Raw genomic sequence first — 57,671 nt, forward strand, 5'->3', positions numbered from 1 at the left:
GACACAGTTCGGCCCGTCCGCTGAAGTGCGGATACACGAAGGCCATGCCTTCCTCCGGTTCCTTTCCCGCGCGCAGCCGGTGCCGGCCTGGTACCACGCGGGATCGGTTTTCGAGCGGAAGGATCCATGTCAAAGCCGGGGGCAACGGACGGACCCATTGCACGCACAGGGCCTTGGCACCTGATGCGATAGAGCTGCAGAACGACGGGCAGGCGGTGCGAGACCGCAGCCGAGAGAGCGGGAACTAGGAAACTTGTCTGGTGAAAGAGGTGCGTCTCCGGACATGCAATGGAGCGACCACACCAAGTCGGCGAGAACCCGGAAGACGACGCGTCGAGGGCGAGGGCCGAAAAATCATCGAATCACGTTCTTGCCCTGGACCGGCAAGATCCTACCAAAGTCCCAAACGCAAACATGTTAATTTTTCGCGAATTGGATTGATTGATATATCGATATCTTGAGAATTGAGTCAAAAATCATATATTCGGTTCATCGTTTTATCAATAAAAATTACAAAAATGAAAAAGGTGTGATTTCGTTTTGTTGGGGTTGTGTGAGTGGCGCGCTGAAAGCGTTGTGGTTCAAGGGGTGTGATGTTGGGTTTCTATGAGTGGGCTGGGCGTGGGGCCGGCGTGTGATGGTGTTGTTGGGAACGCGAAACCGTGCGTTACGTCACCGCGGACCGGCGGATTCGCGGGCCTGCTTTGAATTCGGACGACCCTTCGCGGGGTTGGCGGGATGTCTGCGCAAGGTCCATCGGATGCGACGTGAATTTTGGGAAGATCTTCTCGGCGTTCCCGCCAAATCCGGTGGGCGCTGGGCGGGGTTGGCGTCGGATCCGGTGAGCGCTGGGCGGCATTCACGTGAATTTCGGCAAGCTCTCCGCGGAGCCGCCCCTCCAGGGCTGGGGTTCGGGAACCCCGAACGACCAGGGTTACGGTGCCTGCGGCACCTCACCCTTCGCTGTATTGTGTCGTCCCTTCAGGACGCCCGCTGGTGGCGGGCCGATGGCCCGCGTTTTTATCAATGGTGGTCCAAAGGGACGTCCGGTCGCACCTTCAGCGCGACCCGGGGCGGGCCCTCCCAACGATGCGTCATGTTGGGATGATTGTTACTCGTGGTCACCCAAAGGCTTGGATGTTCACCGTTCGCCGCCAATCCTGGAGGGACGCCAATCTTCGTGTCGGACGCGTATTTGGATTGGGTGATCATCGCATTGGGACCATGTTTGGATGGTGGCCGTTCGCGGCCAATCCTGAAGGGATGGCCAACCGTATGTTTGGACCATCATTGATTTAGAACGCGCACCTCCGGTGCGCCACCAGCGGGCACCCCGGAGGGGTGACACAATACAGCGAAGGGTTAAGGAGTCGGAACGACGACGCAACCCTGGTTGCCTGGGGTTCCCGCATCGAGCTCTGAAGGAGCGGGGCTATGAAGACCTTCTCGGCGTTCCCGCCAAATCCGGTGGGCCCAACGCGGGGTTTACGTCGGATCCGGTGGGCGCTGGGTGGGGTTGACGTCAAATCCGGTGAGCCCTGTGCGGCATTCACGTTAATTTCGGCAAGCTCTCCGCGGAGCCGCCCCTCCAGGGCTGGGGTTCGGGAACCCCGAACGACCAGGGTTACGGTGCCTGCGGCACCTCACCCTTCGCTGTATTGTGTCGTCCCTTCAGGACGCCCGCTGGAGGCGGGCCGATGGCCCGCGTTTTTATCAATGGTGGTCCAAAGGGACGTCCGGTCGCACCTTCAGCGCGACCCGGGGCGGGCCCTCCCAACGATGCGTCATGTTGGGATGATTGTTACTCGTGGTCACCCAAAGGCTTGGATGTTCACCGTTCGCCGCCAATCCTGGAGGGACGCCAATCTTCGTGTCGGACGCGTATTTGGATTGGGTGATCATCGCATTGGGACCATGTTTGGATGGTGGCCGTTCGCGGCCAATCCTGAAGGGATGGCCAACCGTATGTTTGGACCATCATTGATTTAGAACGCGCACCTCCGGTGCGCCACCAGCGGGCACCCCGGAGGGGTGACACAATACAGCGAAGGGTTAAGGAGTCGGAACGACGACGCAACCCTGGTTGCCTGGGGTTCCCGCATCGAGCTCTGAAGGAGCGGGGCTATGAAGACCTTCTCGGCGTTCGCGCCAAATCCGGTGGGCCCAACGCGGGGTTTTCGTCGGATCCGGTGGGCCCAACGCGGGGTTGACGTCAAATCCGGTGGGCGCTGTGCGGCATTCACGTGAATTTCGGCAAGCTCTCCGCGGAGCCGCCCCTTCAGGGCTGGGGTTCGGGAACCCCGAACGACCAGGGTTACGGTGCCTGCGGCACCTCACCCTTCGCTGTATTGTGTCGTCCCTTCAGGACGCCCGCTGGTGGCGGGCCGATGGCCCGCGTTTTTATCAATGGTGGTCCAAAGGGACGTCCGGTCGCACCTCCAGCGCGACCCGGGGCAGGTGACCATCCCATGCCGCATCGTATGCGAGAGAGAGTACCCATCGAACATCCGTTCTTATGGAACACGCGATGTCCGGTCGCACCTTCAGCGCGACCCGGGGCGGGTGACGATCCCATGTGACACCGGATTCGGGTGAGGGTCCCGACCCAGCATCCGTTCATGCGCAGCGCAGGAGGTCCGGTCGCATCTCCGGCGCGACCCGGATCTCGGAAGCCCTACTCCGTTTCCGGCGTCTTGTCCGGCTGCAGAACCGTCGGTTTGCCCAATTCGTCCTCGCGCGGGATGAAATGGGCGATGCGCGACAGCCCCTTCCCGTCGACGAGCTGGGGACCCATGGTGCTGTAGCGGCGCCGCAGGATCTGGTCGCCCAGGAGCCGCTCGAGCTGATTGGCGATCTGTTGGTCGCTTCGGCTGTTCGGCCAGCCCAGGGTGGGGCTCACGCCCAACTGCTCGAGGATGTAACACGGCTGCAGTTGCGCCGCGGTGGGGGCCGCGGTCACGAAAAAGATGCCGCGCTGGGCGAGGTCCAGGTAGGGACCGTCGGGATCGACGACGACCGCCGTGAAGGCCTCCCAGGTCGGATGGGCGTCCGGCTCGAACAGCAACGCGTTGATGTCGAGCCTCGGATGGCCGACCGTGAATGCGGCCAAACGGCGCCGCAGATCGGCATCGCGCCGGTAACACAACGTGATCGCGGGTGGGGCCGTCATTCGGTTCAGCGCCGAAAGTAACTTGAAGATCACCGACTCGTCGTTGCCGACCCAGATCAGCAGGTGCGGCACCGGCGGCGGTGCCGGGCAGGTGGGTGCCGCCACTTCCGGAGCGATGTGGAACTTGGGCCCCAGCAGCAACTTGGCGCTGGGTGAACAACTGTAGCCCAGGCTGGGCGCACTGACATCCGGGTTGATGATCATGTGGGCGTAGACGAGAAAACGGCTGCCGTGGTCGACGACCGCACTGAACGGGAACTGGCGGTAGATCCCGAAGAGATAGGCCGAATCGCAACCCGGCCGATTGACGATACATATGTTGTGTTTGTGCAGGCGGCGCAAATGGGCCAACCGCTTCAACTCGTGCTCGGGATCGTTGGGGACGCGGTAAATGGTGGCTTCCTTGCCCAACAACCGGCGAGCCATGTCGTGCCGGCTGCGATTGACCGCAAAGGCGATGCGATAGCCTCGCGTAGCGAAAAAGTTGGCGAGCACGACCGATTGACGCAACGGCGTCCAATCGCCGGGCTTGGGCGAAGGTGAAGCGTCGGGATCGGGGATCGAGCAGCGAAACAGCATATGTCGGGGTGTCCGGCGTCTGGCCGGTGGGTTGTTCGGCGGGTGGCCGAGATCTCGGTGTGCGATCGTTATCTATATTCTATGAGGATCCACCCCGGTTTGGCCACTCGGCATTTTGGCTAACTCGCGGCTCGCGAGGGAGGTGCGTGGATCGAGTACCCGATCGATCGGCCCCTGGCGGTCTTGCCACACCCTTTCTCCCCTCCAAGACCGGTCTTTCGGTCAACCAATCGGGTGGTGCGCCGATTGAGAACAGTAAGCGGCGTTTCGAAAAAAAGCATTCGGTATCGCGGGCCGCGTTCGGCCAGGGCCCGGTACACCAGGGGAGGAGGATGTCCATGTTGCAAGCCATTCGAAAATTCACGGGAAGCCCCTTCGTGCAGATGACGGTGGGCCTGATCTTCCTGATGACCGGTCTTTCGGAAACCTTCGCCATGCTCAAGCAGGACTTGGCCGACATGACCCCCAAGGCCCATCACGGTGTCGTGATCTTCAGTTTGTTCCAGTGCCTCAAGATCCTGCCCGAGTTCGTGGAAGGGGTGGAATACATGAACAAGGACGGGGACGAGGACGACCACTCCGCCAAGGGCGAATCCTGATGCCATCGGAATCCCGTGTCGCCCCCGCAAATCGCGGTGGCGCTGTCGATCCCAGAGTGTTAAAAGAGGCATGATCCTTCGGCAACATCGGTCGCCCCGACGGCGACCACCACTTCCACCATCGGAGGCTACGTGAGCGAGCAAGAAAAAACGCCGGATACGGCCCAACCCGCCGGCATCATGGATCAGAAAGTGGGGATCATCGGCGCCAATGGGGCACTTGGTTCCGATTTGGCGCGGATCCTGAGACACCCCGTACCCGCCTTCCACAAGGATTTCGATATTTGTGATTACGATGCCGCGCGCGCCTGGCTGGAAAAAAGCGGGGTCGCGGCCGTGATCAACACTGCCGCCTTCCACCGCGTGCCCGACTGCGAAACCGAATACGCGGCGGCCTTCGAGGTCAATGTCATCGGTGTCCGCAATCTGGCGCGGGCCTGTGCCGAGCTGGACATTCACCTGTGCCACATCAGCACCGATTACGTGTTCGACGGAACCAAGAAGGCACCGTACGTGGAAACGGATTCGCCGGCCCCCTTGAGCATCTACGCCATTTCCAAACTGGCCGGTGAATATGCGCTCGAGGCCTATGGGAAACGGACCTCGATCGTGCGCAGTTGCGGTCTCTACGGACGTGTGCCCACCCGCGCCAAGGGCGGCAATTTCGTGAACGCCATGATCAAGTTGGGAACGGAACGCGACCGCGTCACCGTCGTCAATGACGAAATCGTGTGTCCCACCTATACCTTCGATCTGGCCGTGGCCATCGATCGCCTGCTGGCCGCGGGCGGCGAAGGAATCTTCCACATCAACCAGAACGGCCACACCACCTGGTTCGATTTCGCCAAGGTGATCTTCGAAGCGCGTGGATTGCCCGCCAAGTTGGAGCCGATCTCGGCCGCGTCGTTCCAAAGCAAGGTACAGCGCCCGTCCTATTCGGTGCTGAGCAACGAGAAGTTCGAAAAGCTGACGGGTCACCGCATGCCCGATTGGGAGAATGCGCTGCGCCGTCACCTGGCCGAGATCTGAGCCGGTTCGCGCTCCTCCATCGTGCGGGGCTCTTCGGTGGGGGCCTGGGGTTCCTCTTCGCGTATGATTTCATCCGGAATCCGGATCGTGAACGTGGATCCCGCCCCCAGCTTGCTTTCCACCGAAATGGTTCCACCCATCAGGCGGCAGAAGAAATTGGTGACGTAGAGGCCGAGGCCGGTACCGCCGTAGCGATTGTGGTCGACCATTTGCGAAAAGGCCTGGAATAATTGGTTTACCTGCTGCTCGGACATGCCGATGCCGGTGTCCTGAATCGAGAAGTGAACCCAGCCGCCGTCCTCTTCCTTGGTGCGCAACACCCGGAAACGGATGCGGCCCTCGTTGGTGAATTTGTCGGCGTTGGTCAGCAGGTTGAGCAGCATGCTCTGGAGCTTGGCCTGATCGCCACGGATACGGCCCAGTTCGCGCGGTTCGGTTTCCAGGGAAAGGCGGTTCTTGGACTTTTCCAGCAACGGGTTCATCTGGCCGACGAGGTTGTCCAGAATGCTCTGGAGGTCGAACCATTCGGCGTATAGATCGGAATTGCCCGATTCGATGCGGGTCAATTCGAGGATGTTGTTGACCAGGGACAGTTGATAGTAGGCGGCAGCCTTGATTTTGCGCAGGTCGATCCGCAATTGGTCCATGTCCCACTCGTCCGGTTCCAGGTCCTCCACGTCTTCCTCGATCAGCTCGCTATACCCGATGATGTGGTTGAGCGGCGTCCGCAGTTCATGACTCATGTGGGCCAGGAAGGCGCTTTTCGAGCGGTTGGCTTCCACGGCCATGCGTTCGGACTGCGTCAGGAGCTGGACCTTGGCTCGCTGGCGTTCCTTCATGCGTTGGAACTGGAAGGCGGCGGCCAGGGCGATGAACACCAGCAAGCCGTAGAGCGTGTAGGCCAACCAGCTCTGGTGTGGCAAAGGGCGTACCCGCAGGGAGAAGGTCAAGGGTTTGGTGACCCAGGTGCCGTCGTGGCTGGCCCCTTTCAATTCGAACCGGTAGAAGCCCGGGCTCAGGTTGGTGTAGTTGGCCATGGCCTGGTTGTCGCCCTCGATCCAGGTCTCGTCGACACCCTCCATGCGGTAGAGGAAGCTGTTTTTTTCCGGACGGGTGAAATCCAGCGCCGCGAACATGATCGAAATGACGTTGTTGTTGCGGTCCATCAGGAGTTCGAGCGGTTTTTCGTCCAGGCCCGCCAAGTTGAGGCGACGACCGAGGGCCTGAATTTCCGAGATCACCAGCGGCGGCTGATAGGCGAAGGCGCGAATCTGATCGGGGAAGAAGGCGCTGACGCCGTCCATGCCGCCGAAGAACATTTCGCCCCAGGCCGTCTGGTGGTGCGCCCCAGGCGCGAACAGCTCCCCCTGCAGGCCATCCAAAATGTCGTACAGGTGAAAATCGCCGCTGTCGGGGGAGAACCGGCACAGCCCGCGAGCGGTGCTCATCCACAGGGTGCCGTGATGGTCCTCGAGGATGCCGAACACGCTGTTGTTGACGAGGCTCGTCTCCTGCGGAAAACCGATGTACTGACCGGAACGGCGGTCCAGGCAATTCAAGCCGCCGCCATAGGTGCCGATCCACACCTGTTCCCGCTTGGGGAGCAGGCAGAGCACGGCATTGTTTCTCAGCGAACGGGCCTCTCCAGCTTCCTTGTGAAAGGACTGCAGGCGACCTTGGCGGGCGTGATATTGGAACAGCTTTCCTGCCGCGGTGCCGATCCAGGCGTCGCCGCTGGGGTCGAAGGCGATGGTGCGCACGATTTGCTTTTGAAAACCTCGATCGGAATTTTCCCGGTTGAGCAGGTGGCGAAACCGGGTGGGCTCGTCGAGCGAGGCGATGGACACCCCGTTGGGTGTGCCGACCCACAACGCGTCGTCGCGGGCGACCAGGCTGAGAATCCGGTCGTGGGCCAGGCTCGCGGGATCTTCCGGATCGCGGAAAAACGCGGTGAAACGGTCGTCCGGCTCCTTGCGGTTCAGGCCCTTTTCCGTTCCGATCCAAACGGTGCCGTGCCCATCGACGGCAATCGCGTTGACGTCGTTGTGACTCAGGGACTGGGGGTTTTCCGAATCCGCCTCGTAGCGGCGAAAATAGCCTCGATCTCGATCGTAGTGGGTCAACCCGCCGGTTTCCGTGCCGAACCAGACATCCCCGTGACCGCCGCTGCTCACGGCCTTGACGATGCCGCGGGCCAGTGAATCGGGGTCGTCGCGCAGATGGCGGATGGTTCGGAATTTCGGGGGCTTCAGGTTGAGCTTGTTGAGCCCCGCATTGCGTGTCCCGACCCACAGATTGCCGGACCGGTCCTCGTACACCTTGCGCACCTCGTTGCCGCTGAGGGTGAACACCATGCGCGAATGGTGGCGGAACTGGAGGAAGTCATCCTCGGCGGCCACGTATCGGTAGAGACCGCCGCCCGCGCTGCCGACCCAAATCGTGCCGTTGCGGTCCTCCAAAATCGTGTTGATGCGGCCCGGGGTCGAGCGATCGCGGTCCTCCGGCGGCAATCGATAGTGCCGTACCTTGCCGGTATCCGGTTCGTAGCGGAACAAACCCCGATCGGTGCCGAACCACCAGTTGCGACCCTGGTCGAGAAACATGCTGCGCACCTGGGCGCCGGTCACATCGATGGACCCGCGTTTGGGCAGCTCGAAATGATCGAATCCCGTCGTGTCCGGGTTGTAGATGTCGATGCCCGTCTCGGTGCCGACCCACAGGCGATCGTCCGTGTCGAAGCACAGCGACCAGACGCGTGAGTGACGCAGCGATTGGGGGTCGTCCGGATCGTGCTCGAAGCGGTGAATGCGCCCGGTGGTCTTGTCCAAGCGGGCCAGGCCGTTGTCCAACGTGGCGATCCACAGGTATCTGCGTCCCTCGGGCAGCAGTGTCTGCAGGTAATTGCTGGGCAGGCTGTTGGCCTTCTGTGGATCGTGGAAGTAGTGCGCGAAGGTTTGGGTATCGGGATCGAATTGGTTGAGGCCGCCACCCCAGGTGGCGATCCACAGGGTCCCGCTTCCATCTCCGTAGATGGCCGAGGTGTGATTCACCGAGAGCGTCCCCGGTTTGCCGGGATCGGTGCGAAAATGCTGGAAGCGGTAGCCGTCGTAGCGACTCAAGCCGTTTTGGGTGCAGAACCACAGAAAGCCGCGTCGATCCTGAAAAATGTCGTAGATCGTGTTGTCGGCGAGCCCGTCCTTGGTGCTCAGGTGGAAAAACTGAGGTTGTGGTTCCTGAGCATGTAGAGAGAGCAGGGCGAACAACGTCGCCACCAATGGGAACCGGAAAAATTTCGGTAGATTCCGACATGCCAGCATGAATGTCTCGAAGAGCAAGGGTTCCGCGCTGCGAAAAATCGGTGGTGCGAAGGATTCGAATAGCAGGGAGAGATGAAAGCGGCTTGGGTTGCGCGTTTTGAGTATACCGCTTTTTGGATGGAAATACTTGCTGTGATTGCCGTTTTGCTTTTCTGCGACGGCTCTTTCGAGACGGTTTGGCTGTAGTGGACGAAAAAGTGACTGTGGCTGGTTATGTGTAAACGTGCGTAGCCATGGTGGTTTCCCGTTGGGATATACACCGGTTGGCCACGGGCGAGGTGAGAAAAGGCTATCCGCTCGTGTGTGTCGGAAAAGCGGATGTGAATCTTTATTTTTGGGGAAACCCTGGCTCGGCAGCCCCATGCTCGGACCACGCTCGTGGTCCCATGCGCCGGCGCAACCACTTCAGTCGTCAGGTCCCGGCCTTGCCGAAACCTGACACCTGAAGCCCGAAAGCGTGCGCATCCGGCCGGATGCGCGCCGCCTTTAGCTGTCCGAACCCGGAATGCCCAGGGTCGTCACGAATACCGGGAATTGGTAATTGCGACGGCTCGCCCAGATCAGGATCACGTCCTGGCTCAAGTAGTCGCTTTGGATGGGGGCGATGGCACCGCGCCCGCCCGGCAGGCGGAAGGGGTCTTCTTCATCGAAGAACTTCGGCTCGAAGGTCAGAAAGTCGAAGCTGCCGGAAACCATCATGTGGTCCTGAATTTCCCAGGCACCGGCGGTGACCGCCGAACGCATGCGGCGCAGCGCGTTCTTGATCAAAAAGGTTTGGGAGCTCTCGCTGAAGACGAAGACGTCCGTCAGTTCGTCCTGTTTGCCCTTGAACGTCTTTTCGAACAGCGGAAGTTCGATGACGCCGGGATGCTCGACGGGCGTTTTCTCGATGCTGCCCAAGCCCACCAAGTTGTAATTGATGTCGTTGAACAGCTTGGTCGCCAGACGGAGCGGCGAATTGAAATCGCCCGTGGCCGCCGGCCAGATCGTGGCGTACACCTGCCAATCCTTGTCCTTGGTCGATATTTGGATGATTGGCCGGCTGTGCGTGCTCAACTGAAAGGCTTCGAAGTCTTTCAAGAGCAGCACCTGACTGGCGCCGTTGGGGGTGGACTTGACTTGTGGTTGTCCTGCCGTGGTCCACTCGATCTTCAGATCCATCGCACATTTGAGTGCGTGCTGGGAGGTATCGGCGGTGGCACCCACTTCCTTGGCGAATGCAGTGATCTCTTCCGCCCGCATCAGGGAGGGATTGATGTTTTCTTTCAACCACGTCGTGGCTTCTGGGAGCTGAGGTTGCGCCAATGCGTCGCACATGCTGAGCAATTCGGCCTGCGTCAGGGTTTTACCGGCCCATTTGCCGCTACCCTTTACCGCGGTATGCATGCCGTCGAGAGCTTTGTAGACCATAGGGAGCGAACCGGAGCCGTCATAGAGTGAGAAGAATAAAAGTAAGGTTAGCGTACTCACGCTTGTGACCTCCGTAAATATCCGACTGGATATTCGTGTTTGACCAATACGAGAGAATTGATCGCGTTACAGAACGAACAACTTGGCGGTAGCGGTTGCAGACAATGATGCACACGAAGACTTCGACCCGAACCGCTGTGCGGGCTCCAGACGTGGCTTGGTGGATGAAGCATACATATTTAGGTACCTGGCGTTCCTGCCGGATCTAAATGGCATTGTCCAGGGGTCGGCCGAATAGGGGGCCGGCCCCTTTCTCCCTGTCAGGGGAAGGCTAGACAACCATCCGCAATAAATTAAAGAAACAAGCATTGCCTGGCTGCATTATACGGGGTCTGTGCAAAAATCAAATGGTGAGTTTTTTCACTTTTGATGGATGCCGCGTAAGTTATTCAAGTTTGTGTGTATAGACAATGCGATGAAAATTTGATTATGTGCCTCGTCCGAAGCACTTTGCGGCCGATGTTCTTCGATGTCTGCGTTGGCGCTCCGAGTTTTTCGTCTGATGTGATTTTTTACAAACGACTCGTTTGATCTTTTCCGGGTGTCGGCTCGTGTCCTGGAGAACTTTCGTTGCAAGGGTTTTGTTGCACTTCGTGGGAGTGGCGAGGCGTTCCACCTGGAGATTCTGCGTCCATGTCCAGGGCGACCGGTGATCGTCATCTGGCGGTGCCCACAAAGCCTCACCACCCCACAAAAAAAGAGCAACAAAAGTGTTGCTCTTTTTGATGTGTAACTAAGTTGTTTTTTTTATGCTAGTTATGTGTAGACAACCGTGTGGTTGCCAAACTTTACACCGATCCGAGAACGCTCCTGATCTTTTAATTGAAGAATTCGCCCCGGTGGAAGATCGTCTGTTGGCGATCCGGCCCGACGCTCACCAGCCCGATCGGACATTCCAGCTTATCTTCGATGTACTTCAGATAGGCCTTGGCCTCGGCCGGAATGTTGTCCAGGTTGCGATAGGAGGAGAGCGGTTCTTTCCAGCCCGGGAAGGTGCGGTAGACCGGGGTGGCGCGTTGCAACACTTCCAGGGAGGCCGGGAACCGGTCGGTGATCTTGCCATCGATCTGGTAGGCCTCGCACACCTTGATCTCGTCGAGCTGATCCAGCACGTCCAGCTTCATCATGGCCAGGGTGGTGAAATTGTTGAGCAGATGCACGTAGCGCAGGGAAACCAGGTCCAGCCAACCGCAGCGGCGCGGGCGTCCCGTGGTGGTGCCGAACTCGTGGCCGGCCTCGCGAATGGCTTCGCCGGTTTCGTCGTGGAGTTCGCTGACGAAAGGACCGCGACCCACGCGCGTGGTGTAGGCCTTGAAGATGCCGATGGTTTGGTCGATGGTGCCGGGCGGCACGCCGGCACCGGCGGTGATACCCAAGGCACAGGAGTTGGAGGAGGTGACATAGGGATAGGTACCGAAGTCGATATCCAGCAATGTGGCCTGGGCACCTTCGAAGAGAATCCGTTTGCGGTTCTGGCGGGCGTCGGCGAGAAGATATACCGAATCGGTGACGAAGGGCATCAGCTCGGTCACGGCCTCCAGCGATTTTTGCTGGGTGGTGGCCAGGTCCCACTTCTCGAACTCACCCAATTCCGGAAAGTGTTTTTGAATGTCCCGATACTCGTCGGCGATGCGGGCCTTGAACATCTCCGGGTTTTGCGCGTCGCAGAAGCGCAGGCCCCGACGACCGAATTTCCATTCGTAGGCCGGGCCGATGCCGCGACCGGTCGTGCCGATCTGGCGCTCGCTGTTCGCGGATTCACGGTGGCGATCGAGGATGCCGTGATAGGGCAGGATGAGATGGGCCCGATCGCTGATCACGAGGTTCTCGGGTGTCAGCTCGATACCTTTGGCCCGCATGCCCTGGATTTCCTTGAGCAGGGCGAAGGGATCGACGACGACACCGTTGCCGATGACGTTCTGTGCGCCCTCGTGAAATACACCGCTGGGCAAGACGTGTAGTGCGTAGCGTTTGCCGTCGAACACCACGGAATGTCCGGCGTTGTGCCCGCCTTGATAGCGGACCACAAAGTCGAAATTCGCGGCGAGAATATCCACAACCTTGCCCTTGCCTTCGTCGCCCCACTGGGCGCCTACTACGGCCACGTTTGTCATATTGCCCCCGATGCTATGTGAATGTGAAAAAGTCACACCATCATTTTTTGCATGTCGATCGAAATCACTATCCTGGCGCGGCAACCCATATCTCTTTTTGAGACAGCATGATGCACCTTCGAGGTGCGAAATGGCGGGCGGCGCCGAAAGAGCCTGAGCCAGGGGTTTGAACCCAACCCCCGATCATATCAGACCTGAATTGAATGTCCATGTCTATTGTGGCCCTTTCCCTTGTGGCCCAACGCGGTTTCGGCGTTGGGTCTAGGGACTTTCGGGGCCGATGGCGGGTTGGCCGAGACCGTGGGAAACGGGTCCGGTGCCTGCCCGTTCGACAGGTACCGGACCCGCCCAAATCCTATGTCTCTTCCGAGTCGATGGCCTGACGGAGGCTACCCATGAATTGACCGACCGAAGCCAGGGCCGTGGGCAGATCCGGCGCCTCGCCGATGCGTCGTACCAGGGCGCTGCCGACAACCACACCGTCGGCGAAGCGGCTGATGTGGGCGGCGTCTTCCGGAGTGGAGATGCCGAAGCCCACCACGAAGGGCTTTTGGCCCAGATGGCCGCGCACCCGTTCCAGGTAGTCGTCGAGTCCGCGAGCGACGCCCTGACGCGCCCCGGTCACGCCGGTGACCGAAACGCCGTAGGCGAACGACGTCGTGACCGGGGCGATGCGGGCCAGGCGCTCCGCGGTCGTCGTCGGTGCGATCAACGGGATGTAGTGAACGCCTTCGGCACCCATTTCCTTGGCGAAGGATTCGGCCTGTTCCAACGACAGGTCGGGCACCAACACGCCGTGGAACCCGGCTTCACGCAACGCGCGGGCCGCTGCCGGGATACCGCCCAAGGCATTGATGGGGTTGAAGTAGCTGAAAAAGATCAGCTCGGCCTTGATTTCGTGGCGGAAGCGCTTGATCTCTTCGAGAATCCAGTGCACCGTCACGCCGTTGTCCAGCGCGATCTGGCTGGAGGCCTGAATGGTGGGACCGTCGGCGATGGGATCGGAAAAAGGCACGCCGATCTCGATGTAATCCGCACCGGATCGGTCCAGTTCGCGGACCAGGGGCTCGAACCAGGACAGCTCCCGATAGCCGGCGGTAAGATAGGGAACCAACAATTTCTTTGTCACTGGTGCGCTCCTGCTTTGATGTGTTGTTCGTAGGTGTTCATGTCTTTGTCACCGCGACCGCTGAGGTTGAGCACGATGGTTTGGTCGGGATTCATGGTGGGCGCCAACTTGTTCACGTAGGCGACCGCGTGGGCCGACTCCAGGGCCGGGATGATGCCCTCCAACCGAGAAATCAGCTTCACGCCTTCCAGGGCTTCCGCATCGGTGATCGAGACGAATTCGGCGCGACCGATCGAGTGCAGATAGGCGTGTTCGGGACCGACACCCGGATAGTCCAGGCCGGCCGAGATCGAGTGGGCCAGGGCCACCTGTCCGCCGCGTTCCTGCAACAGCATCGACATGGCGCCGTGGAGGACGCCTGGCGCGCCCTTGGAGATCGAGGCCGCGTGTTCGGCATCGAGACCGTTGCCGGCCGCTTCCACCCCGATCAGGCGGGCGTCGGTCTCGATGAAGGGATAGAACATGCCCATCGCGTTCGAGCCACCGCCCACGCAGGCCACCACGGCATCGGCCCCGGCGGCGATTTCGGCCAATTGGGCGCGACACTCTTCGCCGATGACCTTCTGGAAATCGCGAACCATGGCCGGATAGGGATGCGGCCCCACCACGCTGCCGATGATGTAGAAGCTGTCCGCCACGTTCGTGACCCAATCGCGAATGGCCTCGTTGGTGGCGTCCTTGAGGGTCCGCGAGCCGCTGGATACGGGCCGGACCTCGGCGCCCAGGAGGCGCATGCGGTAGACGTTGAGCGCTTGGCGGGCCACGTCCTCTTCACCCATGTAGACCACGCAGGGCATGTCGAACAGGGCACACACCGTCGCGGTCGCGACGCCGTGTTGGCCGGCGCCGGTTTCGGCGATGATGCGGGTTTTGCCCATTTTGCGGGCGACCAGGATCTGGCCGATGGTGTTGTTGATCTTGTGGGCACCGGTATGGTTGAGGTCTTCGCGTTTGAGTAGGATGCGCGCGCCGCCGGCGTGGGCCGACCATCGTTTGGCCTCGTAGATGGGCGTCGGCCGCCCCACGTAGTGCTTCAGGTAGTAGCGGTACTCACGCCAGAACGCATCGTCCAGGTTGCGGTACACGTCTTCGAGTTCGTGTAACGCGGGCATCAGGGTTTCGGGAACGTATTGGCCTCCGAAGGGGCCGAAGTGACCCTGAGCATCCGGTTGCTGGTAGGCTTCGCTCTTCATGCTGTTCATGAGTTCTCCTGATTTTGGTTCTTGGGCGCCGAGTCTCGCTCGGGTTGAATGGGTTGATGTCGTCGAGATCGTGAGGAGTGATCTTCTCTACCGGTGGCGGACGGGAGGGTACCGCTGTCGTGGGGGGCTTGGCCCGTCGCTCGCGATGTGGCCGGTCGCCCGCAGGCGCGATCGATTTCGGCGAAAAAGCGCCGCAGGGCGTCGGGATCCTTTCGACCCGGGGCCGATTCCACCCCGCTGGAGACATCGATGCCCCAGGGATGCCACGTCTCCACCAAGCGGCCGACGTTGTCCGGGCGAAGACCGCCGGCCACCAGGCAAGCACCTTCCACTCGAGCCAACAGGCCCCAATCGAAGGTTTTGCCCGTACCGCCGCTCTGGCCTTTGACGCTGGTGTCCAAGAGGAAAAAGGGATCGCGCGGGGCGATCGTCGCGTCCAGGCTGGTGGCATCCGCCGGAACGTGGACCACTTTGTAGCCGCCCCATTGGGCTACCTTCTCCGGAGATTCGTCACCGTGGAACTGAAACCAATGAAAATTCAGATGGTTGCGCAGAGTTTTCAGGGTCGCGTCCGGTTCGTTTCGCACCACCACGACCGTTTCCGGGCCGGGTGGGACCGTGGCCAACAGCTCGGCCAGGCGGTGCAGATCCAGGTGCCGCGGACTGCCTGGCACGTGAATGAAGCCCAACAGATCGGCGCCCAGTTCGGCCGCTGCGCGAACGTCCTGCTCGCGGGTCAATCCGCAGATCTTGATGCGCGGGCGATAGGTGCGCGATCGTTCGTCGCGTGTGGGGGGAGGGGAAGTGATTGGCATAGGCTGAACGGGGGAGATTTGGAATGGTTGATGGTGCGCCGTGTCAGGGGGTGCGGCACGGAACACCGATGATGCTTCGGTCGGTTAGGAAGGGGGCGCGGTCTCGCTTGTGGACGAGCGGTTGGCGGTCCTGAGTTCCTCGAGTCGGGCCGAGGGATCGGGACTCTTCATCAGGTACTCGCCCACCAGGTAGGCGCGGTAGCCGACTTCGTGGAGTCGGGCCACGTCCTCGGGGGCGTGAATGCCGCTTTCGGCGACCCAGGGCGTCGCCTTGGGAAGGTGCGGGACGATGTCGATCAACTGGTCCAAGTTGGTGGCGAACCGTTTGAGGTCGCGACAGTTCACGCCCAAGAAATCGATGGGCGTGTCGCCGACCCGTTCGTATTCATCCAGGTTGTGGATCTCGCACAGGGTTTCCAGACCGAGTTCGCGGGCTTCGGCCTGGAGTTCCGCCAACTGGGACGGTTCGAGGATGCGGGCGATCAGCAGCACCAGATCGGCGCCCCACGCCTTGGCCTCGTGCAGTTGGTAACGATCGATCACGAAATCCTTGCGCAGCAGCGGGATGGAGACCGCATCGGCGACCTTGCGCAGATCGTCCGGACTGCCGGCGAAGAAATCCGGTTCGGTCAAAATGCTCATGGCCGCGGCGCCTCCCGCGGCGTAGGCCTTGGCGACCGCGACCGGATCGGCCTCCATGTTGATATTGGGTCGGGAAGGGCTCTTGCGCTTGAATTCGGCGATGACCAGCGGATCGGTGGAGGCTGCAAGTGCCGCGGTCAAGGCGTGATGGGGACGTTGCCGCGCCCGAGCCGCCGCCTCGAGGTCGGCGAGTGGCAGTTCCCGCTTACGGGTCTCGAGAATGTCGCGCGTGCGAGAGACGATTTGCGAGAGAATGTCCATTGGTGCCCCTTCTACCGCCGCGGCGGCCTGCTCGGCGTTGCGGATTCCGGAAGACGAATTCCGTGAGCCACAAACTTAGCACAGGGGACCTTCGAAAAGAACGCGCGAGCGGACGGCGCTCGCTTTTTCCTCGAAGGAATCACGTTCTATGCGGCGGGAGAGTGCTACCAAAGCTGCGAACCCATGAAAACCCAGGCGAAACATGGTTTGGCGATGGCGGTGAGGTTCGATCGGAGGTGCACGATCGAGGAGCAACTGTTCGGACGAAAGTCGCTGAAAACATAACGCTTGAATCGTGCGAAGGATGGCGGCCCTGGTTGTCGTTCCCGGCTGGACGGTATGCTGGGCACCGGGTTGGGGAAGCGACTTAATCGCCCCCCGAATTCTTGGGCTGTTCGGTGGTCCAGGAGACCAGGGTTTGCACTTTCTCCCAGGCGCGGCCGCTTTCGATGGCATCCCGTGCGTCGGCGAAAGCGTCTTCGAGTTCCGTGTACTTCCCGGTGGCGTACATGGCGAAGCCCGCGTTCAGAATCACCAGATCGGAGGCCGGGTTGGATTCCCGGTCTTGCAGGATCGAGCGGAAAATGTCCAGGTTGCGTTCCAGGGTGCCGCCTTCCAGGTCGTGGGGCTCCGCCAGGTCGAAGCCGTGGCGGCGGGGGTCGAACAGACGCGAGCTGAATTCGCCGTCATGGACTTCCGTGATCTTGGTGCGGCCCGTGAGGCTGATTTCGTCGGAACCGTCTTCGCCCCAAACGACGAAGGCCCGTTTGCCCAGGCCGGCCAGGACCTCGCCAAACAATTCCGTCAAATCCTCGGCGAAGACGCCGATGAGCTGGCTGCCCACGCCTGCGGGGTTGGCCAGGGGTCCCAGCATGTTGAAAATGGTGCGGATGCCCATCGATTTGCGAATCGGGACCGCATGCCGTACGGCGGGGTGGAACACCGGCGCGAACATGAACCCGATTCCCACCTCGTCGATGCAGGTGCGCACCTGATCCGGGGTCAGATCCAATTGCACACCGAGCGCCTCCAACAGGTCGGCGCTGCCGCAGGTGGAGGAAACGGCGCGGTTGCCGTGCTTGGCGACCGTATGGCCGGCGCCCGCGATGACGAAGGCCGAGGTGGTGGACACGTTGAAGGAAACGCCGCCGTCACCGCCGGTCCCACAATTGTCCAGCGCGAAGAGGTCCTGAATCGAGATCTGGGTGGCGAACCGCATCATGACATCGAGTGCCGCCCGCAGTTGGGGTCCGTCGATGCCGTTGCGAATCTGGAGGGAAAGAAAGGTCGCCGCCGTGATGGGGTCGATATTGCCGGTCATGAGCTGTTCCATGACGCGGGTGACCTCACCGGGCGTGGCCATGCGGCCATGGGCCATTTCCTTGAGGGTATCCTTCAACACTTCGTGCTCCTCTGTCGTGCGCCTGGGTATGTGTCGTGGTAGATCGGGCTTAGCTTAGCGCATTCCACCGCGTGTCGGGAAGTGGGAGCTGTTGCGGCTGTTGTCGAACGCGCGACCGGAGGTCGCGATGGGCGTGGGAATTCTCACGTCAAAGGTTGCGGGATGGGGCCGTGCCCCGAAAGGGACGTCGCATGGGATGGACATTGTCTGTGACCGAACGGATGCCTGGCCGAGGCCAACCGGATGCTTGGATGCTCACGTTCGCGGCCCCCCGAATGCTTGGATGCTCACGTTCGGGGTTCACTGGCAGCTTGGATGTTCACCGTTCGGGGTTCACCGGCAGATTGGATGCATACCGTCCGCGGCCAATCCTGAAAGGATGGCCAACTGTATGTTTGGATCACCATTTTTTAAAACGCGTGCCGAAGGCACGCCACCAGCGGGCGTCCTGAAGGGACGACACAGTACAGCGAAGGGTTAAGGAGCCGGAGGCGACGCAACCCTGGTTGTCTGGAGTGCCCGAACCCCAGCCCTGAAGGGGCGGGACTACGGGGACCTCCGCGGAGTACCTGTCACCTTCCGAAATGCCCCTCGCGGAGTACCCGCCACCTCCGGAAGCCCTTCGCGGAGCCGCCCTTCCAGGGCTGGGGTCCGGGAACCTCGAACAACCAGGGTTACGGTGCCTGCGGCACCTCACCCTTCGCTGAAATGTGTCACCCCTCCGGGGTGCCTGCTGGTGGCGGGCCGTTGGCCCGCGTTTTTATCAATGGTGGTCCAAACATGGGGTTGGCCATCCCTTCAGGATTGGCCCGGGACGGGGCCCATCCAAACATGGGTCCAAACGAATGACCGCGATCCACAGTTGCCTGGAGTGCCCGAACTCCAGCCCTGAAGGGGCGGGACTACGGGGACCCTCGCGGAGTACCCGTCACCTCCGGAAGTGCCTCGCGGAGTACCCGTCACCTCCGGAAGTGCCTCGCGGAGTACCCGTCACCTTCGGAAGTGCCTCGCAGAGTACCCGTCACCTTCGGAAGGACCCTCGCGGAGTACCCGTCACCTTCGGAAGGACCCTCGCGGAGTACCCGTCACCTTCGGAAGGATCCACGCGAAGTACCCGCCACCTTCGGAAGTGCCCCACGCGGAGTACCCGCCACCTTCCGAAGAGCCCTTCGCGGAGCCGCCCTTCCAGGGCTGGGGTCCGGGAACCTCGAACAACCAGGGTTACGGTGCCTGCGGCACCTCACCCTTCGCTGTCATGTGTCACCCCTCCGGGGTGCCTGCTGGTGGCGGGCCGTTGGCCCGCGTTTTTATCAATGGTGGTCCCGAGAGACGTCCGGTCGCACCTCCAGCGCGACCCGGGGCAGGCCCATCCCAGCCTTGCGGTATGTCGGGATGCGCATCGTCGGAGGCTAACCGGATGCTCGGATGCTCACGTTCGCGGCCCCCCGGATGCTTGGATGTTCACGTTCGGGGTTCACCGGCAGCTTGGATGTTCACCGTTCGCGGCCATCCCTCCGGCATTGGCCACGAAGGCAGCGCTATTCCGTCAACGGATCGCCCGTGGTCGCCGACTCGGCCGGCTTGGCGCCGGTGGGTTCCTTCGTCGGTGCCGCTTCCGGCGCGGCGTCGGCGACCGGTAGCGTCAAGGCCCGCTGGGCGCCCAACGCCGATGTCGACGTGGCGATGCGGGCCAGGATGAGCACCTGCACGATGCCCCAACCGATGCCCGTGTCCAGCAACCGCTGGCTGGCCATCACGAGGGCCGCGCTCAACAGGGCGAAGATCGACCAGAGGGCCGGCGCCTTCAACGGGTGGGTGGCGATGAAGACGAACGCGTGCGTCAGCGCCAACAGAGGCTTGACCAACCACCACAAGGGACGAACGGGACCGGGAATGTCCTGCTCGAAGGTCCAGGTTCGAAACAGAAAGATGCGGGCGTAATCGTAGATCAGGCTGGCGAGGCAAATACCCAACAGAGCCAAGCCCAAGCCGAACCCGTATTGCCAGGGACCGTCCGCGTAAGGCCAATCGATCCAAGGGAATGCCGATGCGATAAAGGGGTAGCCGTAAAACAGGACACTGCCGATGATCGCCGCGAGCAACCCCAGCGGGATCGCGCGAAAGACACCCGCCGCCAGGACGTCGCCGAACGGGGCCTGGCGCCCCCGTTCCAAAGCGCTCAGGAAACCGGCGGTCGTGACCAGGTTCCCCAGGGCGAAGAGGCCCAGCAAGGTCATCCACGCCAGGTCGAGGATCGACAGCTCGCGACTGTAGGCGAACAGGAAGTCGACGAAATAGGCGAAGGAGAGCCCGCCTTCCTCGCGAACCTGAACCACGCCGTGCTCCAGATCGCGTCGCAGCAACTGGTAGATGGGCAACAGGCACAGTGCGCTGATGGCCACGTTGATCAACCACTTGAACAGGACCCAGGGGGCGTGGACGAATGAGGCTCGAAAGCCTTGGAGAAACGCCTTCGGCATCGGCATCGATCGGCTCATGGTCAAAAGGCTCCGGAAAGGATTTGCAGGAGGTGTTGGAGACGGGTGCTGAGCGTCAGGCTCACCGCGCGTGGGGTGACCTGGTCGGGCTTGGCCCGCCAAGTGTTGTTGGCCCGATGAAAATCCAGAATCAGCTTGTTTTCGGGATCGACCGATACCGATTCGACCGCATGGGGATGTTGGAGTCGGAAGCGATGCCAGGAGCCCGTTCCGTCCCAATCGCGGCGCACCACTTCACCGTCCGTGAACCGCACTTCGATCGTCACCGGATAGGCCTGGGTGCCCAGGTTGCGGACTTCGATCAGGTGCGCCTCGAACGAATCGAACTCGGGTTCGGTTTCTTCGCGAATTTCGTCGTCACTCTCGGTCGAAATCTCGATCTCGCTGGGTTCCAGCGAGCGGACCGGCATCACGGCATAATCGATGAAGCCGTGGCTAAAAATCAGCGCATCGAAAAACCAGTTCATGTCGCGTCCGGAAACCTCGTTGACGATGGCGCGAAACGCGTCGATGCCCGGATGTTTGAAAGACCAGCGTTCGAAATAAGTCCGCAGGACCTCGTCCATGACCGGTTCACCCAGCTCCCGTTCCAACTGGAACAGGGTGAGGGCCGCGCCTTCGTAAACGTTCCCGTAATAGGAATCGCCGGAGTTGAAGCCCCAGGCGGGCAGGTGAATCGGGTCCACCCGTTTGCCGGGCAGAAAGCTGTAGCGCGCCTGTTCCACCGGCGGGAAGGCCGCGAATCCCATCAATCGGGTCAGCGGCACCGGCGCCTGCTTGATGACCCGGTAATAGTGTTGGCGGCCGTAGGCGACGTCCAGCGCACGCAGACAGGTGTAGGTGACGAAGCCTTCGTCCAGCCAGGGGTCCTCGAACTCGTTGGTGGCGATCATGCTTTGAAAGTACTGGTGCGCGAATTCGTGCAGGATCAAATCTTCCAGGTCGCGGTAACCTTCGGGCTGCCACCAGTGGGTGGACAGGCTGACCAGCGTCGGATATTCCATCATCTCGAGCCCCGTCGCCTCGCGGGGTGGGTCGACCATCGTCATGGACTCGTAGGGATAGGGCCCCAGTTTCCAGCCGAACCACTTGATGCCTTCGCGCAGGGCCTGAAAATGGCGATCGGTTTGGTCGCGGTGCTCGGGACGGATCAGCAGAATCATGCGGGTCGGCGGCAGTTGGGCCTGTTCGTGCGACAGACCGAACCGTTCCTCGGCCTCCCGGTAATCGGCCTCGTCCAGTGAAAACACCCGTTCGACGACTTCGAAGCCAGGCCAGGCGGTCCAGGCGAAATCGTGAACGCGATCCTGGATGTAGGTGAGTGTCTTCTGGGTGCCGTCTTCGCTGAGCTGTTCGGCGGCTTTGATACCCGTGGCGCCCACGACGTACTCGGAGGGCAACGTCATGGTGATCCGGTACCGCCCGAAATCGGCGTAGAACTCGGAAAGCGCGTGGTGGGGATGGCAGTTCCAGCCGGATTCCTGGCGGCCGCGATGGCCGGCCGGCTCCCAAACGCCGATTTTGGGAAACCATTGGGCGATGAAGAAAAAGTCGTCGATATAGCCCGATCGGCCCGTGTTCTCGGGCAGCTTCACGGTGAAATCGAAGAAAACCGAGACCTGTTCACCCGGAAACAGCGGTTGATCCAAGGGCAGGGTCGCCACGGTTTCGTCGCCGGTCCCCTCCTGGTTCTGGTGCGGATAGGTGATGCGCGACAGGGCCTGCCGACCGTTGACGGCCACGTCGTCCAACGCGATCGAACCGTAGCTCGGGAGGCCGACGCCGAAGATTTGGCGGGTTTCGCGTGCGTAAATCGAATGCTGGTCCTTGAAGGCATTCATATATAAATGGAACTGGAGTTCCTCGATGATGTCCGGCGAGTGATTGGTGTAGATCAGCGTTTGGTGGCCATGCAGCGATTTGGCGTCGGGATCCAGTTGCACCTGGATGTCGTACTGAACGACCGGATCGGCGCTCGATTCGGACAGGTCCCCACTTTCGGCGACCGGCGGTACCATCGGCGCAGGTGTGGTGCTTTCCGGTTGCGTCGTGTCCGAAGCCTGATCGGCGGGCGGGGTGCTGGTAAACCATTCGGAGCAGCCGGTCGGGATCAGCGCCAGCAGGAGCAACAGCGGGACGACACTTTTCGGGAACATGCGGCGGCCGGGTTCCGGTCGGGTCGTTCCGGGTCGACCGGTCTCGGTTGGTTCTCTGTGCCGTAGCAGCACTAGGCTACCTCCAAATACGCGCAATCCAAACAGGCGATGATCGGTAAACCGGTGGCGCAGCAAGTGTTTTCAACAGAAAAGCGCGCCATCGTAGCAAGCCTGGTCGAGGTCTCGGGAGCCGGGAAGTTGCAAATCCCACTAAGTGTACCGCAAGGGTTGAATCGTGGTAGAGAAAAGTCGGAAAGGGTGATCGGGGGTCAATCGGCCGGCGAGGTCAAGAATTGCGGCCCCATGCCGAGATATCCAGCAGGGGCGGGTGCCCGGGATGGCGGTGGCGCAACCACGTGGCGCGACTGCCCTTCGAAGGCGGTTGAAAGCGAACGCACGATCGGATAGGCTTGGCGGTTTGGAGCCAGGTCGTCGTGTCGCGCTCCGCGATCCTTCGAAAACCTGTCGAGCACAGGGGAAATGGGGCGAAACCGTCGAACGTCATCACCTCAGCCCATACGTAGCGAGCCGAACATGCAGCCACCTTCCGAGCCCAGAACCCCATTGTCAGAAATTGCGAACGCACCGTTGCCCGGCTTTGCGCTGCATCCCCACATTCGCAAGGAATGTCAGCCGTTTCACCACCTCGACGGGAACGATTCGATCGTGGTGTTCATCCATGGGTTTACCGGCAGCCCGGCCGACATGCGGCAATACGTGCAGGCCTACCGCGAGGCCGGTTACGATGTGGCCGTACCGCTGGTTCCGGGCCACGGCAGTCACGTCAGCCTGCTGGAAAAGCTGACGTTCCGGGAATTGACCATTCCCTTCAAACCACTGCTGCAACACTTTCGCGCACGCTATCGGCGACTGCATCTGCTGGGACTGAGTTACGGCGGTGTGATCGCGGCAACCCTCGCCGTGGAGCTGCCCGTCATCGACAGCCTGACGCTGTTCGCACCCGCTTTCTACTTGAATGTCGCCGACGAGAAACGCGTCGCCTGGGTCAAGCGATTGAGCCTCTTCCGGTATGTGGGCAAACTGAAAAAGACCAAAATCCGCAACAGGCCGGATCCCGGTTCCTACAATCACGAATACACGTCCGTTCCGCTGTTGCCCATGGTCGATTTGCACCGCCAGTCGGCCTATTTGCGCCCCCGGCTCAAGGAAATCAAGGTGCCAGTCTATTATGCCCACGGCGATGCCGATGTCACCATTCCCATCGCCAGCAATTGGGAGCTCATGCGCCGGGTGCTGCCGCGCGCGGCGACCCACCACGTGACCGAGGGCTCCCACGTCCTGACCACCGATCCACAGGCGCCCGACATCGCACGGAACCACATCGCCTGGCTGCGCGATCTGCCCGGTGAGGCCCCGCCGGCGACGGACGATGGGTCCGGCCGGAGCTCCCTTGATTAAGGTCGACAACCTTTCGTTGACCTACGGTCGCGGAGACCGGCGAGTCGTGGTCCTGCGCGACTTGAGTTTCCATTTGAACGTGGGTGAATTCGTGACGATCGTGGGCCGGTCCGGTTCGGGGAAATCGACCTTCCTGGACTTGATCATGGGCCTGATCCAGCCCACTTCCGGCACGATCGAGCGTCGCAAGAAAAACCTCTCGATCGGGTACGTCTTCCAACGCCCGGCCCTGCTTCCCTGGCGCAATGTGCTGCGAAACATCTACCTACCGTTGCAGATCAGCGGTATTTCGCGCGAGGATCGGCGCCGCATGGCGATGGAGGCCCTGGAAAAGGTCGGCATGGGTTACGCCGCACACTACCTGCCCTTTCAACTCAGCGGCGGCATGGCGCAGCGCGTGGCCATCGCCCGCGCCCTGGTCCAGGATCCGGACCTGCTGCTCATGGACGAACCTTTTTCCGCGCTGGACCCCATGCTCCGCGAGAACATGAACGTCAACCTGCTGCGGCTGTGGCAACGCACCGGAAAAACCATCCTGTTCGTCACCCACTCGATCGACGAGGCCCTGATCCTGTCGGATCGCATCGTGCTGTTGGAAGAGGGCAAGTTCCTGAAGGAATTCGAGGTCGACATTCCCCGCCCGCGCGGCTACGAGACGTTCCGAACCGAGCGCTTCACCGAACTGAATCGCATCGTGCGTGCCCACCTGCCCATTCAGCCGAATATGCCGCGGATCCCGTCGGAAGACGAAGACGGGGTGAGCGATGAATGAGCCGACTCAACCTCTCGGCAGCCCCGATGTGAACGGGACGGAGGACGCATCACGCGGTCGAAACGACTGGCTTGTCAAGCAGGCAACGTTTGTGTTGCGCAACATTTTTTTGAAGGGTCTGGGGTTCGCCGGTTTCATGCTTTCCATCTGGCTGGCCTGGCACCTGATCATCTCGATCTTCGCCCCGCCCGCCTGGCTGTTTCCCTCGCCCTCCATGGTGTACCAGCGCTTCACCGAGCTGTGGGAGGTCGAGGCGCTTCAGCCCCACCTGCGCATCACCGCCACCGAAATCGTCATCGGCTATTTACTGGGCATCGCCGGAGCGCTGCTGAGCGGGTACCCGATTTCTCAGATCCGCCTGCTGGAAAAGGTGTTGACGCCGTACCTCATCGCGGCCAACTCGGTGCCGCTGGTCGCGTTTGCGCCGCTCCTGATCCTGTGGCTCGGCAACGGAATCGAAGCCAAGATCGTGGTGGCGGCCCTGATCGTCTTTTTTCCGGCCACCATCAGCACCATCACCGGATTCCACGCCCAGTCGCCGATCTACAAGCGTCTGATGCGCAGCCTGCGCGCCAGCAAGTTGCAGCGGTTCCTGTACCTGGAGCTGCCCAGCGCGGTGCCCGGCATCCTGGCCGGCATGAAGATCGGCGCGCCGTTGGCGGTGGTCGGCGCGGTGGTGGGCGAATTCCTCGGCACGGGCTTGGGCCTCGGCCACCTGATCCTGGAGGCCAACGGTTTGATGGACACGCCGCAGCTTTTCGTGGCCATCATTCTGTTGGGCATGATCGGGATCGTGTTCTACATGCTGATCATGGCGTTGGAGCAAATCCTGCTCGGCCCCTGGCACAACAAGAAGCGCCGCTAGGCCCCGACCCCATTTCGCTCGGCGTGCCCGGTAATTGCCAGGCCCGTCCCGGGTGCTGGGCCGGCATGTCGAAGCCACGTTGGAAACAATGCAGTTTGACACCGAGGAGCGGAGCCTGTCGCGATGCGGAAAGGCCCCACCCGAAGTGATTCCTAGCTGGCAGTTCCCGCATCGTTTTGAGTGAGGTTGGGCCTGTAGGTGGAACTGCCAGCTCCACCAATCGAAGCAACTGTTTCAAATTCAGCCAGGTATGCCGAAGAGCAAAGCGACTGAATCCGTGAATGACCCATGTCGAAGCGGGCATTGCAGAAGTCCCCGAATAACGAGAGAAACGCGGAGCCATTCGTTGGACAGGAACGCTGGGTTTGCTATTCCGACCTTTCTAGGCGAAATGCTCAATAACGGGTAAATAGGTTAAAGCAAGGTTCCTGTGCGTATTGCGGAGCCCGCAAGGGAAATCCCTTCGAATAGGGAGCGGCGTTTTCCTCGGTGGGCGATCGTATGAAAGCAGTGGGCTCCGCTCCTTTTGATGGCTTGAATTTGAAACCTGGTCGGCTTCGATTGGTGGAGCAGGCTGCTCCACCTACAGGCTCGGCGCCTGTCTGAAAAGGCGGGAACTGGGTGCGGGCGCGCTTCGGTGTAGATAGGCTGTGCTTCGCTCCAGGGCGTTGGTCGCTTGCGAAGCCTGAATCGCTTCGACGTGGCGGCCGATTCGTGTAAGCTGGAGCCGCCCTCTCCCATTCGTCCCCGCAGGAGCGTGCCCATGCTTTCGGTCTTGTTATGCTGCTTGGTGGTCCAGGCCCCGCCCCAGAAAGTGACCTATGCGGCCGGCTACATCGCCAACGTCCAATTCGCCCCCTTCTACGTGGCGCAACAGCGCGGCTACTACGCCGAAGAAGGTCTCGAACTGGAAATGGACTACACCATCGGCCCCGATATCTTCAAACTGTTGGCGCTGGGCAAGGTCCAGTTCGCCTCGGCCGATCCGGACGCCTTCCTGCACGCGGCCTCGCGCGGCATGCCCCTGCTTCACGTGGCGACCTTGTACCAGCGCTATCCGCTCGCCCTGGTGGCGCGCGAGGACCTGTTTCGGGATGGCCGGCTCGAGGGCAAGCGCATCGGCATCAGCGGGACCTACGGATCCTCGTACCTGGCCCTGAAGGCGATGCTGCGCGAATTGGGGTTGCCCCTCGCCAAAGTGCAGGTGGTCAGTATCGGGTTCACCCAGGTATCCGCCTTGAAACAGAACCGCGTCGATGCGGTCGTGGGCTACATCAACAACGAACCCCTGCGGCTCAAGGCGTTGGACGTCGATGTGAAGACCTATTCCCTGAGCGCCAACAACCAAATCCCCGGCGTCGGTATCATGACCCACCGCGACTTGAAAGCGAAAAATCCGGAACTGGTCGAGAAGTTTCTGCGCGCGACCTTCCGCGCCGTGGCCGACCTGCTGGCCGATCCACGCGCCTGCTACAACCTGGTCGTCAACGAGGTTCTGCCGGAACTGAAGCAGGCCGAACGCTACGAAAGCGAATTCGCCGTGTTGCAGGCGACCCTGCCGTTCTGGCGGTCGGCCCACGTGGCCGCCAACGGTTTCGGCCAGTGCGACGAAAAGCAGTGGCAAAACCTCGCCCGGCACATGGCCGAGGGCCACGCCAAATCGGCCTTTTCATCGTGGCGCAAGTGGGTCGATCTGGGATTTCGCCACCGGGCGCCCGTCACCCCGCCAGCCGGAAAATAGCTTTTGCGGCGGGCGCCGGGCCCAACCACCCGCCAGGGTGCCAAATGAGCTATACTGTAGGGACCTTTCTCCGCCGAGGCGGTCCCTATGCACCGGTTCATGAACAAATCGTCGATGTGGCTGCTGACCTGTGCGCTCATGATGGTGGCGGTCGCACGCACCTTTCTCCATGGCCAGGGTGAGCTTTTCAAGCACAGCAAGGACTTGCCGGAAATTCTTCATTTGGTGGATCGCGCCTACGTCGACGAGGTGCAACTGGAAACCCTGCTGCCGGGTTTGTATCAGGGCGCACTCAACGGTTTGGACGAAAACGCATCCTACGTGCCGCCCGGCATGACGCCCGTCAATCGCGACGACGAGGTCTACCTGCGAACGGGCATGGTGGTGCGCAAGCGGCTGGGTCATGCCTACGTGATGCAGGTGGCGCCGGAGTCGCCGGCCGCCAATACCCAGATTCTTCCGGAAACCTATCTGCGCGAAATCAACGGCTCGGTCACCCGCGAAATGAGTTTGGTGGCGGTGCGTCAGGCGATACTCGAAAACGAGACCCTCGTTCGATTGAAGGTCATCGATCCGGGCAAGACCGAAGATCGCGAAGTGGAACTCCATCCCGCAACGTTCGGTCAGACCAAGATGCAGCACCAAGCCTATGGCGACGGCCTCCACCTGGTCCGGATCCCGCAGTTCTACGACGGTTTGGAGCTGGATCTGCGCAAGGCCTTGAACCAGACGCGTGAGGCGGCCTCCAAGGCCGATCGCAACCCGCGATTCGTGCTGGACCTGCGCAACAACGCTCGCGGTAATCGCCGGCATTTCAAGATGTTGGTGGCCCTGTTCCTGCCCGCGGGTGATTTGGGTGCCTGGGTGGCAAAGGGCCGCGAGCCGATTCCGGTACGCAACGAGACGGCCGGAGCCTTTGCCGACCTCGACTTGTTCGTGCTGCACAACCGCGGCACTTCGGGCGCCGCCGAGTGGTTCACCGCCATCGCCCGCGATCGGAAGGCCGCGGTCACCTTGGGCATCGAGACCCTGGGCATGCCCCCGGTTTACGGATGGGTTCAACTGAAAAACGGCGCCCATTTGGAGATTCCCATCGCCGACCTGGAATTGTCCTCCAAGGAAACCCTGACCAAGAACGGGGTCAAACCCGATGTGGCGGTCAAGAAGGACGTCAAGGGCGAAGGTGATGACGCCGAGCCAAAGGTCGAATCGGCCGAGGACTATCTGGCCCGTGCGCTGGAGGCGGTGCGCTCCTATCGGGCCGAATCGGCGCCGGCACCCGCGCAGGAAGCACTGCCGAAAGCCGGCTGATCGCCGCGAAGATTGCGCGGTTTTCGGGTTGGGAAGAGACGCGACTTGGCGTCAACTCGGCTTTGAGAGTAGAATGTGGGCCAACGCGGAACGCGGTTCCCGTCGGTATGCCTCCCGGGTTTCCCGCCACGAGGCCGAACCTCGTGAGAAATGCGGGCCATCGCGATTCGCCAACCCCTTCTTGGCGGGTGCGCCGTGTCGGAAATTCGCCAAGCGGACGTGGCCCCGTGAGCAATGCGGATCGAGCGAGATTGCAACCTATGTCCAAACACGCTGAAAACACCGCCCCTGGCAAACCGCCTCCCGAAGTGCGCCTCGACAAATGGCTGTTTGCGGTCCGGCTGTTCAAGACCCGCAGCCTCGCGGGTAAGGCGATTGCCGGCGGCAAGATCAAGATGGACGGCCACAACGTCAAGGCTCACCGCACCTTGAACATCGGCGACGAGATCGAGTTCAAGCGCGACGGGCGCACCGTGCGCGTCACGGTCAAGGGCCTGATCGAAAACCGGGTCGGTGCCAAGGAAGCCGTCAAGCACTACACGATCGTCGAGGATCCCGACCTGACTCCGGAAATGCGCGAGATGACGCAAATCTACCGCGAGTTGCAGAAGGAGTCGCCGCGCCAGCGTGGCCGGCCGACCAAGCGCGATCGACGCCAGATTCAGCGACTCAAGGAAGGAGATCATTGAGGATGGCGGACGACACGGAGCTCGGGCCGGATCGCCGACCGATGCGGGCGGTGATTCGACGGATGACGCGGGCGTCGTGCACCGCACCGGCGGTCTGTGCTTGTTTCAAGTGACGACAGGGACTGAGATCGGGCCTCGAGCCCTCATTCACAACTAAGGAGCAGGGATCATGAATGTATTGGTGGTTGGCGGCGCCGGCTATATCGGCAGCCATGTGGTTCTGGATCTATTGACCAAGGGTCATTCCGTGACCGTTTTCGATAATTTGAGCAGCGGCCAGCGCGTGAACCTGTTCCCCGAGGCCCATTTCGTCGAGGGTGACATCATGTTCGGCAACGAGCTGGACGACACCCTGGGGACCGGCAACTTCGACGCGGTCATCCACCTGGCGGCGCTCAAGGCGGCCGGCGATTCCATGGTCGAGCCGGAACGCTACGCGGAGCACAATACCAGCGGCACCCTTCGCCTGATCCATGCCGTTTGCCGCCACGGCGTCGGCGCCTTCGTATTCAGCTCGTCCGCGGCCGTCTACGGCAATCCGGTCCAACTGCCGATCGACGAGGCCCATCCCCTGGAGCCCACCAATTTCTACGGATTCACCAAATTGGAAACCGAGCGCTTCCTGAAGTGGTACAGCCAGCTTCGCAACTTGCGGTTCGTGTCCCTGCGCTACTTCAACGCCGCCGGGTACGATGTGGAAGGCCGGGTGCGCGGCCTCGAGGTAAATCCCAAGAACCTGATTCCGATCGCGATGGAGGTCGCCACGGGCGCACGCGGTGAGATGACGGTGTTCGGCGACGACTACGATACACCCGACGGCACCTGCATCCGCGACTACATCCACGTCAACGACTTGGCGGTCGCCCACACCAAGGCACTGGAATACATGGCCGCCGGAAAGGGCGACCTGATCTGTAACCTCGGCACGGGCAAAGGGTTCTCGGTCCTGGAAGTGTTGCGGGCGACCGAGGACGCGATCGGCGAGAAATTGAACTACCGAATCGGGCCGCGTCGCGCGGGCGACCCCGCCAACCTGGTGGCCGCCTCGGATCTGGCGCGCGAAAAGCTGGATTGGGAGCCGCACCACTCCGATTTGAACACCTTGATCGAAACCGCCTGGTCCGCCTACCGACCGGGGTGAGGCTGCGTTTCAGAGCGGCGCACGGCGTGGGACCCGGCGTATGGTGGCCTTTTTCAGCCTCTTCCGAGCCGGGGAGGAGCTGAATTCGGCGATGATCTCCCGCATTTCCGCTTCGGTCAGCCAGGCGTCGTTGACGTCGCTGGAATAGGAAAAATCCTCGGGGAGCCTGGTGCCCTTGTAGCGGCGCTTCACCTTGCGTGAAAACCACTCGGGCAGGATGATGAAGAAGTCGTCCACCCGAATGGTGTGCCGGATCTCCTCGGGCATCAACAGCGTTTCGTGGATTTTCTCGCCGGGCCGGATCCCGATGTGCTTCAACCTGGCCTCGGGCGCGATGATGCGGGCCAGGTCGACGATGCGCATGCTCGGCAGACGCGGCACGAAAATCTCGCCACCGGCCATGTAGTCGAGCGCGCGCGTCACGAATTGGACGGCGGCCTCGAGGGTCAGCCAGAAGCGGGTCATGCGTTCGTCGGTAATGGTGAGCTCGTTTTGGGCCCGTTGGCGCAGGAACAGGGGAATCACGCTGCCGCGACTGCCCACCACGTTGCCGTAACGGCAACAGGCGAGGCGGGTGCCGCGCCGGCCGGCGTAACTGTTGCCGTGGATGAAAACCTTCTCGGCACACAGTTTGGTGGCGCCGTAGAGATTGACCGGGCTGACCGCCTTGTCGGTGGAGAGGGCCAGGACCTTGGGCACGCCGCAGTCGATGGCCGCGTCGACGACGTTGACGCTGCCGATGATGTTGGTCTGGATCGCCTCGAAGGGGTTGTACTCGCAGGCCTGTACCTGTTTGAGGGCGGCGGCGTGAATGATCAGGTCCACCCCCTCGCAGGCGCGCCGAATGCGATCTCGATCGCGCACGTCTCCGAGGAAGAAGCGCAGGCGATCGTCCTTCAGGGCCTGGCTCATGTGAAATTGCTTGAGCTCGTCCCGCGAGAAGACCCGAATCGTTCCGGGATTGCCGTGTTTCAGCAGGTGTCGGACCATGGCCGTCCCGAAACTGCCCGTACCGCCGGTAATCAGAACGACCTTGCCGTCGAGGCTTTGCGCGCCCGCTGAGGTAGAAGTGGCCAATGCTTCCTCCAAACATGTGACGAAAGGCGGGAATCCGCCGCTAAGGGTACATATCGAACCATTCGGTGAATGGGTTAGGCCGAAGTGAGTTCCGAGCGAAGGGGACACTATACCACGAGCGCGAAACACGGACTTCGGTCGTCTCGTCGTCGTCCGGGAGGCGCGTGGGCGATCGCAATCGCCAAAGGTGGGTCGGCCGCGATCTAAACCTTTGCCGCGGGGGCACGATGAGGTTCAATAAGAGCGCTCCCGGCGCCGGTTCCGAGGCCGACGCGGGGGGTGCAACTCAAGCGGAATGAATGGCTCAGATCGGTGATTCGGCGCCGGTGCGAGCCTACATTGAAGGTTTAAATGGATGGCGCAAATTAGGTATACTGGGCATCCAGCCTCCCCTGTTCGAGCGCGATCTCCATATCAGACAAGCACACGGACTTTTCACTCTCTACGTGAGGAGGATTGGATCCCACCCCGCAATAGTCCTCCCACTTGAAACCACAAGACCATCAACGGAGAAACACGGAGAAATAATGGCCGAAGAAAAGCTCCACGAACTCCAGAATTTGATCGGGGAATTCAACGACATCAGTTTGTCCGATTTCCGGGATGCCTTGCAGACCCTCACCAAGGATACCGACCCCGTCGTCGACCGCTATCTGGTCAAGCAGCTCAAGAATTGGAGTGGGAACCGCACCATGCGGGCGGTGTTCGCCGCGGCGCTGGCCGAACGTGAAGACGAAAGTTATTTGGAAGATTTTTCGCAGGTCATTGAAAAGGAAACGGATGTCGGTCTGTGTAAAGAGTGCATCAACGGATTGACGCGAATTGGCACCCAGGAAGCGATCCAAAAGCTCCACTTTTTGGCCAAATCCAAGCCCAACGCCACCATCGCTTCCCTGCTCCAGCGCGAAGTCGACAAGATCAAACACGAAGAGAAAGAGCCGGTTCACTACTATCTGGAGAATTTGGCCAAAGGGAACGAGAACCACCGCGGATGTCGCCATGCGGCCAAGGTCCTCGTCAAGATGGGCGATGCCAAGGTCGTCGACACCATCATGGAAGCCTTCGACAATTACGACGATCTGGCGCGCAGCGAGGGATCCAAGGTCATTTCCCAGTTGGGGAAGACCGAGCATCTCGAACGGGTTCTGGAGATTTTGGAACGCTACAGCGTCGAGCACAGCGACAACGGCAAGTTCATCGAAACCGCCGAGAGCCTGGATCAACAGCCCAAGGATCAGCGTCTCGACCTGCTTTGGGAGTACGCCGAAAAACTGCTGGAGGAGGAACAGGAGCCGGGCTACCAGCAGTTCAAGTCCCAGATGGAGGACCGCTCATACGATGCCGCGCGCGAAACCGTCAAGGAAATGACGGTGATCGCGAACCCGGTCGGGTTCCGTTATTTCCTGGAAAGCCTGGTGATGATCCTGGAAAACAAGGTGGCCCACGCCAACAAGTATCACGAGGATACCTTGCGCGAGGCCCGCATTCGCCAAACGCGGCTGCGTCAATTGTTGGCCGAATTGGCCTACGGCATCGGCAAGATCGGTGGCCTGCCCGGTGTGGATCCGGGCTTGCGGGAGCGAGCCTGCTCCTGGCTGACGCGGTTGGTGAAATCCCATGACGGCGATATCGTGAAGATGGCGCTTTACGGCTGTGCCTGGTTCGCGGAACCGGCGGACGAGGAACTCCTGGAGGCCACGCTCTCCACCCACACGGTCGAAGGGATGACGCGCTTGCTGACCGCCCTGGAGCGCAAGCCGGAAGCCGACTTTTCCGACTTTTTCCTCAAAGTGGCGCGACGTCACGAAATCCTGGACGTGCAGGAAATGGCGATGCGGTCCCTGGGCTCGTCCAAGGCCGTCAACCCCAAGCTCCGCACCATGTTGGAGGAGGGCCCACCGGACGAAAAGCGTACCGCGCTGCGCATTATCGGCGAAATCAAGGCCGAGGAATTCAAATCGGACCTGATCGACCTGCTCGAAGGCCAGAGCGACATCATCCGCACCGAGGCCATTGCGTCCCTGGGCAAATTCGGCGATCCGGGCATCCTGCCGAACATCGAAGCCGTGATGGTCGATGCCAAATCGCCGGTGCTGATCGAGATTTCGCTGAAGGCGATCGCCGAGGTCGGTGGCGAAGAAGCGCTGGCGATGCTCAAGAAGAGCGCCGAAAACAGTCGCAACAAAAAGACCTCGCTGACCGCGGTCAAGTTACTGGTCGAAAGCTACAGATCCTGGGCCAAATCGTTGCCCGATAGTTGTAACCAGCTTGTCACCAAGCAGTTGGGTGAGTGGTTCAAAGAGCGGGACGCCTCCATGCGCGAGGATGCCTATCGCATCGGCGCCAACATCGTTTCCAAGAACCTGGAGCTCTACGACACCCTGAAGAAGATGTTCAAGGAGACGGCATCGGCGCTCCGCAAGCAGGCCAACTGGAACAAGGACGAAATGGCGCTGGTGGAGAACTCGGTCAAGATGCTCAACCGCTCCTATTTCTTCCTCAAGGAAATGCTCGAGTTCCAGAAGGAAGTCGGCAATCGGTGCCGGGGCTACGACAATCCCAGCTCCACCGCCCGCATCGGGGTCTTCGAGAAATTGACCAGTTTGTTGGAAAACAACGCCAAGTTCATCATCAGCGAAGAAAACGAGCTGGACATCGAGAAGGCGGTCCTGACCGGGTTGGAACTGGCCGAGGGCAACTGGCGCGAACAGAACATCCTGTTCAACCTGGCGGGGTACACCACGAGCGAGAAGCTCAAGGAAGAGCTGGTGCACCAGGTCAAGGACGTGGTCAAGCAATCGCGCGCCGCCCTGTTGGACGCACTGTCGCGCATGGGCATGAGCCTCCAGGACATCAACGACCTGACGCGCATTCGCAAGGTCTTGGTTTTGGAAGGTTCCGGATTCATGCGCAAGCGCGTCGTCAAGTTTCTCGACGGCCAAGGCTACGAGACCAAACACACCGACGATCTCGATATCGCCTACGCCATGATCAAGAGCGAGATCCCGGACCTGATCATTTCGGAGATTACCCTGTCGGAACCCTGCGACGGCGCCGCCTTCGCCGAAAAGCTGATCGGCGAGTACGGTTCCAAGATCGCCTGGATCTTTTCCACCAATCACCGCGAGGCGTCGATCATGGAACGCGTCGCAAAATTGAGACCCAAGAAAATATTCCACAAGCCGTTTCCGTTCGATCAATTGGAGGAAGCAATTCACGCCTGACAGATCCCGGGCTTCAACTCATTGGCCCGTGCTACCCGGAAGGAGTTCTGATTCATGGATGTCGCAACCGTCGCCGGTCTGGCGATTTCGGTGGTTCTCGTGGCCGCGGCCATTATTGTCGGTGGTAATCCGGTCATTTTCATTGATATCCAATCGCTCCTGATCGTCATCGGCGGCGGCTGTATCGGCGCGCCCATGATGGCCTTCCCCCTGGCCACCACCAAGGGGTTGGTGGGCATCGCGATGAAGGCCTTCTTCGTGAAGACCTACGATCCGGTGGACACGATCAAGTTCATCGTGGAGCTGGCCCAAAAGGCACGTAAAGAGAGCCTGTTGGCCTTGGAAAACGTGGAAATCGAAAACGAATTCCTGAAGAAGGGAATCACCCTGGCCGTGGACGGCACCGAGCCGCCCACCATCAAGGCCATCCTCACCGGCGAGATGACCTATATCAAGAAGCGCCACGAAAACGCCATTTCGGTGCTCAAGTACATCATGGATTCGGCCCCCGCCTTCGGCATGATCGGGACTCTCGTGGGGCTGGTCAACATGTTGGCGACGCTCAGCGATCCCTCCGCGATCGGACCGGCGATGGCCGTCGCCATCCTCACCACGCTCTACGGCGCCCTGGCCGCCAACGTGATCTGCGCCCCCATCGCGCGCAAGTTGGAGTGGTACGATGGTGAGGAAAGCATGCAGATGGAAATCATCATCGAAGGGATCAACTCCATTTTGGAAGGCGACCACCCGGCGATCGCCGAACAGAAACTGATGGGCTTCCTGCCCGCGGCTCAGCGCACGCAATCCGGAGGTGAATGATGAGCGACGAAGCGCCGGCACCTCCTCCCGAACCGTGTAAATGCGAGGCGGGCGCACCCAGGTGGGTCGTCACCTTCGGCGACATGATGTCGCTGCTGCTCTGTTTCTTCGTGTTGCTGCTCAGCTTTTCGACCACCGACGTCATCAAGTACCGCGAGTTGACCGGCAGTCTCAAAGACGCCTTCGGCATGGTGCGCAGCGAACCCGAAACCCAGATCCCGGCCGCCGACAATATCGTGGCCACCCAGTTGGAGATTCCGCTGTCGTTGACCATGCTGGTGACGGTGCGGGCCAAGGCGGTCCGCATGGAGAACAGCAACTCCGAGCTGGAAATGGAGGCCGGAGCCGATTGGGTGCGCATCAAGGTGGATGGCGACGCACTGTTCGAATCGGGTCAATACACCATCAAGCCCGGTGCGGGCTCGATCTTGGACGGAGTCGGCGACATCATCAACGAGTTCCAGGGCACGGTCATGATCGAGGGTCACACCGACTCGGACGCACCCACCTCGGTCCGCTTCCAAAACAAGGAAGGTTATCTGGGCAACTACGATTTGGGTTCGCTGCGGGCGATCAGCGTGCTGGACTACCTGGTGCGCCGCAAGAACGTGGATCGCTCGATGTTGGTGCCGGTGTCGTTTGGGGACAGCAAACCCCGCGAAACCAACGATCTACCGGAAGGGCGCGCACGCAATCGGCGCGTCGAGTTCGAGTTTCGCGCCTCGGCCCAGGCCTTCAATCCCGAATTGGGCGAAACCATTCGTCCCGGCGATCAGTAACCCGGTCATTCGCCGCTCGCGCGTCTGTGCTACAATCGCCGTCTGTTCTCCTGGGGGGGAGACATTTACCCCGCACAATTCATCCATGTCCGCCGAATGGGAGAGATACCGCGAAGCGCTCATGACGCCATCGACACTTCGGTCACGTCGAAAGCCAGGTTCCCTCGGCACAGCGGGTCACATGCAGCGCGCCGTCGGCCATGCCGATCGTTCAAGCGCGTGCTCCCTTGCGGGCAATGGGGAGGTACGATTCATGGCCGTTAGTAGGGTCACTCATGTCGACGAGCGTTTCCGCACCACGATCGCGGCGCTCGGCGACCGTTTCCAAAGAGTTTCACGCAAGCCGACCGATACCGTTTTCGCCAACAATCCGATGACCGTTGCCGAAGCCGTATCGCTGTTTCAATGTCAATTGCAGAGTCGCTGGATCGATTATGTGGCTCGCGAGCTAAAAAACGAAGGACACGGTTTTTACACCATCGGGTCGGCGGGCCACGAGGGCAACGCCATGGTGGGCCAACTCACCCGCCACACCGATCCCGCCTTCCTGCACTACCGCAGTGGGGGCTTTTTCTTCGCGCGGGCGGCACAGGTGCCTGGCCAGACGCCGCTGTTCGATACCTGCCTTTCGCTGACCGCCTCCGTCGAAGATCCGATTTCCGGTGGCCGCCACAAGGTGTGGGGCAGTACCGCGCTCAACATACCGCCGCAAACCAGCACCATCGCCTCGCACCTGCCGAAGGCGATGGGCATGGCCTTCTTCCTCGAACGACGCGACCTGCTGGCGGGCAACAAGGCCGCGCTGCAGGGCAGCCGCGACATTCCCGAAGACAGCATCGTGGTGTGCTCCTTCGGCGACGCTTCGGTCAACCATTCGACCGCGGTCGGTGCGATCAACGCCGCGGCCTGGGCTTCGTTCCAGCACCTTCCGGTTCCGCTGCTGATGGTCTGCGAAGACAACGGCATCGGGATCTCGGTGCGGACGCCCGAGAACTGGGTGGAATCCAACTATCGCAACCGAGCTGGAATCACCTATTTCCAAGCAGACGGGTTGGATATGCGGCGCGGTTATCCCGTGGTGCGTCAGGCGATCGAAGAGTGCCGGCGGCGTCGCCGCCCGGTGTTCCTGCACCTGAAGACGGTGCGATTGCTGGGGCACGCGGGCTCCGACGTGGAAACCAATTACCGCACCCGAGAACAGATCGAGGCCTTGGAAGCACTCGATCCCGTGCTGTCGACCGCGGTGGCTCTGGTGGAAGCCGGGGTGCTGTCGCCCGACGAAGTGCTGGCCATGTACGAGGACACCGCGGCCTGTACCCGCGCGGCCGGCGCCGAAGCGGCCAAGCGGCCGCGCCACACGGCGGCCGCGAGCGTGATGACCCCGCTCGTGCGCGATTTCGACCACCGCGAATTCGCGCTCACGCCCATCGATGGCGAGGTTCGCCAACAGTATTGGGACGGTCGACCGCCGGAAACCCAGCGGCCGCGCCACATGGCGCAACTGATCAACTGGGGCCTGCACGACCTGTGTCTGCGGGAACGCGACGTCTTGGTATTCGGTGAGGATGTGGCCAAGAAGGGCGGGGTCTACACCGTCACCAAGGGCCTTTACGAGAAGTTCGGTGTCGGTCGGGTGTTCAATACCCTGTTGGACGAGCAGACGATTCTCGGCCTTGCCATCGGCGGGGCCCACACCGGGCTGCTCCCGATTCCCGAGATCCAGTACCTCGCCTATCTGCACAACGCCATCGATCAGATCCGCGGCGAGGCCAGTTCGCTCAAATTCTTCAGCGACGGCCAATATCTCAATCCGATGGTGGTCCGCATCGCCGGCTTCGCCTATCAGCGCGGATTCGGCGGCCATTTCCACAACGACAACGCCTTCGCCGCCCTGCGCGAAATCCCCGGGATCATCATGGTCACCGCCTCCAACGGACCCGATGCGGTTCGGCTGATGCGGACCTCGGTGCAGTTGGCCAAGCAGCAAGGTGCGGTGGTGGTCTTCATCGAGCCGATTGCGCTCTATATGACCAAAGATCTGGTGGAAAAGGGCGACTGGTCCTTCCCCTATCCCGATCCGGATGCGGCGATGCCGTTCGGCGAAGTGGGCTTTCACGGCGATCCCGATTCGGACATCCTGGTCATCAGCTACGCCAACGGCTACTACCTGAGCCGCCAGGCCGCCTGGGACCTGGAACAGGAAGGCGAGTCCGTGCGCGTCATGGATCTGCGTTTCCTGTTGCCGCTCAACCGCGAGGCGATCATCGACGCCGCGCGCGGCAAACGTTCCGTGGTCATCGTCGACGAGTGTCGCCAGACCGGTTCGATCTCCGAGGAGGTCACCACCGTTCTGGCCGAGGCCTACGGCGGCAACATGCCCCATATCACGCGGGTTTGCGGCGAGGACACCTTCATCCCGCTGGGCACCGCCTGGGAATACTGTCTGCCGTCGCGCGAATCGGTTCGAGAGGCCATTCGCCAGCGCATCGGAAAGTAGCGACCGCCGGGCGGTCCGCCACGCCGAATTTTCCCCGGCCGGATCGCCCGCCACAGATCCCCCGAAGCCATTCGGGTTTGCATGTATCGAGGAGTCACCATGGCTAGATTGGTAGTCATTGCACCGGGCCGCGGTTCGTACAACCGCGGTGAATTGTCATATCTATCGCGTTTCAAAGAGCATCCGAACTACGCCCAGCGTCAGTCCCTGCTCGCGCGGGCCGATCGTCTGCGGACGGAAGCCGGCCGCGTTTCGATCTCCGATCTGGACGGAGCCGAGCACTATTCTTCGGCGCGCCACCTGCCGGGCGAGAACGCCTCCGCCCTGATTTTCACCTGCTCGGCCGCCGATTACGCCCTGCTCGCCGAGCGCCACCGCGTGGTCGGTGTCCTGGGTAATTCGATGGGCTGGTACAGCACCCTCTACACCGGGGGCGCCCTCGATTTCGACGACGCCTTTCGCGTGGTCGACACCATGGGTTCCTATCAAAAGGGCAACATCCAGGGAGGGCAGCTCATCTATCCGGTCGTCGACGAGCATTGGCAACCCTCGCCGGAACGCGAAGCCGCCGTCGCGCGCGCGTTGACGGAAGTGAACGCCCTGGGGGCCGATCACTGGGTCGGGCTCTCCATCCGCCTGGGTGGGAACCTGGTTCTGGCGGGTACCGATGCGGGGGTGAAGGCCATGCTCGGGACCCTGCCCAAGGTCAAGATCGGCGCCAACGAGTATCCGTTCCAGTTGGCGCGGCACAGTGCCTTCCACACGCCGATCATGGAGGCTGCCTCCCAGCGCGGCAAACAGGAACTGGCCGATATTCGCTGGGGCCAACCGAAGGTGCCGATGATCGACGGGAGCGGTCACTTGTGGCGCCCTTTTCAGACGGTCGAAACCTCGTTGGCCGATTACACCTTTGGGCACCAGGTGGTGGCGCCCTACGATTTCTCCACCTCCATCCGGGTGGCGCTTCGGGAGCTGAACCCCGATCACCTGGTCCTGCTGGGGCCCGGCGAGAGCTTGGGTGGTGCCATCGCCCAGGTCATGATCGCCGAACGTTGGCGCGGCATTCAGTCCCGGGCCGATTTCGTGGCGGCCCAGAAGAGCGATGCGCCGCCGTTGATTTCGATGAATCGTCCGGAGCAGGCCGAGCTGGCCATTCGGTAATTCAGGTATCAGGTATCAGGTATCAGGTATCAGGTATCAGGTATCAGGTATCAGGTATCAGCCAACGATGCGTGGGCAATTTGGTTGAAGGTGCCTGATACCTGAAGCCCGACACCTGATACCGTGGCCATCCCTCGGGATGGCCACTTCTATATTCTGCGGTTGGGGACCCAGCGGTTCAGGGCGCGCTGAAGGGCGTCCTGCTTGACGGGTTTCGTGATGTAGTCGTCCATCCCCACCGCCATGCACTTCTCCCGATCACCCTGCATGGCACTGGCCGTCAGCGCCACGATCGGCAGGTGGTCGCGCGTGCCGGATTCGCCGGCGCGAATGTGCCGGGTCGTTTCATAGCCGTCCATGCCCGGCATTTGACAGTCCATGAACACGATGTGGAAGTGGTTGCGGGCCAGGACCTCCAGCGCCTCGTCGCCGTTCGAGGCCACCGCCACCTTGCAGTCGACCTTTTGGAGCATTTTGCGAATGACCTTCTGGTTGATGAGGTTGTCCTCGACCACCAGTACTTCGATTTCCGGTTGGCGCACCGCCATGGGTTTGCCCTGCTGGCGGTTGTGGAGGGCCTTGGGCGGGCGGTTGCCGTGCTCGGCCGTCAGGGGTTCGATCAGGGGGCGCAAGTCGTCGCGCCGCACCGGTTTCACCAGATTCACGGGCTGCACGCCCTTGCGCGGATGGGTCGCACTGGCTCGGGTGAACACCGAATTCAGGCAGATCCAGCGCGGCATGGGCTGGTGGATCGAACGGGCCAGCATGTGTTGGGCGCCCTCGGCGCCGGTACCCAGGTCGAGAAAGACCAGGTCGTAATTGCGCGGATCTTCCATCTCGTCCAGCAATTCCAGCGCATCTTCCGGGGTGGCGACGTGATCGCAGGGTAGCTGCCAGTATTCGAGCTGGGCCGCGAGATGGCCGGCCGACGTTTTCGAAGGACCGATGAACAGGGCGCGCACGTCGTCGCCCACCGGCTTTGGCGGTTTGTCTTGGTGATTGCCCTTGCTCACGACCGCGGTGAACCAGAAGGTGCTGCCTTGGCCGGGTACGCTGTCGACGCCGATCTCGCCATCCATCAGCCCCGCCAATTTCTTGCAGATGGCCAGACCCAGGCCGGTCCCACCGAAGCGGCGCGTGGTGGAGCTGTCCAATTGGATGAACGGATCGAAGAGGCGCGGTTGGGCCGACGTTTCGATACCGATGCCCGTATCGCGGACCTCCGTGTAGAGCATGCACTCGCGCGGGCTGAGGTCGCTGACCTTGACCGTGATTTCCACACTGCCGTTCTGCGTGAATTTGATGGCGTTGCTCAGCAGGTTGAGCAGGATCTGGCGCAGCCGGAACGCGTCGCCGACCAGTTCCGCCACGTCCATCTGGGGGAACCGGTAACCGATTTCCAACCCTTTCTGGTAGGCCTGTTTGACCACCAGGTCGACGGTTTCCTCCAACCACAGGCGGGGGTTGAACGGATGCGCTTCGAGGCCTACCTTGCCGGCGTCGATCTTGGAAAAATCCAGGATATCGTTGATGATCGCCAACAGGGCGTCCCCCGACTTCTGGATGATTTCGATGTAGTCTCGCTGTTCGGGGTCGACTTGGGTGTCCAGCAGCAGCTCGGCCATGCCCAGCACGCCGTTCAGCGGTGTGCGGATCTCGTGGCTCATGTTCGCCAGGAACCGCGACTTCTGGGCCGAGGCGTCTTCGGCCATTTGCTTGGCCTGAATCAGATGGCGTTCCGTTTCCTTGAACGCCGTGATGTCGCGAATCAGCCAGGTCAGCAGCGGGTAGTCCTTGTGGCGCGAGACGGCCATGCTCAGGAAGCCGCGACGGGTTTCCTCGGGAGCGCCGTAGTCGCATTCGATCTCTTCGCGCACGGTGCGGCCTTCGACGGGTTCCGGCAATTTGGACACCAGCTCGGAAAGCGGCTTTCCCTTGACGCTGCTCTCCGTCACCGAGAAAAGCCGTTCGGCGGCCGGGTTCATGGTGCGGATCACGATGTCGTCGACCGAAGTGCTGAGAATGGCTTCACCCGCGCCGTCGAGGATGTGGGACAGCTTGTAGAGGGTGTCGCCGAGGAATTCGGTCTGCTTGCGCAATTTGACTTCCCGGTTGGCGGCCAGGCTCACGTCGGTGATGTCGATCAGGCAGAAGTGATCGCCCTTATCGCCCTTGAAGGCCTGCAACACCACCTTCTGCGTCATCAGGATGCCGCCGTGCGTGGGATGCTGGAAGGGAAAGGGGTTGGGTGTGAAAGCGGTGGACAGCAGCGAACTCTGGCCCTGTTCCAGGGCCGCGTCGATCGCGCGCAGCAGCCGCGGCGGCAGGGTATCGCCGAACAATTCGTTCAGTGCCTTGCCTTCGGCGCCGGAGGTCGGGATGCCGGAAGCCTGTTGCATCCAGTGGTTCCAGAGGATCACCTTGCGATCGGCATCGAGGATGATGGTGCCGTGGCTGCAGAGATCGCAGGCTTTTTGAAGGATATCCAGAGATAGCGACATGAATTTACATCTCGAGCATGGAGTTCAGATATTCGTCCAGACAAGCGACCAATTGCGTGATCGATTCGAAGTCGAGGAAGAACCCGATATGGCCCTGAAGCTGGAACCGCTGCATGGAAAAATCCATCTTCAGGTACAGGACCCGTTTGTCCTTCATCGCTTCGCCCTCGTCCCCCATCAACACCTCGTTCGGGTGACCGATCATCAAGGAGGGGATTTCCGTCGCGATTTCGAAGCCCAACATGTCCGCCATGGCCGAAAGGCAGGCGTTCAGGACGATGTTGCCCACCTCGCACAGGGCTTCTCCCTCCATTTCCGACATTTGTTCCACCGGAAAGGTCTCGCCGAGCATCAACTTGACCAATTCCAGGCTCTCGCGTTCGGAGTAGAGCATCATCGCGCGTCCCTGGAAGGGACCCTGAAATTCCTCCACCACACTGCAGAGCTTTTCGCCGGAAACCGTGCGCACCTGTTCGCTCAGCTCGCTGATCGTGAGCAGGTGGATCTGGGGAACCGACAACACGATCTCTTCTCCACCGGCAATTTCGCTCAGGGCCGTGGCGGCCTGGCCCACTCCGACGTTAAAGGTTTCCTTGAGAAGATCGACGTGAATGTCGCTGAGGTTCATATCGTCTCCGCTCTTGGCAATCAGGATGAAGCGAGGTGCGGTTCCATCTGGGCCAGCAGCCCGGCAATCTTTTTGGGGTTGAGTGGTTTCTTGAGATAGTGGATGCCCAGCTTCTCGGCCCGTTCCTGTACCGCCTTTTGGATGTTGGCGGTACAAAGCGCCATGCAGTTGGGTGGAATGTAGCTGAAGAGGCGTTCGGCAAGCTCGGTGCCGTGCATGCCTTCCATGTTGTAATCGATGAGTGCCAGCCAGTCGCCGCGATCGGGCGATTCCTTTTCCATGAGTGCCAGGGCCGAGTCGCCGTCGGCCGCTTCGACGATGCGGAAATCGGGGCGCAGGGCCTTGAGCCAGTGTTGCAGCATCATGCGTGCGGCTTTGCTGTCATCGACGAGGAGTATGCTGGTCATGACGATAATCACTCCTGACCGATCGCGGATTCGTGGTCCATTCCGAAAGGCCGGGGACGATTCGGCGGTCCATGTATCTCTAGATCATTTTGGGAACGGTGGAAACGGTGTCACATTATAACAGATCGCGGGACGATTTCACCTGGGCTCACATGCCCTTCTATCGAGACATCCACGGTTGGGACATGAATTTTTTATGGGGAACCCCCTGGCAGTCGTGGACATCCGTCGATGCGGCACTCGGCCCAAGCGGCTTTTCGCGCTTTCGGCACGGCATCGGGAAGCCCGAAGTCGGGTTCGGGAGGAGCGGGATTACGCCTCCGCTGTCTCCGCCAACTTCCGAGGAATCCCGGGTGTGTTCCCTTCGGTATTCAGGGGGGTTTTATCTCCTCGGCCGCGCTCCGGTAAAAAGCCTTTCCCCCGAGTTCAAGGCAACCCGACCCCTGCGGCACGCGGCCTCCGTCCGCCCCATTGTGTATGGATCCGCTCGTTCTTTGGACTGCAGTGTGATACATTAAGCTTTCTGTCTGGGAGGGTCGACCGTATGCAGAGCCACATGCTCCACATGCTCATCACGAGTCTCATTCTGAGCACCAGTTTTCACGTGCTCTATTACGACAAGCGCCAGCACGCCTGGCATCACCACTTCTTGTTGTATTTCGGCATCCTCTTCGTCGGTGGTCTGACCCTCGCCTGGATCATGTTCGGCACCGAGCCCGAGGGTTACTACTGAGCCGATTCTCGGCTTCCGATCACCGCGTTTCGATCTCGATCACGCGACGCTCGCGCATGGCGCGCACCACCGCGAAGGTCGCACGGGTGCTGTTGACCAGCTCCGCGAAGGGAATCGGCGATTCACTTTCGCTGCCGATGGCCTGTAGAAAGGCGTCCAGGCCTTCTTCGTGCCCCTTGCGTAGGCCGCGCGAACTCTTTTTGGAAAAACCCTTGATACCCCAACCCTGTAGTGCGCGGTAGTTGTCCATCACCATCACGCCGCCACCGCCGAAGACTTCGAGCCGCTCTTTGGGATAGGCCTTGTGGCCGCCCGCGAAATAGTTGATGCTGCCGATCGAGCCGTTTTCGAAACTCAGCGAGAGGGTGACGTTGTCTTCCAGGTCCTGTCCCGGTGGGGTTTGCTTGAGGGCCGCTGCCTGAACGATGGGACTTCCGGCCAGGTACTGCAACAGGTCGATGAAGTGGCAGGCCTCGCCGATGATCCGGCCGCCGCCGATTTGGGGGTCGTGGGTCCAGTTATCCGCCGGAATGGCACCGGCGTTACAGGTGAAATTCATGCTCAAGGGGCTCTGGCACCGATCGGCCCAGGCCTTGACCGGTGCGATCAGCGGGGCGAAACGGCGGTTGAATCCCACCATGATCAGCGGGCCCTTGGCGCCGCCCCGCTCCTGGGCCGCCACGACCTGGGCCAGCTCTTCCTCGTTCAGGCACATCGGCTTTTCCACGAAGACGTGCTTGCCGTGACGCAAGGCTTCCAGGACGAAACGGGCGTGGGAATCGTGGCGCGAGGTGATGATGACGGCCTTCACCTCCGGATCCTGAAACATCTGCTGGGCGTCCGTGGTGCTGGTTTGAATGCCGTACTTGTGGGCCGCCGTGGTTCCGCTGACCCCTTGCGAGCTGCAGATCCACTTCATGCGGCAGTCGGACTTGGCCAGGTGCGGCAGAATTTTGTTGGTGGCGAACAGACCGGCGCCGATGATGCCCAACACGTTGGGGGAGCGGCGATCGGCGCCGGCGGCAACCTGGATCTCCACCGTTTCGCTGGTGAGCGGAGCCCGTTCCGCAGCCACGGTTTCGGGTTCGGGGTAGGTCAGCACGATGCCGATGGCCGTCGCGTCCGCCAGTGATTCGTAGGCGACCGCGGCCTCTTCGAGCGGTGCGCGCTTGGATATCAGCGGCTCCACCTGAAGACGGTCGTCGCGCATCAGTTCCAGGACCGCTTCGAAATTGCGTTGTTCGGTCCAGCGCACGAAGCCGATCGGATAGTCCTGGCCGCCCTGTTCGTAGGCGGTATCGTAACGTCCCGGTCCGTAGGAACAGGACACTTGGAAGGAAAGCTCCTTCTCGTAGAAGTCGGCCCGCTTGAGGTTGAGCCCCGTGACGCCCGTGAGCACGATGCGCCCGCGTTTGCGGCTCATTTGGGCCGCTTGGTGCATCAGGTCGTGGCTGCTGGTGGCCGCCGTGACCAGGACCGCGTCGACGCCCCTGCCGTCGGTGAACGTCATGGCGGCCTCGACCGGGTCGACGCCCTCGGCCAGGTTGATCGCGGTGACCCCGAACGCTTTGGCCATGGTGACGCGATCCGGATTGAAGTCGAACCCGATCACGCGGGTTCCGGCCGCGCGCAACAATTGGACCGCCACCAAGCCGATCAGGCCCAGGCCGAAGACCGCCACCGATTCGCCCAGTTGCGGTGCGGTCAGGCGAACGCCCTGGAGGCCGATCGCGGAAATGACGGTGAAGCAGGCTTGTTCGTCGGAGACCTCGTCCGGAATGCGGGCGCACAGGTTCTTGGGAACGCAAACCACTTCGGCATGGGGTCCGTTGGAAATCACCCGATCTCCCGGTTTATAGCCCTGGACGCCCTCGCCCACGCCGATCACGACGCCCGCATTGCAGTATCCCATCGGCATCGGTTGATCGAGGCGGGTGTTGACCGCGTTCAACGTGGCCATGATGCCTTCGCTGCGAACCTTGTGCAGCACCTGGGCGACCTTTTCCGGTTGTTGTTTGGCCTTCATCAGGTAGTTGGCCTTGCCGAAATCCAGCAGCATGCGTTCGGTGCCGGCCGAAACCAGGCTCCGGGCGGTGCGAATCAGCAGGTGGCCGGCCTTCAGGCGCGGACACGGCACGTCCGTCAGGGTGACGTCGCCGTTTCGAAGGTTTTGCAGTACTTGTCTCATGATGCCGGCTCTCTCCTGTCATTGGGCGATCGGGCAGGCCGATGGATGGAGCGCGGGGCTCCGTGTCGGGCGGGGTTTCGCTTCGAAGGGTGCGTCGATCGAGAATCAGCGGTTGTGGGGAAAGCGCCACACGCCTCGGGTGTCGATCACCTGCTTGCCCGCCAGTTGCTCGGGGGCGACCTCGTAGAAGGGTTTGTGGTTGACCAGCAGCGCCACCATGTCGGCCTGCTCCAGGGCCTGCTCCAGGCCGGTCAGCTCCAGCTTGGGGTTGCCCGCCAGAATCGGCGGCAACTTCTGGCAATGGGGCTCCACCACCAGCACCCGAGCGAACAGGTTGTGGTCCATGCGGGCCACGATGTCCAGGGCCGGACTCTCCCGAAAATCGTCGATGTCGGCCTTGAACGACAGGCCCAGGCAGGCGATGGTCGGCTGGTACACGTTGCCGGCCAGCTCGTTGATGCGATTCACCATGTAATCGGTCTTGTACAGGTTGACCTCGCGGGCCTGGCGAATGAGACGCGCGTTTTTCGGGGCGGCCTCCACGATGAACCAGGGGTCGACCGCGATGCAGTGACCGCCCACGCCCGGGCCCGGCTGCAGGATGCTGACCCGCGGATGATGGTTGGCCAGCTCGATCAGCTCCCAGACGTCGATGCTCAATTCGTCGCAGATCAGTGAGAGCTCGTTGGCGAAGGCGATGTTGACGTCGCGAAAGGCGTTCTCCGTGAGTTTGGCCATTTCGGCCGAGCGCGCATTGGTGGAGAGGATCTTGCCGTTCACGAAGGCCTTGTAGAACTCCGTCGCTTGGCGGGTCGATGCCGGATCGATGCCGCCCACGATGCGCGTGTTGTCCACCAGTTCCTTGAGGATGCGGCCGGGCAGTACCCGTTCCGGGCAGTGGGCCAGGAAAATCTGGCCGGGCTGCGGTTCGGCGGGCTCGGTGGTGAAGCGGGGCACGATCAGGTCCTTGCGCAGCTCGCGCAGCCAATCGGCGATCTTGTCGGTCGTGGTCACGGGGCTCGTCGATTCCAGGATGATCAGGTTGCCCGGCTGCAGGTGCGGCGCGATCTTGTGGACCGCGGCCTCGATGGCGCTGATGTCGGATTTGTGGTCCTCGCGGATCGGCGTGGGTACCGCGATGATGAAGGTGTCGGCCTCCTGCGGTTCCATGCTCGCGGTCAGGTTGCCGCTGTTGACCGCGGAGCGGACCAGCACGTCCAGATCGGGCTCGTAGATGTGGATCTTGCCTTGGTTGATCGTGTCCACGATGCGTTGGGACACGTCCACACCCACGACGCGAAACCCCTTGGTGGCGATCAGGCTCGCGGTCGGCAGGCCGATGTACCCGAGGCCCGCGACCACCACTTTATGTGACTTGTTCATCATGCAGCAATCCCTCACAAATGCGTTGAGATGCCTTGCCGTCCCCGTAGGGATTGTGGGCGAAGGCCATGTCGCGGTATGCGGCCGCGTCATCCAGTAGGCGGTGACACTCGGTCACGATGCGTTCCTCGTCGGTGCCCACCAGGCGAACGGTTCCGGCTTCCACCGCTTCCGGGCGTTCGGTCGTGTCGCGCATGACCAGGACCGGTTTGCCCAGGGACGGCGCCTCTTCCTGAATGCCGCCGGAATCGGTGAGGATCAGGTGGGCTCGTTGCAGCAGGTAGACGAACGGCACGTAGCCGACCGGTTCGATGAGGAAGAGGTTGCCGGTCGTGGCCGCGCCGAGTATGCGAAACACGGGTTCCCGAACATTGGGATTGAGGTGCACCGGATACAGGATCTGGACATCTTCGCGTTGGGCCAGGCGCGCCAGGGCGCGGCAGACCGACTCGAAGCCGCTGCCGAAGTTTTCGCGGCGGTGGCCGGTCACCAGAATCAGCTTGCGTTCGCGGTCCAGATAGGAAAACTGTTCGTCCAGGGCGGCCACCTGATCGCGATCTTCGCGAAGCCGGGCCACGATCATGAGCAGTGCGTCGATGACGGTGTTGCCGGTCACGCGAATCCGCTCGGGGGTCACGCCCTCGGCCAGCAGGTTGGCGCGAGCGCCGTCCGTGGGGGCGAAATGCAGATGGGTCAGGCAGCCGGTGACCTTGCGGTTCATTTCCTCCGGCCAGGGGGCGTAGATGTTGCCGGTGCGCAGCCCGGCCTCCACGTGGGCGACCTTGATCTTGTGGTAGAAGGCGGCCAGCGAGGTGGCCATGGTGGTGGTCGTGTCGCCGTGCACGAACACGTAGTCGGGCCGGAAGGTGGCGAACACGCCGCTGACACCGTTCAGGACGTCGCCGGTCACCGAAACCAGGGTCTGCTTGGGCTTCATGATGTTCAGGTCGTAATCGGGCACGATGCCGAAGACTTCCAGAACCTGGTCCAGCATTTCGCGGTGTTGGGCCGTCACGCAGACGCGCACGTCCAGGCGCGTATCGGCCCGGAGCGCGGCGTGGACCGGCGCCATCTTGATGGCTTCCGGACGGGTGCCGAAAACCAGCAAGACCTTGCGACGGGGCGTTTCGGCGGCGTTGGGGCGCGATTCGGTCGGAGGCGTTGGCTTTTCGGGTGAGTTGGTCATGAGTCGCGTTCTGATGCTCCTTGGCGGACCCTGCATCGTGCGGGGTTTCGGGTGATGATCATGTCTCTCTTCAGCCGCGAAACGGCCCGGCGGTGGCTGGGTGGCAATACATTTAAACTGAATGCTTTCATCGAGAAAGGTGTTCGTGGAGCGATCTTTGAAACCGTGTTGATTAAGTGTGCAGCCTAACACATGGCCTGCCATCCCACAACGCCAATCTGGGCCCTGAATCGCCTGTGTTCAAGCGGGGTCGATCGGCCCGATTCTCTGCTAAAACAAAGGAATGGGAGGCCCCATGGATCGGAGTGAGTTACCGGTTCGCGTGTTGCGCCTCGGCGGCGACGAACCCGACCCCTATTTGAAACGAACCACGCCGGCCGAACGCCTGGAGATGATGTGGCCGTTGACGGTAGAAGCTTGGGCGTTCAAAGGGGAGGACGTCAGTGAATCCCGACTTCAAAGACATGTTGTCCGCGTTATTAGAAGATAAAGATGGAATCCTCCTCGGTGGCTTACGCCCTTGCTTGGGGTGAATCCCCATGCTACGATGCTGTTTTCGGCCGTTACCCCTGTCCGAGCACGGCCCTCGACGTCGATCGAGCTTGTTCCAGTTGCGTGACTTTTTCCGGATCGCCTGCCGAGCCGGACACCCCGGGGCCGAAACCGAAATAGCGGCGCGTCCATCGCGCCAGAGCCGATAGGCCGCACTGCGCCCGGTCGAATCCCCCGCGCAATCTGAACCAGCGATCGAGACCCTCGGACGGTTCGAACGATTTTTTGTTTGGGGAAACCATGACCGACTCCTTTGATTTCAAGGGTCGCCACATCATCGACACCGAGGATCTGAGCACCGAACAGATCCTGCACCTCGTCGACGTGGCCGATCGCATTCAAGCCATGGGCGCTGAAGCCCTGGATCTCGCCAAGGGCAAAATTCTGGCGACACTCTTCTGGGAACCTTCCACCCGGACGCGACTCAGCTTCGAAGCTGCCATGTTCAAGTTGGGCGGCAACGTCCTCGGCTTCTCGGAGGCCTCGACCTCCTCGGCCGCCAAGGGTGAAACCCTGGCCGACACCATCAAAACGGTTTCGCTCTACTCCGATATCATCGCCATGCGCCATCCGATGGAAGGTTCGGCACTCGCCTCCACCTTCTACAGCGAAGTCCCCGTCATCAACGGCGGAGACGGCGCGCACCTGCACCCCACCCAGACCCTGGGCGACATCTATTCACTTTTCAAGGAGAAGGGCGATCTCAAGGGCCTCAAGATGGGCTTTTTGGGCGACCTGCTGTTCGGCCGCACCATCCACACCCTGGTCCGCCTGCTGACCCGGTTCGGCGTGGAAATGCACTTCTTCTCTCCGGAAGGGCTCAACATCCCCGACTACGTACGCGGCAGCCTCGAGGAGAAGGGCGCGGTCTTCACCGAGAGCGAGGACATGAACGGGCACCTGGCCGACCTGGACGTGCTCTACGTGACCCGCATCCAGAAGGAACGCTTCTTCAGTGAAGAGGAATACCTGCGCAAGCAGAACTCCTACCGCATCGACCTGGAAATCATGGAGAAGGCCAAGGAGGACCTGCTGGTCCTGCACCCGCTGCCGCGCAACGAAGAGATCGCACCGGAAGTGGACCGGCTCCCCAACGCCGGCTACTTCCGTCAGGCAACCTACGGCATGCACATGCGCATGGCACTCATTTCCAAGTGTTTGGGGGTTCTGTAATGGCCAAGAAGGAACGCATGCGCATCGAACGGATCAACAACGGCATCGTGATCGATCACATCGACGCCGGCAAGGGCATCGACATCCTCAAACTCTTCCCGACCGAGTTCTTGAAAACCAAGATCGACTACGCGTCCTACATCGACTCTCCGCGGATGGGCATGAAGGACATCATCAAAATCGAGAACCTGGACGTCAACGCCGAATGGCTGATGCGCATCGCGCTGCTGGCCCCGGACCTGACCATTTCGATCATTCGCAACGCCAAGGTTCAGAAGAAGGTCAAACCGACCATTCCCGAAATTGTCGAGGGCATTCTCAAGTGCCGCAATCCCAAGTGCGTCACCATCAGGGAAACCTACCTCGTCAGCCGCTTTCGAGTGGGGCGGACCGAAACCGGTCGCCTGAAACAGCAATGCACCTTCTGCGAGCACATTTTCTACGATTGACGAACCGTGCTCGATGGGTACGGGTTGCCTTCGGGTAGCCCGTTTCCGCGAGGAACCGTCGCCGCCGCTCGCGGGCTCGGCGCGGTTCCTTTCATCGTTCGAGGATCCCGCCGCTCTCCAGGCATCCGGGATCGCATATGGAACCCTATAAAAACTGAAGCTCGATGCACGAGAGGCATAGAGAGGAGTCAAGCATATGAAAGATCGTAAAATCGGTGTCATCGGTGCCGGAACCATGGGCAACGGGATCGCGCACGTATTTGCCCAGAGTGGATTCGTGGTGGTGTTGCAGGACATCGCCGACGATTTCCTGGCCAAGGGCATGAACACCGTTTCCAAGAACCTGCAGCGCGGCGTCGACAAGGACCGCATCACCCTCGACGAGAAGGAACAGACCCTGGCGCGGATCACCACCACCACCGATCTCGAGGGACTGGCCGACTGCGATCTGGTGATCGAAGCCATCGTCGAGCGTCTCGACGTGAAATTGGACCTGTTCAAGAAGCTCGACGCCCTGCTGAAACCGGGTGCCATCATCGCTTCCAACACCTCCTCGATCTCCATCACCAAGCTGGCCGCCGTGACCTCCCGTCCGGAGCGCTTCATCGGCATGCACTTCATGAACCCCGTGCCGGTCATGCAGCTCGTCGAAATCATTCGCGGCATCGCCACCACCGACGAGACCTATGCCGAGATCAAGGCCTACACCGAGGCATTGGCGAAAACGCCGGTCGAGGTCAACGACTATCCGGGATTCATCTCCAACCGAATCCTGTTGCCCATGATCAACGAAGCCATCTTCGCGCTCTATGAGGGCGTGGCCACGGCCGAATCGATCGACGAAGTGATGAAGCTGGGCATGAACCACCCCATGGGTCCGCTGACCCTGGCCGATTTCATCGGTCTCGACACCTGCCTGTTCATCATGCGCGTGTTGCACGAAGGGCTCGGCGACGACAAATATCGCCCTTGTCCGCTGCTCGTCAAGATGGTGGATGCAGGCTATCTCGGCCGCAAATCCGGTCGAGGCTTCTACGACTACAGCAAATGAGGTCCGTTCGCTCGGGCGGCACCGCGGCGGCTCGCCGGACCCGTTCGTGCCTCCCGAGTTCCGGGCTCTGTCCGGCGGCACCGATCCCCGTGTTGGTTTCGCGGTTTTTTTAGGTACAATGAGACGCGGAACATTCGCCGCCGGCAGTATTTCTTTTTTGGAACATTCTCCCATGACCAGTGTTTTTGAAGAGCCCATCGACGAATCGACCGAAGAAAAGGCGGCCAAGCCGACCTCTTCGGAACCCAAGCCATCCAAGCCCAAGCTTCGCCCACGGGCGCGCGTCGTCAAGGCGGGCGGACGCCAGGGGGTCGGCGACCGCATTGTCATTCAGGGCCGGGACGGTCGCGAGAGCTACAAGGTGCCCTGTGTCGATTGCGGCGATATGACGCCGGTCAAACAGCTTCCCGGTGAAACGAAGGAGATCTTGTGCAACGTCTGCTACAAGATCCGCAAACACGGCAAGCCCTCCACGGAGAAAGTCAGCAAGGGAACCCGCTACGATTACCGAACCCAATGCGACAAGTGCGGTAAATACCAGGAAACGCCGTTCCTGCCCAAGGCCGATCGTTCGTTTCTGTGCGACCGCTGCCATCGCCAGGAGCCCCAGCGCTATTCGGGGCCGCTCAAGCGCGGGGTGGAGGTGCTGGGCACCAAAAAGGATCCGTTGTTTCTGGTGCCGTGCGACTCCTGCCGCAAGAAGGTCAAGGTCAAGTTCGCGCCGCGGGCCCGCGAGCCGTTCCACTGCCAGGACTGCTTTAGCCAGCGACCCAAGAAACGGCGCGGGCGCGATGAGGACGCCAAGCCGACAACCAAGGTGATGTTCCAAATCGAATGTGCCGAATGCGGAAGACACGAAGTAGTGAATTTCATTCCCAGTTCGTTGAGTGCGCCGATCTGTTCCAGGTGTTACGCCAAGAAGCACAAGAAGTAGGCGTCCCGGAAGCGATCCCGCCTCGAAAGTACATCAAGGGAGCGGAGAAAAATGACAAAGACGATTCGGATCGGAAACGGTCAGGGTTTCTGGGGCGACAGCATCGATGCCCCGATTCGGTTGCTGCGCGGCGGCCCGATCGACTACATCACGATGGATTACCTGGCCGAAGTGACCATGTCGATCATGCAACGCCAGAAGTTGAAGAACGCCGAGCGCGGGTACGCCCATGATTTTGTCGCCTTCATCGACAAGGTGCTGCCCGAGTTGGTGGAACGCAACGTCAAGGTGATCGCCAATGCCGGCGGCGTGAATCCCGAAGCCTGCCAGCGCGCCCTGATGAAGGTCGCCGAGAAACACGGCATCGAGGGATTGAAGGTCGCCATCGTCACCGGGGACGACATCCTCCACCGCTTGGAGGAATTTCGCGGCAAGGGCGAGGCCCTGGCCAACATGGACACGGGCGAGGGGTTGTTCGACGCCGAACGCGAGATTCTTTCCGCCAACGTCTACATGCCCACCCACGGCATCGTGGAAGCCCTCGATCAGGGCGCCCAAATCGTGGTGACCGGTCGCAGCACCGATCCCGGCCTGGTCCTGGCTCCCCTGATTCACGAGTTCGGTTGGGACTGGCAGGATTGGGACAAGTTGGCCCTGGGCACCGTGGCCGGCCACATTCTCGAGTGCGGCGCCCAGTGCACCGGCGGTAACTTCACCAACTGGCGTGAGGTGCCCGGCATGGACGACATCGGTTATCCCATCGTCGAGGCTTCCGACAACGGCGAATTCGTCGTGACCAAGCACGAGCGCCAGGGTGGCCTGGTGACCGTGGACACCGTCTCCGAGCAGTTGCTGTACGAGATGGGCGACCCCCAGAACTACATCACGCCCGATTGTGTCGCCGATTTCTCCACCATCCAATTGGAGGACCTGGGTGACGACCGCGTGCGCGTTTTTGGGGTCAAGGGCAAACCCAGCACCGATTTCCTCAAAGTGTCGATCTCCTATCTCAATGGATACAAGGCGGTCGGCCAGCTCACCGTCTCCGGGCCCGAAGCCTACGACAAGGCCGTCAAGTGCGCCGAAATCCTGTGGAAACGGTTGGAGCATGCCGGATACACCTACCACGAGCCCATGACCGAGTACCTGGGTGTCGGTGTCTGCCACGAGGGCATCGTCGAAAACCTGGCCGCACCCGAGGTGATCCTGCGGGTGGGTGTCAAGGATCCCGACCGCGCCAAGGTGGATCGCTTCGGCAAGGAGATCGCGCCGCTCGTGACCAGTGGACCTCCGGGCGTGACCGGTTTCGCCGGTGGTCGACCCAAGGCCGCCGAGATCGTGGCCTATTGGCCCGCGTTGCTTCGCAAGGAGCTGATCGATGTCCACGTCAAGGTCGAGGAGGTGTGAGATGAAGCGTGTCAAATTGGCGGAAATCGCCCATGCCCGTTCCGGTGACAAGGGCGACGGTTCCAACGTGGGCCTGATCGCTTATTCCGATCGCGGTTTCGAATTGATTGCCCGCGAGGTCACGGTCGAACGGGTCAAGGCCCATTTCGGCAAGATTTGCCTGGGCGAGGTGGATCGCTACGAGATCCCCAACCTGCGGGCGCTCAACTTCATCCTGCACGACAGCCTGGGCGGTGGCGGCACCGAGTCCCTGAAAACCGACGCCCAGGGCAAAACCCACGGCATGGGATTGTTGGAGATGGAGATCGAGGTCCCCGAGAACTTCGTCCGCTGACGGGGTAGATCGCCGGAAAGGACGGAGCGCGGCTGGGTGATGATCGCACCTCTATGGATGGTGGCCGTCCCGGGCCAATCCTGAAGGGATGGCCAACTTTTGCACCAAACCGATGCTTGGGTGGGGTGTCCCGGACCAATCCTGAAGGGATGGCCAACTTTTGCACCAAACCGATGCTTGGGTGGGGTGTCCCGGGCCAATCCTGAAGGGATGGCCAACCCCATGTTTGGACCATCATTGATTTAGAACGCGCGCCTCTGGCGCGCCACAAACGGCGACCCTGTAAGGGTCACACAATACAGCGAAGGGTGAGGTGCCGGAACGGCGCCGTAACCCTGGTTGTTTGGAGTTCCCGCATCGAGCTCTGAAGGAGCGGGGCCACGAAGACCTTCGGGGAAATGACGCCCCTTCCGGTGGGCCCTTCGCGAGATTGGCGTCTCCTCCGGTGGGCCCTTCCCGGAGCCGCCCCTCCAGGGCTGGAGTCCGGGAACCCCGAACAACCAGGGTTGCGTCGGCGCTGCCTCCTTAACCCTTCGCTGTAATGTGTCACCCCTCCGGGGTGCCCGCTGGTGGCGGGCCGTTGGCCCGCGTTTTTTTCAATGGTGGTCCAAAGGGACGTCCGGTCGCACCTCCAGCGCGACCCGGGGCAGGCCCCCATCCCATCCGACGTCATATGCGGAAGAGGGTGTCCAACGAACATCCGTTCGTGTGGCCCGTCCGGTCGCACCTCCAGCGCGACCCGGGGCAGGCACCCATGCCATCCGACGTCATATGCGGCTGAAGGCCCGATCCAACATCCGTTCGTGTGCAACAGGGCCCGTCCGGTCGCACCTCCAGCGCGACCCGGGGCAGGCCCCCATCCCATCCGACGTCATATGCGGCTGAAGGCCCGATCCAAAATCCGTTCGTGTGGCACGTCCGGTCGCACTCCAGCGCGACCCGGGGCAGGCCCCCATCCCATCCGACGTCATATGCGGAAGAGGGTGTCCAACGAACATCCGTTCGTGTGCAACAGGGGCTTCGGCGCGACCCGTGCGGTTATTTCAAGGCGGCGATGGCTTCGTCCACCGATCCGTAGATGTTGATCATGTCGTGTAGGCGCGTCAGCTTGAAGAGGTGCAGGACCCGCTCGTTGGATGCACAGATCGCCAATTCGTCCTTGATGCCCGTCAACTTGAAGCAATAGACCACGGCCGCCAAACCGCTGCTGTCGATGAAGTCCACGCCGCAAAGGTCTAGGATGACGAAGCGGTTGTGATCGTCGATGATCTTGGTGAAGTCGTCCTTGAACGTGGCCGCTACCTTGGCATCCAGCTTTTCCACGGTCACCTTGACCAGGACGTATTGATCGGTGGGCGTTACTTCAAACACAGGTTGCTCCTTATGACATCGAATGATGGAAAGGGAAAAAACGGGATCGCACTAAATTCTAACAATTCGCGGTTGCCCGGAAAACCTCAAAAGCGTGCCGGACGCCAAACATAATCCTTCGTTCGAGGCTCTTACGCCGGTCGACCCGTTGATAACGCCGGCCCCTCGCGTGTTCGCCGCGCCCCGTATCCCGTTTCCCCGCGCCCTCCCTTCTTTCGCGTTGATGCGTTCCCGCCGGCGAAGTCCATCCACCGGCGCCCGAAGGGCCGCACCTCGTTGCATCCCCTTGCGAGCCCCCGTCCCGCCAGTTCCGTGAACCCGCCGTTCGACCCACGCGATCGACCCCTTCGCCAACCGCTCCGCGATCCCGATTGCATCCTGCAAGTGCCGTGAACTCAGGCTTGATCTTGCCGACCCTGGGCTGTTATTGTTGGCCATCATCCTCCACCCACGACCCATCGATTGTTGTCTGGATTGCGGCGCTTGGGCCGGCTGCAGGTTCACCGGGTTCTCGAGCCATCATCGGAGGAGTCGGGCACCACAAGTTCGTCGATCGATGTCGATGTTCCTTCTTTCCAGTCGCGTCCCTCCAGCACCGACCCGGCCCGCGAGGAGCCCGTCGGTGAGTTCCGTGCCGGTTGGCACCCATGTCGTTTCGCAGTCGGGTCAGGCGACCGGACGGTAGCGAGTTCTCATGCAGATAGTCGTTTTTTATCAGTATTTTTCGACGCCGAACGGCCGCTGGAGTACGCGCTTCTACCATCTGGCCAAACATTGGACCAAGCGGGGTCATCAGGTCACGGTCGTCACGAGTGTCTATGACAAATCGGACTTGGATGAGCTGTTGGGTACGCATCGACGGAAACGCGGCTGGGTTCGGCACCTCGAGGTGGAGGGGATCCGCCTGGTGGTCCTGGCGATTCCCATCAGCAACCGCCAATCCTTCTCGCGCCGGATCGCCTCGTTTCTCTGCTACGCGCTGCTTTCCTGCTGGTTCGCGCTGCGTCTGCCTGCGGATTTGGTGATTGCGTCCTCTGGGCCGATCACGGTCGGGTTGCCGGCATTGGTGGCGCGCCTGGTGCGCCGGCGGCGGTTGGTGTTCGAGTGCCGCGATTTGTGGCCCGAGGGCGCCATCGCGCTGGGTGCGCTGCGAAACCCGTTGCTGACCGTTCCAGCCTTTGGGCTGGCCCGCGCCTGCTATCGTGCGGCGTCGCTGGTCGTGACCCTGTCGCGCGACATGGCCGACCACCTGCGCGGCCGCTTTGCGGTGGACCGACTGGCCGTGGTACCCAACGGCGTCGATCTCCAGGCCTTCGCGGATTCCGAATCACCCGCACCCGCCCCCTCGTGGCTCGGTGACCGCCAGGTGCTGCTCTACACCGGGAACCTGGGCCCGACCAATGGGTCGGCGCTGATCGAGACCTGTGCCCGCAGGCTCGAGGAACTGGGCGAAACGCGCTTCCTGCTCGTGTTGTTGGGCGAGGGACCGGCCCGTGC

Annotated in this window: 41 protein-coding genes (1 of these 41 running past the window's edge); 22 read left to right on the plus strand and 19 right to left on the minus strand. The window is 61.3% G+C overall.

The window, feature by feature from the left end; all coding sequences use genetic code 11:
• Positions 1-2,674: 2,674 nt before the first annotated feature.
• Positions 2,675-3,748 (minus strand): hypothetical protein, encoded by a 1,074-nt coding sequence (locus J3U87_RS15260; RefSeq protein ID WP_237383915.1) that lies wholly within the window; start codon positions 3,746-3,748, stop codon positions 2,675-2,677.
• 338 nt (positions 3,749-4,086) lie between these two features.
• Here J3U87_RS15260 and J3U87_RS15265 point away from each other — a divergent pair, with 338 nt between their 5' ends.
• Positions 4,087-4,347 carry a hypothetical protein gene (locus J3U87_RS15265; RefSeq protein ID WP_237383916.1) on the plus strand — a complete coding sequence of 87 codons (261 nt, stop codon included), beginning with the start codon at positions 4,087-4,089 and terminating at the stop codon, positions 4,345-4,347.
• A 132-nt stretch (positions 4,348-4,479) separates the two neighbouring features.
• Complete coding sequence (gene rfbD, locus J3U87_RS15270; protein WP_237383917.1) at positions 4,480-5,376, plus strand: dTDP-4-dehydrorhamnose reductase; 897 nt, start codon at positions 4,480-4,482, stop codon at positions 5,374-5,376.
• Here rfbD and J3U87_RS15275 read toward each other — a convergent pair.
• From J3U87_RS15275 to J3U87_RS15320, 10 genes are all read right to left on the minus strand, one after another.
• Positions 5,358-8,693 carry a sensor histidine kinase gene (locus tag J3U87_RS15275; RefSeq protein ID WP_237383918.1) on the minus strand — a complete coding sequence of 1,112 codons (3,336 nt, stop codon included), beginning with the start codon at positions 8,691-8,693 and terminating at the stop codon, positions 5,358-5,360. The two genes, rfbD and J3U87_RS15275, sit on opposite strands and share 19 nt — an antisense overlap.
• 486 nt (positions 8,694-9,179) lie before the next feature.
• Positions 9,180-10,163: a hypothetical protein gene (locus J3U87_RS15280; RefSeq protein WP_237383919.1), complete on the minus strand. Its 984-nt coding sequence runs from the start codon at positions 10,161-10,163 to the stop codon at positions 9,180-9,182.
• 818 nt (positions 10,164-10,981) lie between these two features.
• On the minus strand, positions 10,982-12,277 hold the full coding sequence (locus J3U87_RS15285; RefSeq protein WP_237383920.1) for an adenylosuccinate synthase: 1,296 nt from the start codon (positions 12,275-12,277) through the stop codon (positions 10,982-10,984).
• Between the two features lie 355 nt (positions 12,278-12,632).
• Positions 12,633-13,406, minus strand: a complete 774-nt coding sequence (gene trpA, locus J3U87_RS15290) for a tryptophan synthase subunit alpha (RefSeq protein ID WP_237383921.1) — start codon at positions 13,404-13,406, stop codon at positions 12,633-12,635.
• Positions 13,403-14,599, minus strand: a complete 1,197-nt coding sequence (gene trpB / locus J3U87_RS15295; RefSeq protein ID WP_420038305.1) for a tryptophan synthase subunit beta — start codon at positions 14,597-14,599, stop codon at positions 13,403-13,405. The genes trpA and trpB overlap by 4 nt, the downstream gene beginning before the upstream one ends.
• Positions 14,600-14,604: 5 nt before the next feature.
• Entirely contained in the window at positions 14,605-15,423 is an 819-nt protein-coding gene (locus J3U87_RS15300) for a phosphoribosylanthranilate isomerase (protein WP_237383923.1), read from the minus strand.
• A gap of 84 nt (positions 15,424-15,507) precedes the next feature.
• A complete protein-coding gene (gene trpC / locus J3U87_RS15305) occupies positions 15,508-16,326 on the minus strand; it encodes an indole-3-glycerol phosphate synthase TrpC (protein WP_237383924.1) in 819 nt (272 codons plus the stop codon).
• Positions 16,327-16,693: 367 nt separating this feature from the next.
• Complete coding sequence (gene trpD, locus J3U87_RS15310; RefSeq protein WP_237383925.1) at positions 16,694-17,728, minus strand: anthranilate phosphoribosyltransferase; 1,035 nt, start codon at positions 17,726-17,728, stop codon at positions 16,694-16,696.
• 1,538 nt (positions 17,729-19,266) lie between these two features.
• Positions 19,267-20,226: a hypothetical protein gene (locus J3U87_RS15315; protein ID WP_237383926.1), complete on the minus strand. Its 960-nt coding sequence runs from the start codon at positions 20,224-20,226 to the stop codon at positions 19,267-19,269.
• Positions 20,227-20,228: 2 nt separating this feature from the next.
• A complete protein-coding gene (locus J3U87_RS15320; protein WP_237383927.1) occupies positions 20,229-22,382 on the minus strand; it encodes a M1 family metallopeptidase in 2,154 nt (717 codons plus the stop codon).
• A gap of 564 nt (positions 22,383-22,946) precedes the next feature.
• On the opposite strand from J3U87_RS15320, the gene J3U87_RS15325 reads away from it, so the two are divergent.
• The 7 genes from J3U87_RS15325 (at position 22,947) to galE (ending at position 30,320) form a co-directional block, all read left to right on the plus strand.
• A complete protein-coding gene (locus J3U87_RS15325) occupies positions 22,947-23,801 on the plus strand; it encodes an alpha/beta hydrolase (RefSeq protein WP_237383928.1) in 855 nt (284 codons plus the stop codon).
• Positions 23,794-24,573 carry an ABC transporter ATP-binding protein gene (locus J3U87_RS15330; protein ID WP_237383929.1) on the plus strand — a complete coding sequence of 260 codons (780 nt, stop codon included), beginning with the start codon at positions 23,794-23,796 and terminating at the stop codon, positions 24,571-24,573. Before J3U87_RS15325 ends, J3U87_RS15330 begins: the two co-directional genes overlap by 8 nt.
• Positions 24,566-25,438, plus strand: a complete 873-nt coding sequence (locus J3U87_RS15335) for an ABC transporter permease (protein WP_237383930.1) — start codon at positions 24,566-24,568, stop codon at positions 25,436-25,438. The genes J3U87_RS15330 and J3U87_RS15335 overlap by 8 nt, the downstream gene beginning before the upstream one ends.
• A 763-nt stretch (positions 25,439-26,201) precedes the next feature.
• Positions 26,202-27,179: an ABC transporter substrate-binding protein gene (locus tag J3U87_RS15340; protein WP_237383931.1), complete on the plus strand. Its 978-nt coding sequence runs from the start codon at positions 26,202-26,204 to the stop codon at positions 27,177-27,179.
• 87 nt (positions 27,180-27,266) lie between these two features.
• Positions 27,267-28,490 carry a S41 family peptidase gene (locus J3U87_RS15345; RefSeq protein WP_237383932.1) on the plus strand — a complete coding sequence of 408 codons (1,224 nt, stop codon included), beginning with the start codon at positions 27,267-27,269 and terminating at the stop codon, positions 28,488-28,490.
• A gap of 260 nt (positions 28,491-28,750) precedes the next feature.
• Positions 28,751-29,179: an RNA-binding S4 domain-containing protein gene (locus tag J3U87_RS15350; protein ID WP_237383933.1), complete on the plus strand. Its 429-nt coding sequence runs from the start codon at positions 28,751-28,753 to the stop codon at positions 29,177-29,179.
• Between the two features lie 169 nt (positions 29,180-29,348).
• On the plus strand, positions 29,349-30,320 hold the full coding sequence (gene galE / locus J3U87_RS15355; protein ID WP_237383934.1) for a UDP-glucose 4-epimerase GalE: 972 nt from the start codon (positions 29,349-29,351) through the stop codon (positions 30,318-30,320).
• Positions 30,321-30,329: 9 nt separating this feature from the next.
• On the opposite strand, the gene pseB is transcribed toward galE, so the two are convergent.
• Positions 30,330-31,397 (minus strand): UDP-N-acetylglucosamine 4,6-dehydratase (inverting), encoded by a 1,068-nt coding sequence (pseB, locus tag J3U87_RS15360; RefSeq protein ID WP_237383935.1) that lies wholly within the window; start codon positions 31,395-31,397, stop codon positions 30,330-30,332.
• A gap of 527 nt (positions 31,398-31,924) precedes the next feature.
• Between pseB and J3U87_RS15365 the strand changes: the two genes are divergently transcribed.
• From J3U87_RS15365 to J3U87_RS15385, 5 genes are all read left to right on the plus strand, one after another.
• Complete coding sequence (locus J3U87_RS15365) at positions 31,925-34,621, plus strand: HEAT repeat domain-containing protein (protein ID WP_237383936.1); 2,697 nt, start codon at positions 31,925-31,927, stop codon at positions 34,619-34,621.
• 54 nt (positions 34,622-34,675) lie between these two features.
• Positions 34,676-35,440, plus strand: a complete 765-nt coding sequence (locus J3U87_RS15370) for a motility protein A (protein ID WP_237383937.1) — start codon at positions 34,676-34,678, stop codon at positions 35,438-35,440.
• Positions 35,440-36,219, plus strand: a complete 780-nt coding sequence (locus J3U87_RS15375) for an OmpA/MotB family protein (protein ID WP_237383938.1) — start codon at positions 35,440-35,442, stop codon at positions 36,217-36,219. Before J3U87_RS15370 ends, J3U87_RS15375 begins: the two co-directional genes overlap by 1 nt.
• A 253-nt stretch (positions 36,220-36,472) precedes the next feature.
• Positions 36,473-38,716: a thiamine pyrophosphate-dependent enzyme gene (locus J3U87_RS15380; protein ID WP_237383939.1), complete on the plus strand. Its 2,244-nt coding sequence runs from the start codon at positions 36,473-36,475 to the stop codon at positions 38,714-38,716.
• Positions 38,717-38,815: 99 nt separating this feature from the next.
• Complete coding sequence (locus tag J3U87_RS15385; RefSeq protein ID WP_237383940.1) at positions 38,816-39,877, plus strand: ACP S-malonyltransferase; 1,062 nt, start codon at positions 38,816-38,818, stop codon at positions 39,875-39,877.
• A 149-nt stretch (positions 39,878-40,026) separates the two neighbouring features.
• Here J3U87_RS15385 and J3U87_RS15390 read toward each other — a convergent pair whose 3' ends face one another.
• Genes J3U87_RS15390 through J3U87_RS15400 form a run of 3 tightly spaced genes read right to left on the minus strand, consistent with a single transcriptional unit; the run spans position 40,027 to position 43,413 of the window.
• Complete coding sequence (locus J3U87_RS15390; RefSeq protein ID WP_237383941.1) at positions 40,027-42,378, minus strand: PAS domain-containing hybrid sensor histidine kinase/response regulator; 2,352 nt, start codon at positions 42,376-42,378, stop codon at positions 40,027-40,029.
• 4 nt (positions 42,379-42,382) lie between these two features.
• On the minus strand, positions 42,383-43,006 hold the full coding sequence (locus J3U87_RS15395) for a chemotaxis protein CheX (RefSeq protein WP_237383942.1): 624 nt from the start codon (positions 43,004-43,006) through the stop codon (positions 42,383-42,385).
• A 20-nt stretch (positions 43,007-43,026) separates the two neighbouring features.
• Entirely contained in the window at positions 43,027-43,413 is a 387-nt protein-coding gene (locus tag J3U87_RS15400) for a response regulator (RefSeq protein WP_237383943.1), read from the minus strand.
• A gap of 544 nt (positions 43,414-43,957) precedes the next feature.
• On the opposite strand from J3U87_RS15400, the gene J3U87_RS15405 reads away from it, so the two are divergent.
• Entirely contained in the window at positions 43,958-44,146 is a 189-nt protein-coding gene (locus J3U87_RS15405) for a hypothetical protein (RefSeq protein ID WP_237383944.1), read from the plus strand.
• Positions 44,147-44,165: 19 nt separating this feature from the next.
• Here the strand turns inward: J3U87_RS15405 and J3U87_RS15410 are convergent, their stop codons facing one another.
• The 3 genes from J3U87_RS15410 to wecB form a co-directional block, all read right to left on the minus strand.
• Entirely contained in the window at positions 44,166-46,334 is a 2,169-nt protein-coding gene (locus J3U87_RS15410) for a bi-domain-containing oxidoreductase (RefSeq protein WP_237383945.1), read from the minus strand.
• Between the two features lie 105 nt (positions 46,335-46,439).
• Complete coding sequence (gene wecC, locus J3U87_RS15415; protein WP_237384503.1) at positions 46,440-47,717, minus strand: UDP-N-acetyl-D-mannosamine dehydrogenase; 1,278 nt, start codon at positions 47,715-47,717, stop codon at positions 46,440-46,442.
• The gene (wecB, locus tag J3U87_RS15420) at positions 47,701-48,789 is read right to left on the minus strand and encodes a non-hydrolyzing UDP-N-acetylglucosamine 2-epimerase (RefSeq protein ID WP_237384504.1); all 1,089 of its coding nucleotides are present in this window, start codon (positions 48,787-48,789) and stop codon (positions 47,701-47,703) included. The genes wecC and wecB overlap by 17 nt, the downstream gene beginning before the upstream one ends.
• 906 nt (positions 48,790-49,695) lie before the next feature.
• On the opposite strand from wecB, the gene pyrB reads away from it, so the two are divergent.
• The 6 genes from pyrB (at position 49,696) to J3U87_RS15450 (ending at position 54,803) form a co-directional block, all read left to right on the plus strand.
• Positions 49,696-50,628 carry an aspartate carbamoyltransferase gene (pyrB, locus tag J3U87_RS15425; protein WP_237383946.1) on the plus strand — a complete coding sequence of 311 codons (933 nt, stop codon included), beginning with the start codon at positions 49,696-49,698 and terminating at the stop codon, positions 50,626-50,628.
• A complete protein-coding gene (locus J3U87_RS15430) occupies positions 50,628-51,077 on the plus strand; it encodes an aspartate carbamoyltransferase regulatory subunit (protein WP_237383947.1) in 450 nt (149 codons plus the stop codon). The genes pyrB and J3U87_RS15430 overlap by 1 nt, the downstream gene beginning before the upstream one ends.
• A gap of 196 nt (positions 51,078-51,273) precedes the next feature.
• Complete coding sequence (locus tag J3U87_RS15435; protein WP_237383948.1) at positions 51,274-52,128, plus strand: 3-hydroxybutyryl-CoA dehydrogenase; 855 nt, start codon at positions 51,274-51,276, stop codon at positions 52,126-52,128.
• Positions 52,129-52,300: 172 nt separating this feature from the next.
• The gene (locus tag J3U87_RS15440; protein WP_237383949.1) at positions 52,301-53,062 is read left to right on the plus strand and encodes a hypothetical protein; all 762 of its coding nucleotides are present in this window, start codon (positions 52,301-52,303) and stop codon (positions 53,060-53,062) included.
• Positions 53,063-53,113: 51 nt separating this feature from the next.
• Complete coding sequence (locus J3U87_RS15445) at positions 53,114-54,469, plus strand: acyclic terpene utilization AtuA family protein (RefSeq protein ID WP_237383950.1); 1,356 nt, start codon at positions 53,114-53,116, stop codon at positions 54,467-54,469.
• Between the two features lies 1 nt (position 54,470).
• The gene (locus tag J3U87_RS15450; protein WP_237383951.1) at positions 54,471-54,803 is read left to right on the plus strand and encodes an AtuA-related protein; all 333 of its coding nucleotides are present in this window, start codon (positions 54,471-54,473) and stop codon (positions 54,801-54,803) included.
• A 1,038-nt stretch (positions 54,804-55,841) separates the two neighbouring features.
• Here the strand turns inward: J3U87_RS15450 and J3U87_RS15455 are convergent.
• On the minus strand, positions 55,842-56,174 hold the full coding sequence (locus J3U87_RS15455; protein WP_237383952.1) for an STAS domain-containing protein: 333 nt from the start codon (positions 56,172-56,174) through the stop codon (positions 55,842-55,844).
• Between the two features lie 694 nt (positions 56,175-56,868).
• Between J3U87_RS15455 and J3U87_RS15460 the strand changes: the two genes are divergently transcribed.
• Positions 56,869-57,671 carry the 5' portion of a glycosyltransferase family 4 protein gene (locus J3U87_RS15460; protein WP_237383953.1) on the plus strand. Its footprint extends 418 nt past the window's final position, so 803 of the gene's 1,221 nt are visible here — the first part of the coding sequence; its start codon is at positions 56,869-56,871; the stop codon falls past the right edge of the window.

This window comes from Sulfidibacter corallicola, assembly GCF_017498545.1.
In the GTDB taxonomy this organism is placed as follows: domain Bacteria; phylum Acidobacteriota; class Holophagae; order Acanthopleuribacterales; family Acanthopleuribacteraceae; genus Sulfidibacter; species Sulfidibacter corallicola.

Excerpts from the sequence above, each read along its gene's own strand:
- J3U87_RS15260 (WP_237383915.1), bottom strand. The coding sequence starts at position 3,748 with ATGCTGTTTCGCTGCTCGATCCCCGATCCCGACGCTTCACCTTCGCCC.
- J3U87_RS15265 (WP_237383916.1), top strand. The coding sequence starts at position 4,087 with ATGTTGCAAGCCATTCGAAAATTCACGGGAAGCCCCTTCGTGCAGATG.
- J3U87_RS15275 (WP_237383918.1), bottom strand. The coding sequence starts at position 8,693 with ATGCTGGCATGTCGGAATCTACCGAAATTTTTCCGGTTCCCATTGGTG.
- J3U87_RS15285 (WP_237383920.1), bottom strand. The coding sequence starts at position 12,277 with ATGACAAACGTGGCCGTAGTAGGCGCCCAGTGGGGCGACGAAGGCAAG.
- trpB (WP_420038305.1), bottom strand. The coding sequence starts at position 14,599 with ATGAAGAGCGAAGCCTACCAGCAACCGGATGCTCAGGGTCACTTCGGC.
- J3U87_RS15300 (WP_237383923.1), bottom strand. The coding sequence starts at position 15,423 with ATGCCAATCACTTCCCCTCCCCCCACACGCGACGAACGATCGCGCACC.
- trpC (WP_237383924.1), bottom strand. The coding sequence starts at position 16,326 with ATGGACATTCTCTCGCAAATCGTCTCTCGCACGCGCGACATTCTCGAG.
- J3U87_RS15315 (WP_237383926.1), bottom strand. The coding sequence starts at position 20,226 with ATGAGCCGATCGATGCCGATGCCGAAGGCGTTTCTCCAAGGCTTTCGA.
- J3U87_RS15320 (WP_237383927.1), bottom strand. The coding sequence starts at position 22,382 with ATGTTCCCGAAAAGTGTCGTCCCGCTGTTGCTCCTGCTGGCGCTGATC.
- J3U87_RS15335 (WP_237383930.1), top strand. The coding sequence starts at position 24,566 with ATGAATGAGCCGACTCAACCTCTCGGCAGCCCCGATGTGAACGGGACG.
- J3U87_RS15340 (WP_237383931.1), top strand. The coding sequence starts at position 26,202 with ATGCTTTCGGTCTTGTTATGCTGCTTGGTGGTCCAGGCCCCGCCCCAG.
- J3U87_RS15345 (WP_237383932.1), top strand. The coding sequence starts at position 27,267 with ATGCACCGGTTCATGAACAAATCGTCGATGTGGCTGCTGACCTGTGCG.
- J3U87_RS15350 (WP_237383933.1), top strand. The coding sequence starts at position 28,751 with ATGTCCAAACACGCTGAAAACACCGCCCCTGGCAAACCGCCTCCCGAA.
- galE (WP_237383934.1), top strand. The coding sequence starts at position 29,349 with ATGAATGTATTGGTGGTTGGCGGCGCCGGCTATATCGGCAGCCATGTG.
- J3U87_RS15365 (WP_237383936.1), top strand. The coding sequence starts at position 31,925 with ATGGCCGAAGAAAAGCTCCACGAACTCCAGAATTTGATCGGGGAATTC.
- J3U87_RS15370 (WP_237383937.1), top strand. The coding sequence starts at position 34,676 with ATGGATGTCGCAACCGTCGCCGGTCTGGCGATTTCGGTGGTTCTCGTG.
- J3U87_RS15375 (WP_237383938.1), top strand. The coding sequence starts at position 35,440 with ATGAGCGACGAAGCGCCGGCACCTCCTCCCGAACCGTGTAAATGCGAG.
- J3U87_RS15380 (WP_237383939.1), top strand. The coding sequence starts at position 36,473 with ATGGCCGTTAGTAGGGTCACTCATGTCGACGAGCGTTTCCGCACCACG.
- J3U87_RS15385 (WP_237383940.1), top strand. The coding sequence starts at position 38,816 with ATGGCTAGATTGGTAGTCATTGCACCGGGCCGCGGTTCGTACAACCGC.
- J3U87_RS15390 (WP_237383941.1), bottom strand. The coding sequence starts at position 42,378 with ATGTCGCTATCTCTGGATATCCTTCAAAAAGCCTGCGATCTCTGCAGC.
- J3U87_RS15395 (WP_237383942.1), bottom strand. The coding sequence starts at position 43,006 with ATGAACCTCAGCGACATTCACGTCGATCTTCTCAAGGAAACCTTTAAC.
- J3U87_RS15400 (WP_237383943.1), bottom strand. The coding sequence starts at position 43,413 with ATGACCAGCATACTCCTCGTCGATGACAGCAAAGCCGCACGCATGATG.
- J3U87_RS15405 (WP_237383944.1), top strand. The coding sequence starts at position 43,958 with ATGCAGAGCCACATGCTCCACATGCTCATCACGAGTCTCATTCTGAGC.
- J3U87_RS15410 (WP_237383945.1), bottom strand. The coding sequence starts at position 46,334 with ATGAGACAAGTACTGCAAAACCTTCGAAACGGCGACGTCACCCTGACG.
- wecC (WP_237384503.1), bottom strand. The coding sequence starts at position 47,717 with ATGAACAAGTCACATAAAGTGGTGGTCGCGGGCCTCGGGTACATCGGC.
- wecB (WP_237384504.1), bottom strand. The coding sequence starts at position 48,789 with ATGGCGCCGGTCCACGCCGCGCTCCGGGCCGATACGCGCCTGGACGTG.
- pyrB (WP_237383946.1), top strand. The coding sequence starts at position 49,696 with ATGACCGACTCCTTTGATTTCAAGGGTCGCCACATCATCGACACCGAG.
- J3U87_RS15430 (WP_237383947.1), top strand. The coding sequence starts at position 50,628 with ATGGCCAAGAAGGAACGCATGCGCATCGAACGGATCAACAACGGCATC.
- J3U87_RS15435 (WP_237383948.1), top strand. The coding sequence starts at position 51,274 with ATGAAAGATCGTAAAATCGGTGTCATCGGTGCCGGAACCATGGGCAAC.
- J3U87_RS15440 (WP_237383949.1), top strand. The coding sequence starts at position 52,301 with ATGACCAGTGTTTTTGAAGAGCCCATCGACGAATCGACCGAAGAAAAG.
- J3U87_RS15445 (WP_237383950.1), top strand. The coding sequence starts at position 53,114 with ATGACAAAGACGATTCGGATCGGAAACGGTCAGGGTTTCTGGGGCGAC.
- J3U87_RS15450 (WP_237383951.1), top strand. The coding sequence starts at position 54,471 with ATGAAGCGTGTCAAATTGGCGGAAATCGCCCATGCCCGTTCCGGTGAC.